Source organism: Klebsiella sp. GL120222-02 (assembly GCF_003097195.1).
GTDB lineage: Bacteria > Pseudomonadota > Gammaproteobacteria > Enterobacterales > Enterobacteriaceae > Klebsiella > Klebsiella variicola.
Genome location: NZ_QEQO01000012.1, coordinates 15,005 through 72,675 on the forward strand (window position 1 = coordinate 15,005; position 57,671 = coordinate 72,675).

Annotated in this window: 49 protein-coding genes and 2 pseudogenes (1 of these 51 cut by a window edge); 35 read left to right on the plus strand and 16 right to left on the minus strand. The window is 57.9% G+C overall.

The genetic code is table 11. The annotated features are described in order from the left end of the window. Positions 1–204: 204 nt before the first annotated feature. The gene (gene panM, locus N438_RS25375) at positions 205–588 is read right to left on the minus strand and encodes an aspartate 1-decarboxylase autocleavage activator PanM (RefSeq protein WP_012540387.1); all 384 of its coding nucleotides are present in this window, start codon (positions 586–588) and stop codon (positions 205–207) included. Positions 589–1,011: 423 nt separating this feature from the next. Between panM and livK the strand changes: the two genes are divergently transcribed. The 12 genes from livK (at position 1,012) to ugpQ (ending at position 11,850) form a co-directional block, all read left to right on the plus strand. Further along, the gene (gene livK, locus N438_RS25385; protein ID WP_110195413.1) at positions 1,012–2,121 is read left to right on the plus strand and encodes a high-affinity branched-chain amino acid ABC transporter substrate-binding protein LivK; all 1,110 of its coding nucleotides are present in this window, start codon (positions 1,012–1,014) and stop codon (positions 2,119–2,121) included. Between the two features lie 61 nt (positions 2,122–2,182). Beyond that, positions 2,183–3,109, plus strand: coding sequence for a high-affinity branched-chain amino acid ABC transporter permease LivH (gene livH, locus N438_RS25390; RefSeq protein WP_012540389.1), 927 nt, complete (start codon positions 2,183–2,185; stop codon positions 3,107–3,109). Then, positions 3,106–4,383: a branched chain amino acid ABC transporter permease LivM gene (livM, locus tag N438_RS25395; RefSeq protein ID WP_008806971.1), complete on the plus strand. Its 1,278-nt coding sequence runs from the start codon at positions 3,106–3,108 to the stop codon at positions 4,381–4,383. The genes livH and livM overlap by 4 nt, the downstream gene beginning before the upstream one ends. Next, entirely contained in the window at positions 4,380–5,147 is a 768-nt protein-coding gene (gene livG / locus N438_RS25400) for a high-affinity branched-chain amino acid ABC transporter ATP-binding protein LivG (RefSeq protein WP_023340787.1), read from the plus strand. The genes livM and livG overlap by 4 nt, the downstream gene beginning before the upstream one ends. A 1-nt stretch (position 5,148) precedes the next feature. Continuing rightward, positions 5,149–5,862 (plus strand): high-affinity branched-chain amino acid ABC transporter ATP-binding protein LivF, encoded by a 714-nt coding sequence (livF, locus tag N438_RS25405; RefSeq protein ID WP_004145133.1) that lies wholly within the window; start codon positions 5,149–5,151, stop codon positions 5,860–5,862. A 163-nt stretch (positions 5,863–6,025) separates the two neighbouring features. Continuing rightward, positions 6,026–6,247: a type II toxin-antitoxin system Phd/YefM family antitoxin gene (locus N438_RS25410; protein ID WP_004174006.1), complete on the plus strand. Its 222-nt coding sequence runs from the start codon at positions 6,026–6,028 to the stop codon at positions 6,245–6,247. Beyond that, a complete protein-coding gene (locus N438_RS25415; RefSeq protein WP_008806973.1) occupies positions 6,244–6,612 on the plus strand; it encodes a type II toxin-antitoxin system death-on-curing family toxin in 369 nt (122 codons plus the stop codon). The genes N438_RS25410 and N438_RS25415 overlap by 4 nt, the downstream gene beginning before the upstream one ends. 276 nt (positions 6,613–6,888) lie before the next feature. Further along, positions 6,889–8,205 carry a sn-glycerol-3-phosphate ABC transporter substrate-binding protein UgpB gene (gene ugpB, locus N438_RS25420; protein ID WP_022066271.1) on the plus strand — a complete coding sequence of 439 codons (1,317 nt, stop codon included), beginning with the start codon at positions 6,889–6,891 and terminating at the stop codon, positions 8,203–8,205. Between the two features lie 106 nt (positions 8,206–8,311). Further along, the gene (ugpA, locus tag N438_RS25425; RefSeq protein WP_110195414.1) at positions 8,312–9,199 is read left to right on the plus strand and encodes a sn-glycerol-3-phosphate ABC transporter permease UgpA; all 888 of its coding nucleotides are present in this window, start codon (positions 8,312–8,314) and stop codon (positions 9,197–9,199) included. Continuing rightward, positions 9,196–10,041 (plus strand): sn-glycerol-3-phosphate ABC transporter permease UgpE, encoded by an 846-nt coding sequence (ugpE, locus tag N438_RS25430; RefSeq protein WP_008806976.1) that lies wholly within the window; start codon positions 9,196–9,198, stop codon positions 10,039–10,041. The genes ugpA and ugpE overlap by 4 nt, the downstream gene beginning before the upstream one ends. A 1-nt stretch (position 10,042) precedes the next feature. Further along, positions 10,043–11,113 carry a sn-glycerol-3-phosphate import ATP-binding protein UgpC gene (locus tag N438_RS25435; RefSeq protein ID WP_023323353.1) on the plus strand — a complete coding sequence of 357 codons (1,071 nt, stop codon included), beginning with the start codon at positions 10,043–10,045 and terminating at the stop codon, positions 11,111–11,113. After that, entirely contained in the window at positions 11,110–11,850 is a 741-nt protein-coding gene (gene ugpQ, locus N438_RS25440) for a glycerophosphodiester phosphodiesterase (protein ID WP_016161912.1), read from the plus strand. Before N438_RS25435 ends, ugpQ begins: the two co-directional genes overlap by 4 nt. Positions 11,851–11,873: 23 nt before the next feature. Here the strand turns inward: ugpQ and N438_RS25445 are convergent, their stop codons facing one another. Further along, positions 11,874–12,194, minus strand: a complete 321-nt coding sequence (locus tag N438_RS25445; protein WP_008806979.1) for a DUF2756 family protein — start codon at positions 12,192–12,194, stop codon at positions 11,874–11,876. Positions 12,195–12,317: 123 nt separating this feature from the next. Here N438_RS25445 and ggt point away from each other — a divergent pair, with 123 nt between their 5' ends. Continuing rightward, positions 12,318–14,063: a gamma-glutamyltransferase gene (gene ggt, locus N438_RS25450; RefSeq protein WP_016161911.1), complete on the plus strand. Its 1,746-nt coding sequence runs from the start codon at positions 12,318–12,320 to the stop codon at positions 14,061–14,063. A 207-nt stretch (positions 14,064–14,270) separates the two neighbouring features. On the opposite strand, the gene yhhY is transcribed toward ggt, so the two are convergent. Further along, positions 14,271–14,759: an N-acetyltransferase gene (yhhY, locus tag N438_RS25455; RefSeq protein ID WP_004181470.1), complete on the minus strand. Its 489-nt coding sequence runs from the start codon at positions 14,757–14,759 to the stop codon at positions 14,271–14,273. Between the two features lie 227 nt (positions 14,760–14,986). After that, positions 14,987–15,640, minus strand: a complete 654-nt coding sequence (locus tag N438_RS25460; protein ID WP_008806981.1) for a polymer-forming cytoskeletal protein — start codon at positions 15,638–15,640, stop codon at positions 14,987–14,989. Between the two features lie 264 nt (positions 15,641–15,904). Here N438_RS25460 and N438_RS25465 point away from each other — a divergent pair, with 264 nt between their 5' ends. From N438_RS25465 to gntU, 5 genes are all read left to right on the plus strand, one after another. Beyond that, entirely contained in the window at positions 15,905–16,942 is a 1,038-nt protein-coding gene (locus N438_RS25465; protein WP_012967125.1) for an oxidoreductase, read from the plus strand. Between the two features lie 121 nt (positions 16,943–17,063). Continuing rightward, on the plus strand, positions 17,064–17,759 hold the full coding sequence (locus tag N438_RS25470) for a pirin family protein (protein ID WP_002920779.1): 696 nt from the start codon (positions 17,064–17,066) through the stop codon (positions 17,757–17,759). 114 nt (positions 17,760–17,873) lie between these two features. Then, on the plus strand, positions 17,874–18,869 hold the full coding sequence (gntR, locus tag N438_RS25475; RefSeq protein ID WP_002920777.1) for a gluconate operon transcriptional repressor GntR: 996 nt from the start codon (positions 17,874–17,876) through the stop codon (positions 18,867–18,869). Positions 18,870–19,049: 180 nt separating this feature from the next. Then, positions 19,050–19,580, plus strand: coding sequence for a gluconokinase (gntK, locus tag N438_RS25480; RefSeq protein WP_012540395.1), 531 nt, complete (start codon positions 19,050–19,052; stop codon positions 19,578–19,580). Further along, complete coding sequence (gene gntU, locus N438_RS25485; protein ID WP_008806984.1) at positions 19,580–20,920, plus strand: gluconate transporter; 1,341 nt, start codon at positions 19,580–19,582, stop codon at positions 20,918–20,920. Before gntK ends, gntU begins: the two co-directional genes overlap by 1 nt. On the opposite strand, the pseudogene N438_RS28940 reads toward gntU, so the two are convergent. Next, positions 20,917–21,279 (minus strand): annotated as a pseudogene (locus N438_RS28940) (hypothetical protein). The gene gntU and the pseudogene N438_RS28940 overlap by 4 nt on opposite strands. Positions 21,280–21,382: 103 nt before the next feature. Here N438_RS28940 and asd point away from each other — a divergent pair. From asd to N438_RS25530, 8 genes and pseudogenes are all read left to right on the plus strand, one after another. Beyond that, entirely contained in the window at positions 21,383–22,489 is a 1,107-nt protein-coding gene (asd, locus tag N438_RS25495) for an aspartate-semialdehyde dehydrogenase (protein WP_008806986.1), read from the plus strand. 238 nt (positions 22,490–22,727) lie between these two features. Continuing rightward, positions 22,728–24,914, plus strand: coding sequence for a 1,4-alpha-glucan branching enzyme (gene glgB / locus N438_RS25500; protein ID WP_008806987.1), 2,187 nt, complete (start codon positions 22,728–22,730; stop codon positions 24,912–24,914). Further along, complete coding sequence (gene glgX, locus N438_RS25505) at positions 24,911–26,887, plus strand: glycogen debranching protein GlgX (protein ID WP_071583237.1); 1,977 nt, start codon at positions 24,911–24,913, stop codon at positions 26,885–26,887. Before glgB ends, glgX begins: the two co-directional genes overlap by 4 nt. 80 nt (positions 26,888–26,967) lie before the next feature. Then, a complete protein-coding gene (gene glgC, locus N438_RS25510; RefSeq protein WP_008806989.1) occupies positions 26,968–28,263 on the plus strand; it encodes a glucose-1-phosphate adenylyltransferase in 1,296 nt (431 codons plus the stop codon). Further along, positions 28,263–29,696, plus strand: a complete 1,434-nt coding sequence (gene glgA / locus N438_RS25515) for a glycogen synthase GlgA (protein ID WP_004202133.1) — start codon at positions 28,263–28,265, stop codon at positions 29,694–29,696. The genes glgC and glgA overlap by 1 nt, the downstream gene beginning before the upstream one ends. Before the next feature lie 17 nt (positions 29,697–29,713). Then, positions 29,714–32,161, plus strand: coding sequence for a glycogen phosphorylase (gene glgP / locus N438_RS25520; protein WP_008806990.1), 2,448 nt, complete (start codon positions 29,714–29,716; stop codon positions 32,159–32,161). 214 nt (positions 32,162–32,375) lie between these two features. After that, a pseudogene (locus N438_RS25525) lies at positions 32,376–32,722 on the plus strand (type II toxin-antitoxin system RelE/ParE family toxin). Next, entirely contained in the window at positions 32,722–33,021 is a 300-nt protein-coding gene (locus N438_RS25530) for a helix-turn-helix domain-containing protein (RefSeq protein WP_008806992.1), read from the plus strand. Before N438_RS25525 ends, N438_RS25530 begins: the two are co-directional and overlap by 1 nt. Positions 33,022–33,083: 62 nt before the next feature. Here N438_RS25530 and glpD read toward each other — a convergent pair whose 3' ends face one another. Then, on the minus strand, positions 33,084–34,592 hold the full coding sequence (glpD, locus tag N438_RS25535) for a glycerol-3-phosphate dehydrogenase (RefSeq protein ID WP_004202136.1): 1,509 nt from the start codon (positions 34,590–34,592) through the stop codon (positions 33,084–33,086). A 204-nt stretch (positions 34,593–34,796) separates the two neighbouring features. Between glpD and glpE the strand changes: the two genes are divergently transcribed. Genes glpE through N438_RS25550 form a run of 3 tightly spaced genes read left to right on the plus strand, consistent with a single transcriptional unit; the run spans position 34,797 to position 36,815 of the window. Beyond that, positions 34,797–35,126, plus strand: a complete 330-nt coding sequence (gene glpE, locus N438_RS25540; RefSeq protein ID WP_004202138.1) for a thiosulfate sulfurtransferase GlpE — start codon at positions 34,797–34,799, stop codon at positions 35,124–35,126. 50 nt (positions 35,127–35,176) lie between these two features. Next, positions 35,177–36,007: a rhomboid family intramembrane serine protease GlpG gene (gene glpG / locus N438_RS25545; protein ID WP_008806994.1), complete on the plus strand. Its 831-nt coding sequence runs from the start codon at positions 35,177–35,179 to the stop codon at positions 36,005–36,007. A gap of 49 nt (positions 36,008–36,056) precedes the next feature. Then, positions 36,057–36,815, plus strand: coding sequence for a DeoR/GlpR family transcriptional regulator (locus N438_RS25550; RefSeq protein ID WP_008806995.1), 759 nt, complete (start codon positions 36,057–36,059; stop codon positions 36,813–36,815). Positions 36,816–36,830: 15 nt separating this feature from the next. On the opposite strand, the gene malT is transcribed toward N438_RS25550, so the two are convergent. Further along, a complete protein-coding gene (gene malT, locus N438_RS25555; RefSeq protein WP_008806996.1) occupies positions 36,831–39,536 on the minus strand; it encodes an HTH-type transcriptional regulator MalT in 2,706 nt (901 codons plus the stop codon). 624 nt (positions 39,537–40,160) lie between these two features. On the opposite strand from malT, the gene malP reads away from it, so the two are divergent. Together malP and malQ are read left to right on the plus strand one after the other, a co-directional pair. Beyond that, the gene (malP, locus tag N438_RS25565) at positions 40,161–42,551 is read left to right on the plus strand and encodes a maltodextrin phosphorylase (protein WP_016161908.1); all 2,391 of its coding nucleotides are present in this window, start codon (positions 40,161–40,163) and stop codon (positions 42,549–42,551) included. Between the two features lie 10 nt (positions 42,552–42,561). Beyond that, positions 42,562–44,658 carry a 4-alpha-glucanotransferase gene (gene malQ / locus N438_RS25570; RefSeq protein ID WP_008806998.1) on the plus strand — a complete coding sequence of 699 codons (2,097 nt, stop codon included), beginning with the start codon at positions 42,562–42,564 and terminating at the stop codon, positions 44,656–44,658. A gap of 98 nt (positions 44,659–44,756) precedes the next feature. Here malQ and gntT read toward each other — a convergent pair whose 3' ends face one another. The 3 genes from gntT to gntX all read right to left on the minus strand — a co-directional run bounded on the left by gntT (position 44,757) and on the right by gntX (position 47,718). Continuing rightward, positions 44,757–46,073 (minus strand): gluconate transporter, encoded by a 1,317-nt coding sequence (gene gntT, locus N438_RS25575; protein WP_008806999.1) that lies wholly within the window; start codon positions 46,071–46,073, stop codon positions 44,757–44,759. A 336-nt stretch (positions 46,074–46,409) separates the two neighbouring features. Further along, positions 46,410–46,985 (minus strand): Fe-S biogenesis protein NfuA, encoded by a 576-nt coding sequence (gene nfuA, locus N438_RS25580; protein WP_002920540.1) that lies wholly within the window; start codon positions 46,983–46,985, stop codon positions 46,410–46,412. A gap of 58 nt (positions 46,986–47,043) precedes the next feature. Next, a complete protein-coding gene (gene gntX / locus N438_RS25585) occupies positions 47,044–47,718 on the minus strand; it encodes a DNA utilization protein GntX (protein ID WP_012967132.1) in 675 nt (224 codons plus the stop codon). 39 nt (positions 47,719–47,757) lie between these two features. Between gntX and bioH the strand changes: the two genes are divergently transcribed. Together bioH and N438_RS25595 are read left to right on the plus strand one after the other, a co-directional pair. Then, positions 47,758–48,531, plus strand: a complete 774-nt coding sequence (bioH, locus tag N438_RS25590) for a pimeloyl-ACP methyl ester esterase BioH (RefSeq protein ID WP_049139641.1) — start codon at positions 47,758–47,760, stop codon at positions 48,529–48,531. A gap of 120 nt (positions 48,532–48,651) precedes the next feature. Continuing rightward, the gene (locus tag N438_RS25595) at positions 48,652–48,921 is read left to right on the plus strand and encodes a YdgH/BhsA/McbA-like domain containing protein (RefSeq protein WP_002920510.1); all 270 of its coding nucleotides are present in this window, start codon (positions 48,652–48,654) and stop codon (positions 48,919–48,921) included. A gap of 86 nt (positions 48,922–49,007) precedes the next feature. Here N438_RS25595 and feoC read toward each other — a convergent pair whose 3' ends face one another. The 5 genes from feoC to greB form a co-directional block, all read right to left on the minus strand. Next, positions 49,008–49,247 carry a [Fe-S]-dependent transcriptional repressor FeoC gene (gene feoC, locus N438_RS25600; protein ID WP_004202151.1) on the minus strand — a complete coding sequence of 80 codons (240 nt, stop codon included), beginning with the start codon at positions 49,245–49,247 and terminating at the stop codon, positions 49,008–49,010. A 9-nt stretch (positions 49,248–49,256) separates the two neighbouring features. After that, positions 49,257–51,575: a Fe(2+) transporter permease subunit FeoB gene (gene feoB, locus N438_RS25605; protein WP_012540404.1), complete on the minus strand. Its 2,319-nt coding sequence runs from the start codon at positions 51,573–51,575 to the stop codon at positions 49,257–49,259. Between the two features lie 28 nt (positions 51,576–51,603). Beyond that, positions 51,604–51,831, minus strand: coding sequence for a ferrous iron transporter A (feoA, locus tag N438_RS25610; RefSeq protein WP_002920506.1), 228 nt, complete (start codon positions 51,829–51,831; stop codon positions 51,604–51,606). 420 nt (positions 51,832–52,251) lie between these two features. Further along, the gene (locus N438_RS25615; RefSeq protein ID WP_116696581.1) at positions 52,252–54,582 is read right to left on the minus strand and encodes a Tex family protein; all 2,331 of its coding nucleotides are present in this window, start codon (positions 54,580–54,582) and stop codon (positions 52,252–52,254) included. Positions 54,583–54,682: 100 nt separating this feature from the next. Next, the gene (gene greB / locus N438_RS25620) at positions 54,683–55,156 is read right to left on the minus strand and encodes a transcription elongation factor GreB (protein ID WP_008807004.1); all 474 of its coding nucleotides are present in this window, start codon (positions 55,154–55,156) and stop codon (positions 54,683–54,685) included. Positions 55,157–55,383: 227 nt separating this feature from the next. On the opposite strand from greB, the gene ompR reads away from it, so the two are divergent. Continuing rightward, entirely contained in the window at positions 55,384–56,103 is a 720-nt protein-coding gene (ompR, locus tag N438_RS25625) for a two-component system response regulator OmpR (RefSeq protein ID WP_001157751.1), read from the plus strand. Continuing rightward, positions 56,100–57,455 carry a two-component system sensor histidine kinase EnvZ gene (envZ, locus tag N438_RS25630; RefSeq protein WP_008807005.1) on the plus strand — a complete coding sequence of 452 codons (1,356 nt, stop codon included), beginning with the start codon at positions 56,100–56,102 and terminating at the stop codon, positions 57,453–57,455. Before ompR ends, envZ begins: the two co-directional genes overlap by 4 nt. Positions 57,456–57,532: 77 nt before the next feature. On the opposite strand, the gene pckA is transcribed toward envZ, so the two are convergent. Beyond that, on the minus strand, positions 57,533–57,671 hold the final stretch of the coding sequence (pckA, locus tag N438_RS25635; RefSeq protein WP_008807006.1) for a phosphoenolpyruvate carboxykinase (ATP). Its footprint extends 1,484 nt past the window's final position; the window shows 139 of its 1,623 coding nt (coding positions 1,485–1,623); its start codon lies beyond the right edge, outside the window; its stop codon occupies positions 57,533–57,535.

Below are 57,671 nucleotides of genomic sequence, written 5' to 3' on the forward strand. Positions count from 1 at the left end.
GTAAGCTCCCGGGGATTTCGGGTCTTGACGCCTTTTTGCAACGCGAAATGCTGGGTTAAATGGGGGGGGGCCTTTCACGCCGCAGATGCGTTGTCTGACCCCGGTTGCGCTGCGCTTACCGGGGCTACAATTTCCAGGTAGCCCGGCTAAGCGAAGCGCCGCCGGGTTCTTCCTTGGTCATGCTCCGCATATTGGGGCTACGGCTTAATGCTTTTCCCAACCGGTCTGCTGGGCGCTAAAGCCGAGCGCCTGCATAAATGCGGCCATCACGCCGCGGTCCTCCACCCCTTGGTCGGCGACGCGCCAGCTATTGATGGCCGGGTTATCACGCAACGTCTCTTCCACTAAGTATTGCCCGACGCCGCGGCGGCGGGTCACTTCACGCACGCACAGATCGCTGAGCTCGGCTTCGACGCCGCGCAGGGTGACGCGCACGGCGCCCAGCAGGCGTTCGTTAAAGCGGGCGGCGTAGAGACGATGATTCTCGTCCAGGGTTAGGGTCGACAGATCCTGCGACGGCCAGATTTTCCCCAGGTCGATGCGATCCTGATCGCTGAAGTGCTGTAAACGGATAATGGTCAGTTTCATGGGCGGCAAATCCAGTGCAAAACAGAGGCGCCAGTGTACCCAAAATTGCTGTCTGGCGGAGCGCTGTTTTTTGCGCATACATCAGGGGATTCGTTTTCCGGATGTAGTCAGGGTAGCGCAATCCGTCATGGATCGAAAAATAAGCAGAATTTTAACCTAATGTGCAGCGTTTTATTCCGCCTTATGTATCGTTATTTTATGCTGCAGGATGGACTTTTTTTTGTTTATCTTCACCAAAATACAGAATATTATCTTTGCTTAATCGACTGAAAAATAGAGATTTTAATCTGTTTTTTAGTGAAAAGCTGCGCTAAACCATTAAACTCAATGGTAAAAATGGCGTTGTTTAATAAAAGCACAGAATGCTTTTTAACCATAAAAATACAAAACATTTACACCACATCACGAACGGGGTTCTGCAGCATGAAAAGGAACGCGAAAACCATCGTCGCGGGCATTGTCGCATTAGCGATGTCGCACGCGGCGATGGCCAAGGATATTAAGGTCGCCGTGGTCGGCGCGATGTCGGGTCCGGTGGCCCAGTGGGGCGACATGGAGTTCAATGGCGCGCGTCAGGCGATTAAAGACATCAACGCCAGCGGCGGTATTAAGGGTGACAAGCTGGTGGCCGTCGAATATGACGACGCCTGCGATCCGAAGCAAGCGGTCGCGGTGGCCAACAAAATCGTCAACGACGGCATTCAGTACGTTATCGGCCACCTCTGCTCCTCTTCCACCCAGCCGGCTTCCGACATCTATGAGGATGAAGGCATCCTGATGATCTCCCCCGGGGCAACCAACCCGGAGCTGACCCAACGCGGATACCAGTACATCATGCGTACCGCCGGCCTCGACTCCTCGCAGGGGCCGACCGCGGCGAAATATATCGTCGAGAAAGTGAAACCGCAGCGTATCGCCATCATTCATGACAAGCAGCAGTACGGCGAAGGGCTGGCGCGTTCGGTGCAGGACAACCTGAAGAAAGCCGGGGCCAATATCGTCTTCTTCGACGGCATCACCGCGGGGGAAAAAGATTTCTCCGCCCTGCTGGCGCGCCTGAAGAAAGAGAACATTGACTTCGTCTACTACGGCGGCTACTACCCGGAAATGGGCCAGATGCTGCGCCAGGCGCGCTCCGTCGGGCTGAAAACCGTGTTTATGGGGCCGGAAGGGGTCGGCAACGCCTCGCTGTCCAATATCGCGGGCGTCGCGGCGGAAGGCATGCTGGTGACAATGCCAAAACGCTACGATCAGGACCCTGCCAATAGCGCCATCGTCAACGCGCTGAAAGCGGAGAAGAAAGATCCGAGCGGGCCGTATGTTTGGATCACCTATGCCGCCGTTCAGTCGCTGGCGCAGGCGATGGACAGAACCGGCAGCCAGCAGCCGCTGGATTTAATCAAAGATTTGAAAGCGCACGGGGCGAAAACCGTGATTGGGCCGCTGACCTGGGATGAAAAAGGCGATCTGAAGGGATTTGAGTTTGGTGTCTTCCAGTGGCACGCCGACGGCTCTTCGAGCGCGGCGAAATAAGCGCTGAAGACGAGTTATCCCTCCGCCCGCGAACCGCGGGCGGTTTGAAAAAGGTTACCTTATGTCCGAGCAGTTTCTCTATTTTCTGCAGCAGATGTTTAACGGCGTCACGCTGGGCAGTACCTACGCGCTGATCGCCATCGGCTACACGATGGTGTACGGCATTATTGGCATGATCAACTTCGCCCACGGCGAGGTCTACATGATTGGCAGCTATGTCTCCTTCATGATCATCGCCGCGCTGATGATGATGGGCATCGACACCAGCTGGTTGCTGGTCGCCGCCGGATTCGTGGGCGCCATTGTGATTGCCAGCGCCTACGGCTGGAGTATCGAGCGCGTTGCCTATCGGCCGGTGCGTAACTCTAAGCGTCTGATTGCGCTGATCTCCGCTATCGGGATGTCTATCTTCCTGCAGAACTACGTCAGCCTGACCCAGGGGTCGCGCGACGTGGCGCTGCCAAGCTTGTTTAACGGCCAGTGGATCGTCGGCCACAGCGACAGCTTCTCCGCGACGATCACCACCATGCAACTGGTGATCTGGGTGGTGACCTTTATCGCCATGCTGGCCCTGACGCTGTTCATTCGCTACTCGCGGATGGGGCGCGCCTGCCGCGCCTGTGCCGAAGACCTGAAAATGGCGAGCCTGCTCGGGATTAACACCGACCGCGTCATCGCCCTGACTTTTGTCATCGGCGCAGCGATGGCGGCGGTGGCGGGCGTGCTGCTCGGTCAGTTCTACGGCGTGATTAACCCCTACATCGGCTTTATGGCCGGGATGAAGGCCTTCACCGCCGCCGTGCTCGGCGGTATCGGCAGTATTCCTGGCGCAATGATCGGCGGCTTGATCCTGGGTATTGCCGAGGCGCTCTCTTCTGCCTATCTCAGCACTGAATATAAGGACGTCGTTTCCTTCGCGCTGCTGATTCTGGTGCTGTTAGTGATGCCGACCGGCATTCTGGGCCGCCCGGAGGTGGAAAAAGTATGAAACCGATGCAAATTGCAATGGCGCTGCTGTCTGCCGTGATGTTCTTCATTCTGGCGGGCGTCTTTATGGGCGTGCAGCTGGAGCTGGACGGCACCAAGCTGGTGGTCGATACCGCCGCCGATATTCGCTGGCAGTGGATCTTTATCGGCACCGCGGTGGTCTTTTTCTTCCAGCTGCTGCGGCCGCTGTTCCAGAAAGCGGTTAAGAACGTCTCCGGGCCGAAGTTTATTATGCCGGCGATTGACGGCTCAACGGTGAAGCAGAAGCTGTTCCTGATAGCCCTGCTGGTGATCGCCGTGGCCTGGCCGTTTATGGTGTCGCGCGGCACGGTGGATATCGCCACCCTGACGATGATCTATATCATCCTCGGCCTCGGGCTGAACGTGGTGGTCGGCCTTTCCGGCCTGCTGGTGCTGGGCTACGGCGGGTTCTACGCCATCGGCGCGTATACCTTCGCGCTGCTGAACCACTATTACGGTCTCGGCTTCTGGACCTGTCTGCCGCTGGCTGGCCTGGTCTCTGCGGCGGCCGGCTTCCTGCTGGGCTTCCCGGTGCTGCGTCTGCGCGGCGACTATCTGGCGATTGTGACCTTAGGCTTCGGTGAAATTGTGCGTATTCTGCTGCTCAACAATACCGAGATCACCGGCGGGCCGAACGGCATCAGCCAGATCCCGAAACCGACTTTCTTCGGCCTTGAATTTAGCCGTACCGCCCGCGAAGGCGGCTGGGATACCTTCAGCAATTTCTTCGGCGTCAAATACGATCCCTCCGATCGGGTGATTTTCCTCTACCTGGTGGCGCTGCTGCTGGTCGTGCTCAGCCTGTTCGTCATCAACCGCCTGCTGCGAATGCCGCTGGGGCGGGCGTGGGAAGCGCTGCGTGAAGATGAGATCGCCTGTCGTTCGCTGGGCCTGAGCCCGACGCGCATCAAGCTGACCGCCTTTACCATCAGCGCCGCGTTTGCTGGCTTCGCCGGGACGCTGTTCGCTGCGCGCCAGGGCTTCGTCAGCCCGGAATCCTTCACCTTCGCCGAGTCGGCCTTCGTGCTGGCGATCGTGGTGCTGGGCGGGATGGGCTCGCAGTTCGCGGTGATCCTCGCGGCTATTCTGCTGGTGGTCTCGCGCGAGCTGATGCGTGACTTCAACGAATACAGCATGTTAATGCTCGGCGGCCTGATGGTGCTGATGATGATCTGGCGTCCGCAGGGGCTGCTGCCAATGACGCGCGTGCAGTTGAAGCTGAAAAACGGTCAGGCGAAAGGAGAGCAGGCATGAGTCAGCCATTATTATCCGTCAGCGGCCTGATGATGCGTTTCGGCGGCCTGCTGGCCGTCAACAATGTGTCGCTGGAGCTCAGAGAGCGCGAGATTGTCTCGCTGATCGGCCCCAACGGCGCCGGGAAGACCACCGTCTTTAACTGCCTGACCGGTTTCTACAAGCCCACTGGCGGCACCATTATGCTGCGCGACCAGCACCTGGAAGGGCTGCCGGGCCAGCAGATTGCGCGGATGGGGGTGGTGCGAACCTTCCAGCACGTGCGTCTGTTCCGCGAAATGACGGTGATTGAAAACCTACTGGTGGCGCAGCATCAACAGCTGAAAACCGGCGTCTTCTCCGGCCTGCTGAAAACGCCGGCCTTCCGTCGCGCGCAGAGCGAAGCCCTGGATCGGGCCGCCACCTGGCTTGAGCGTATCGGCCTGCTGGAGCACGCCAACCGTCAGGCCAGTAACCTGGCCTACGGCGACCAGCGCCGGCTGGAGATCGCCCGCTGTATGGTGACGCAGCCGGAGATCCTGATGCTTGATGAACCGGCGGCGGGGCTTAACCCGAAAGAGACCAAAGAGCTGGATGAGCTTATCGCCGAGCTGCGTAGCCATCACAACACCACCATCCTGCTTATCGAACATGATATGAAGCTGGTGATGGGCATTTCCGATCGCATCTACGTCGTGAACCAGGGGACGCCGCTGGCCAACGGGACGCCGGAAGAGATTCGTAATAACCCGGACGTGATCCGCGCATACCTTGGTGAGGCATAAGATGGAAAACGCGATGTTAACTTTTGACAACGTCAGCGCCCACTACGGCAAGATTCAGGCGCTGCACAACGTCAGCCTGCATATCAAACAGGGCGAGATCGTTACGCTGATCGGCGCCAACGGCGCGGGGAAAACCACCCTGCTTGGCACGCTGTGCGGCGATCCGCGCGCCTCCAGCGGGCGCATTGTCTTTGACGGTAAGGATATTACCGACTGGCAGACGGCGAAAATCATGCGTGAAGCGGTGGCGATCGTCCCGGAAGGGCGGCGCGTCTTTTCGCGTATGACGGTGGAAGAGAACCTGGCGATGGGCGGTTTCTTTGCCGACCGCGATCAGTTCCAGACCCGCATCAAATGGGTGTATGAGCTGTTCCCGCGTCTGCATGAACGCCGTATTCAGCGCGCCGGCACCATGTCCGGCGGCGAGCAGCAGATGCTGGCGATCGGTCGTGCTCTGATGAGCCAGCCGCGCCTGCTGCTGCTTGATGAGCCCTCATTAGGGCTGGCGCCGATTATCATTCAGCAGATTTTCGACACCATCGAGCAGCTGCGCGAGCAGGGGATGACTATCTTCCTCGTCGAGCAGAACGCCAACCAGGCGCTGAAGCTGGCCGATCGCGGCTACGTACTGGAAAACGGTCACGTGGTGCTGGAGGATACCGGCGACGCGCTGCTGGCCAACGAAGCGGTGCGCAGCGCCTATCTCGGCGGTTAATTCATCGCAACCCGGCGTCATTCACTTCGCCGGTTTGTAGCCCGGGCGAGGCGCTTGCGCCGACCCCGGGAGCCGATCGCACAAATACCTTTAAAAGAGCCTGATGGCTCTTTTTTTGTACATGTATGTTGTACAATAAAAGAGTACAGCTTTGGAGGTATTTATGAGAACGGTTAACTATAGCGAAGCCCGACAAAATCTGGCCGATGTGCTGGAAAGCGCAGTGACAGGTGTACCTGTGACCATTACCCGTCGTGGGCATAAATCTGCGGTCATCATTAGTGCAGAAGAGTTTGAACGCTACCAGGCGGCCAGAATGGATGATGAGTTCGCGGCTATTATGGCGGTTCATGGTGATGAGATCAGGGAGCTTGCGGATAAATGACGCTGCAGATTATCTCAGCGGAAGAGATAATACAGTTTCACGACAGGCTGCTCCGCGTCACGCCTGACGTTGCCGGTATGCCCGACCCGGGGCGTGCCGAAGCGATAATGTATAGGGTGCTAAACAAAATTGAATATGAAGGTGTGACAGACGTGTGGCGACTCGCTGCGATGCACCTGCTGGTGATTTCTCGCGGCCATATTTTCAATGATGGAAATAAGCGTACGGCACTGTTTATTACCCTGCTTTTTTTAAAGCGAAATGGAATTATATTGCCGGCGAATCCGGACTTCGTCGGCATGACCGTCGAGGCGGCAGCGGGGCAACTTACCCTGGAACAGATTGTCGCGCGTTTGCGCGGATGACGGTTAAATCGTTGCAACCCGGCGGCGCTACCCAAGCCGTTGTAGCCCGGGCGAGGCGCTTGCGCCGACCCCGGGAGCCGATCGCGCAAATATTATCCGTGTCTCAGCTCCCACTTTACTTCCCCCGTCCTTTCATCGGCTTGTCATCTCTCTGACCCGTTACTATCTTTTTTTTGTAATAAAAAAGTTATTTTTCTGTAATTCGAACATGTCATGTTACCCCGCGAGCATAAAACGCGTGAAATCGCGCATCCGGCACAACAAGAGAGATAACCGATGATATCGTTACGACATACAGCTTTAGGACTGGCGCTGAGCCTGGCTTTTGCCGGTCAGGCCCTGGCGGTTACCACCATCCCATTCTGGCACTCAATGGAAGGCGAGCTGGGTAAAGAAGTGGATTCTCTGGCGCAACGCTTTAACGCGGCCAATCCTGATTACAAAATCGTTCCGGTATACAAAGGCAACTATGAACAGAGCCTGAGTGCTGGTATCGCCGCTTTCCGTACCGGCAACGCCCCGGCGATCCTGCAGGTGTATGAAGTCGGCACCGCCACCATGATGGCGTCAAAAGCCATTAAGCCGGTGTACCAGGTGTTTAGCGAGGCGGGCATCAAGTTTGATGAATCGCAGTTCGTGCCGACGGTATCCGGGTATTACACCGATTCGAAAACCGGCCATCTGCTCTCCCAGCCATTTAACAGCTCTACGCCGGTGCTGTACTACAACAAAGACGCCTTCAAAAAAGCCGGCTTAGATCCGGAGCAGCCGCCGAAGACCTGGCAGGATCTGGCGGCCTATACCGCGAAGCTGAAAGCCGCCGGGATGAAGTGCGGGTACGCCAGCGGCTGGCAGGGCTGGATCCAGATTGAAAACTTCAGCGCCTGGCATGGTCTGCCGGTGGCCACGAAAAATAACGGCTTCGACGGTACCGATGCGGTACTGGAGTTCAATAAGCCGGAGCAGGTGAAGCATATCGCCCTGCTCGAAGAGATGAACAAGAAGGGCGATTTCAGCTACTTCGGGCGTAAAGACGAATCCACCGAGAAGTTCTATAACGGCGACTGCGGGATTACTACCGCGTCATCCGGCTCGCTGGCCGATATTCGTCAGTATGCCAAATTCAACTACGGCGTCGGCATGATGCCATACGATGCCGACGTGAAAGGCGCGCCGCAGAACGCCATCATCGGCGGGGCCAGCCTGTGGGTGATGCAGGGTAAAGACAAAGAGACTTACACCGGCGTGGCGAAGTTCCTCGACTTCCTGACCAAACCGGAAATCGCCGCCGAATGGCACCAGAAAACCGGCTATCTGCCGATCACCACTGCGGCCTACGATCTGACGCGCCAGCAGGGCTTCTATGATAAGAACCCGGGCGCCGATATCGCCACCCGCCAGATGCTGAACAAGCCGCCGTTGCCGTTCACCAAAGGCCTGCGTCTGGGCAACATGCCGCAAATCCGCACCATCGTCGATGAAGAGCTGGAGAGCGTGTGGACCGGCAAGAAAACCCCGCAACAGGCGCTGGATTCCGCTGTTCAGCGTGGGAATCAGTTGCTGCGTCGCTTCGAGCAAGCGACCAAATCGTAATCTGTAACTTGCCCGGTGGCGCTGCGCTTACCGGGCCTACGATGTGCCCTATGTAGGCCGGGTAAGGCGTAGCCGCCTCCCGGCATTGTTCAGGAACCCAATCTCAATGTCATCATCCCGTCCGGTATTCCGCTCGCGCTGGCTGCCCTATGTGCTGGTCGCGCCGCAGCTGATTATCACGCTGATTTTCTTTATCTGGCCCGCGGGCGAAGCGCTGTGGTACTCGCTGCAGAGTGTCGATCCGTTTGGTCTCTCCAGCCAGTTTGTCGGCCTGGATAACTTCGTTGCGCTGTTCCACGACCCGTACTATCTGGACTCGTTCTGGACCACTATAAAATTCAGCACCCTGGTGACTGTCAGCGGCCTGCTCGTTTCGCTGTTTTTTGCCGCGCTGGTCGACTATGTGGTGCGAGGCAGCCGCTTTTATCAAACGCTGATGCTGCTGCCGTACGCCGTGGCCCCCGCCGTCGCGGCGGTGCTGTGGATCTTCCTTTTTAACCCCGGGCGCGGGCTGATCACCCATTTCCTCGGCGAGCTGGGCTACGACTGGAACCACGCGCAAAACAGCGGCCAGGCGATGTTCCTGGTGGTCTTCGCCTCGGTATGGAAGCAGATAAGCTATAACTTCCTGTTCTTCTTCGCCGCGCTGCAGTCGATCCCGCGTTCGCTGGTTGAGGCCGCCACCATCGACGGCGCCGGGCCGATTCGTCGCTTCTTTAAGCTGGCGCTGCCATTGATTGCGCCGGTGAGCTTCTTCCTGCTGGTGGTCAACCTGGTTTACGCCTTCTTCGACACCTTCCCGGTGATCGATGCCGCCACCGCCGGCGGCCCGGTGCAGGCCACCACCACCTTGATCTACAAAATCTATCGCGAAGGTTTTGCCGGACTCGATCTTTCCGCTTCCGCCGCACAGTCGGTGGTGCTGATGTTCCTCGTCATTATTCTGACGGTGGTGCAGTTCCGTTACGTTGAAAGTAAGGTGCGTTACCAATGATTGAGAACCGTCGCGGGCTGACGATTTTCAGCCACACCATGCTCATTCTGGGTATTGCCGTCATTTTATTCCCGCTCTACGTCGCCTTCGTGGCGGCGACGCTGGATAACCAATCGGTGTTTGAAACGCCGATGACCCTGATCCCCGGCGGCCATCTGCTGGAGAACATGAAGACCATCTGGGTGAACGGCGTCGGCGTCAACAGCGCGCCGTTCTGGCTGATGATGCTCAACAGTTTCATCATGGCGTTCGCCATTACGGTCGGCAAAATCGTGGTGTCGATGCTTTCGGCGTTCGCCATCGTCTGGTTCCGCTTTCCGCTGCGTAACCTGTTCTTCTGGATGATCTTTATCACCCTGATGCTGCCCGTTGAGGTGCGGATTTTCCCGACGGTGGAGGTCATCGCTAACCTCAACATGCTCGACAGCTACGCCGGGTTAACGCTGCCGTTGATGGCTTCGGCCACCGCCACCTTCCTGTTCCGCCAGTTCTTTATGACCCTGCCGGACGAGCTGATTGAAGCGGCGCGTATCGATGGCGCTTCGCCGATGCGCTTCTTTCGCGACATCGTGCTGCCGCTGTCGAAAACCAATCTCGCGGCGCTGTTCGTCATCACCTTTATCTACGGCTGGAACCAATATCTGTGGCCGCTGCTGATTATTCAGGATGTGAATCTTGGCACCGCCGTCGCCGGTATTAAAGGCATGATCGCCACCGGCGAAGGTACTACCCAGTGGAATCAGGTGATGGCGGCGATGCTGCTGACCCTGATCCCGCCGGTCGTCATCGTTTTAGCCATGCAGCGCGCCTTTGTGCGTGGCCTGGTCGATAGTGAGAAATAAAATGGCTGGTTTAAAACTACAGGCAGTAAGCAAAAGCTGGGATGGCAAAACCCAGGTGATTCAACCGCTGACGCTGGACGTGGCGGACGGGGAATTTATCGTCATGGTCGGCCCGTCGGGCTGCGGGAAATCAACGCTGCTACGGATGGTTGCCGGACTGGAGCGGGTGACCAGCGGCGATATCTGGATCGATCGCAAACGGGTGACTGAGATGGAACCGAAAGATCGCGGCATCGCGATGGTGTTCCAGAACTATGCGCTTTATCCGCATATGAGCGTGGAAGAGAACATGGCGTGGGGGCTGAAGATCCGCGGCATGGGTAAGGGATTGATTGCCGAGCGGGTGCAGGAGGCGGCGCGTATTCTGGAGCTGGATGGTCTGCTCAAGCGTCGCCCGCGGGAGCTCTCCGGCGGTCAGCGCCAGCGCGTGGCGATGGGCCGCGCTATCGTGCGTGACCCGGCGGTATTCCTGTTCGACGAACCGTTGTCAAATCTCGACGCCAAGCTGCGCGTGCAGATGCGTCTGGAACTGCAGCAGCTGCATCGCCGCCTGAAAACGACTTCGCTGTACGTCACCCACGATCAGGTCGAAGCGATGACCCTGGCCCAGCGGGTGATGGTGATGAATAAAGGCGTTGCCGAGCAGATCGGCACCCCGGTGGAAGTGTATGAGAAGCCCGCCAGCCGCTTTGTGGCAAGCTTTATCGGCAGCCCGGCCATGAACCTGCTGGAAGGGCGCATCAGCGATGACGGCGGTCGCTTCGAGCTGGCCGGTGGCATGGCGTTGCCGATGAATCACGAGCATCGGCGCTACGCCGGGCGTAAAATGACGCTCGGTATCCGCCCGGAGCACTTTATTTTAAGCTCGCAGGCGCAAGGCGGCATTCCGCTGCTGATGGATACCCTGGAAATTTTAGGTGCCGATAACCTCGCCCACGGGCGCTGGGGCGAGCAGAAGCTGGTGGTCAGACTGCCGCATCAGCAGCGCCCGGCGGGCGGCAGCACGCTATGGCTGCATCTGCCTTTGGAACATCTGCACCTCTTTGATGGTGAAACAGGACAACGCGCATGAGTAACTGGCCTTATCCCCACATCGTCGCCCATCGCGGCGGCGGTAAACTGGCGCCGGAGAACACCCTGGCGGCTATCGACGTCGGCGCCCGCTACGGGCACACGATGATTGAATTTGACGCCAAGCTGTCGAAGGACGGGCAGATCTTTCTGCTGCATGACGATAATCTCGAACGCACCAGCAACGGCTGGGGCGTGGCGGGCGAGCTGGCGTGGGACGATCTGCTGAAGGTCGATGCCGGCAGCTGGTTCAGCCGTGAATTTAAGGGCGAGCCGCTGCCGTTGCTCTCTCAGGTGGCGGAGCGCTGCCGCCGTCACGGTATGATGGCGAATATCGAAATTAAGCCGACCACCGGGCTGGGGCCGCAGACCGGCAACGTGGTGGCCCTGGCTGCGCGCGATCTGTGGCAAGGCATGGCCGCGCCGCTGCTCTCCTCTTTTGAAATCGATGCTCTGGAGGCGGCGCAGGAAGCCGCGCCCGAGCTGCCGCGCGGGCTGCTGCTGGATGAGTGGCGCGATGACTGGCGCGAATTGACCACCCGGCTGGGCTGCGTGTCGATTCACCTCAATCACAAGCTGTTGGATGCGGCGCGGGTGGCGAGCCTGAAACAGGCCGGCCTGCATATTCTGGTGTACACGGTCAATAAACCCCAGCGCGCCGCCGAGCTGCTGCGCTGGGGTGTAGATTGCATCTGCACCGATGCCATTGACGTCATCGGGCCGAATTTCCACCCTTAAGACGGATTTGCGGCGGCTGACCTTTACGGGTTGGTCTGCCGCAGCATTCCACCGTTGTTGTTCGGTAGCACCTGCTGCGGCGGATTGAGATTACCGCCCTGGGCCGCGCGCTGCTGATTCGTCTGCAACTGGTTTTGCAAATGCTGCTGCTGCGAGCGGGTCTGATTGTTCAGATCCTGCTTCAGCATGCTCTGCTGCTGCTGTTGCTGCACCTTCATCTCATTTTGCATGCGCTGCTGGCTGGGCACCACGTAACCCGGCTGGTTAGGGTTGTTATTAATATTGATCGGCTGGGCTAATACGCCAAGCGGCATCAGCGCCGCCAGAAACAGAATCGCTTTCATGGTTTTCTCCTCCCGTGCGTGGGATCACTTAAGTGTACCTCGAATCCGCCATAACAATGATTTTTTAGGAGTTATCAACCAGGCTTAAGCGGGGAATGAAACCTACCTTTCAGGAGTAAGACAATGATAAAAACAACAATATGGCGCCAGGTGGTCATCGCTGCGTTGCTGGCGGGCGGTAGTTTCACCGTCGCCGCCAATCCGCCACCGCCGCCGCCGGTCTCTTATGGCGTAGAGGAAGATGTGTTCCACCCGGTACGCGCCCGGCAGGGGATGGTGGCGTCGGTGGACGCGCTGGCGACCCGCGTCGGCGTGGATATTCTGCGCCAGGGCGGCAACGCTGTCGATGCGGCGGTGGCGGTTGGCTACGCGCTGGCGGTCACGCATCCGCAGGCCGGGAATATCGGCGGCGGCGGTTTTATGCTGCTGCGGACTAAAGACGGCAAGACCACGGCGATCGATTTCCGCGAAATGGCGCCGGAACAGGCCACCCGCGACATGTTCCTTGACGACCAGGGCAACCCGGACAGTAAAAAATCACTGACTTCGCATCTGGCCTCCGGCACGCCAGGCAGCGTCGCCGGTTTCTCTCTCGCCCTGGAAAAATACGGCACCATGCCGCTGAACAAAGTGATCCGCCCGGCGATTAAGCTGGCAGAAGAGGGCTTTATCGTTAACGATGCGCTGGCGGACGATCTGAAGACCTATGGCAGCGAAGTGATCCCGCAGCATGAAAACAGTAAAGCGATCTTCTGGAAGAACGGCGAGCCGCTGAAAAAGGGCGACCGGCTGGTGCAAAAGAATCTCGGTAAGAGCCTGGAGCTGATTGCCGAGCACGGCCCGGAGGCCTTCTATAAAGGGGCCATCGCCGACCAGATCGCTGACGAGATGAAAAAGCACGGCGGGCTAATCACCAAAGCCGATCTTGCCAGCTATAAGGCCGTGGAGCGTACGCCGGTTAGCGGCGAATATCGCGGGTATGAGGTTTATTCCATGCCGCCGCCGTCTTCCGGCGGGATCCACATCGTGCAGATCCTCAATATCCTCGAAAACTTCGATATGCAGAAATATGGCTTTGGCAGTGCCGATGCTATGCAGGTGATGGCGGAGGCGGAGAAACACGCCTATGCCGACCGTTCTGAATATCTCGGCGACCCTGACTTCGTCAAAGTGCCGTGGCAGGCGCTGACCAGCAAAGCTTACGCCAAAGCAATTGCCGCCGAGATTGATGTCAACAAGGCCAAACCTTCCAGTCAGATCCGCCCGGGCAAGCTGGCGCCGTATGAAAGTAACCAGACCACCCACTTCTCGGTGGTCGATAAAGAGGGTAATGCGGTGGCGGTGACCTATACGCTGAATACCACCTTCGGTACCGGCATTGTGGCGGGGGACTCCGGCATTCTGCTGAATAACCAGATGGATGACTTCTCGGCGAAGCCCGGCGTGCCTAACGTTTATGGTCTGGTGGGCGGCGACGCCAATGCGGTGGAGCCGAAAAAACGCCCGCTGTCGTCGATGTCGCCGACCATTGTGGTGAAAGACGGCAAAACCTGGCTGGTGACCGGCAGCCCGGGCGGCAGTCGGATCATCACCACCGTACTGCAGATGGTGGTCAATACCATCGATTTCGGGATGAACGTCGCGGAAGCCACCAACGCGCCGCGTTTCCACCATCAATGGCTGCCGGATGAGCTGCGGGTGGAGAAAGGCTTTAGCCCGGATACCCTGAAGCTGCTCGAGGCGAAGGGGCAGAAAGTGGCGCTGAAAGAGGCGATGGGCAGTACCCAGAGCATCATGGTAGGGCCGGACGGTATGCTGTATGGCGCCTCCGATCCGCGTTCGCCGGATGATTTAACGGCGGGGTATTGATGTGTTGCCCGGTGGCGCTGCGCTTACCGGGCCTACAACTGTGCGAACGTAGATACTGTTATCGGTTTGCAACTTTTTGGTCCGGGAAAAATATGTGCTTTGTGTTAATTCAGAGCACATTGCGCTCCCGATATTTCTTCTGCGTTATGACTCTCATGACGCAGGGAGCGCACAGAGGGCGGCCAGTCGCCGCCACCCGGCAACACGCTACTTCATTCTCGCCATATAATACGCATCCACATACTCACCGTTGCGCAGCGCGTAACGCCTGCCGGTGCCTTCGATCTCAAAGCCGTACTTCTTATACACCGCAATCGCCGGGGCATTATCGGCGAACACCGTCAGCTCAATACGTTCAACCCGCAGCCAGTTGTCGCACATATCAATCATGGTACGCATCAGCGCGCTGGCGACGCCGCGGTTGTGCCAGCGCGAATCCACGCTGACACCAAAATCGGCGACGTGGCTACGGCGGGGACGTTGGACGACGGCAATGCTTAAATGGCCGACGACTTGCTCATCGATACAGGCCACCAGCTGCTTCACGCCGGGCGTATCGGTTAGCCGCTCCCGCCACATATGTTCGGATGGATGAGGGACCTGTAGCGTGTTGTGATACACCTCCGGCTGGGCGTGAATTTGACGAATCGCGTCAATATCTTTCGGTTCAGCATGGCGTATCACGATGTCACTCATTCCTTGTTCCTCATTCAGGTGAAAAGTCCCTTTAAACATCACTGACTACGGCGTTCGAGTCAACACGCATTATTTGCAAAAAAAAGTAGACAAGTGCGAATGAGAATGATTATTATTGTCCTGCATTCAGGGAGACCCTTGCGGAAAGCCTGAAAGCACGACATTGCTCACATTGCTTCCAGTATTACTTTAGCCAGCCGGGTGCTGGCTTTTTTTTTGCCGCTATTTCAGGCGCTCTGCGGCCTGGCGGGCTCCGCGTCGGCTTTGGATGGCGTGTCTGCTACCAGACCGAGAATATGACTTTTGTTCTCCGCTGCGGCCAGCATTTCAGCGCGACCGCTAAAAACCCCGCCTTTCTTGATCGCCAGAGCGCGATAGGCGAGGGTACCATCCAGATGGCCGTGCTCCTCGATGGTGATGCTATCGCCATGACACTGGCCCTGCACCTTGCCGTCAATAATCAGCTCCCGGCAGCTGATGTTGCCCTCCACCTGGCCTTCACGCATTACCTTAATCAGATGCTCTTTGGCCTCAATGTTGCCGGTCAACTGGCCGTGAATATAGACATGGCCGCTGGCGACGATATTGCCGACGAAATGTACCCCGCTGGCGATGATCGTGGTCTCGTGTTTTTTGCTGGCGACCGCTTCGGGTTCTGGGTTTATTGCCGGAAGTGTGGCTGCTTCTGACGCTTGAGGTTCCGTTTTATTTTTCTTAATAAACATCGCGTTAATCTTGTTCCGTTGGCTATGGAGGAGGAAAGCGACAAGCGCGCAGGCGGCCGCCAGGCGCGCCAGCGCGATGGCATCGACAGACCAGGCGATCAGTCCAAGAAGCCAGAAAAAAAGGGTGCCGTTTATGGCGAAATACTGTTTGTCCATTAGCAGCGGCTGGCTACTCCGTTAGTCATCAGTAACGTCCTGGTTTGCCCTCCACTTATCCGTAGTTTCGCCGTTAGGATCAAGTTTTTTAGCTGGAAAATGGCGAATTAATTCTTGGTTAATCAATTGGTTATTAATATTTTCGTATAAGTGATGCTTGAACTATTTTGCTGGCGAATCTTCCAGGAAAGCGGACAGAGAGGATGAAGTGATGGCCCGGCTTGCGCTATGGTTGAAGGTAGCTCATCAACTAAGGACAGCGTTATGACTCTGCACTGCGCATTTATTGGCTTTGGTAAAAGCACCACCCGCTACCATCTTCCTTACGTTTTGCACCGCAAAGACCGTTGGCATGTGGCGCATATCTACCGCCGCCGGGCGAAGCCCGAGGAGCAGGCGCCGCAGTATTCCCATATCCATTTCACCAGCGATCTTGATGACGTGTTAAACGACCCACAGGTCAAACTGGTGGTGGTCTGCACCCACGCCGACAGTCATTTCGAATATGCGAAAAAGGCGCTGGAGGCGGGGAAAAACGTGCTGGTGGAAAAGCCGTTCACCCCGACGCTTGAGGAAGCAAAAACCCTGTTTTCCCTGGCAAACAGCAAGGGCCTCACGGTGACGCCCTACCAGAATCGTCGCTTCGACTCCTGCTTCCTGACCACCAAAAAGGTGATTGAGAGCGGGAAACTCGGCGAACTGGTGGAGATCGAAAGTCATTTCGATAACTACCGCCCGGTGGCGGAGACCAACCCCGGCGGCCCGCAAAACGGCGAGTTCTATGGTCTCGGCGTGCATACCCTGGATCAGATCATTTCGCTGTTCGGCCGTCCGGACCATGTCTCTTACGATCTGCGCTCGCTGCGCAATAAAGCCAACCCGGATGACACCTTTGAGGCCCAACTGTTCTACGGCGATCTGAAGGCCATCGTCAAAACCAGCCACCTGGTGCAGATCGACTACCCGAAATTCATCGTTCACGGCCATAAAGGTTCGTTTGTGAAATACGGCATTGACCAGCAGGAGACCAGCCTGAAGGCCAATATCATGCCGGGCGAGCCGGGTTTTGGCGCGGACGACAGCGTCGGCGAGCTGGTGTACGTCAACGAGGCGGGGGAGACGGTGCGTGAAGCGGTGCCGCTGGAGACCGGCGACTACGGTCGGGTGTACGACGCGCTGTATGACACTCTCGTCAACGGCCAGCCGAATTACGTCAAGGAATCTGACGTTCTCACCAATATGGAGATCCTGGAGCGCGGCTTTGAACAGCCTTCTCCGGCCACCATCACCCTGGCAAAATAAGCAAAACGGGCTCCTCGACGCTTGTTCATATTTTTTGAACAGAGGAGTCAATTTTCACCCTCTATGATCGACGGCGAAATGGGTCCACACTGACTCCATCGAAAACATACGGGGGTGCAACATGATCTACTTACGCAAAGCGAACGAACGTGGCCACGCTAACCATGGTTGGCTGGATTCCTGGCATACTTTCTCTTTCGCCAACTATTATGACCCGAATTTTATGGGCTTCTCTGCCCTGCGGGTGATTAACGACGACGTCATCGACGCTGGTCAGGGCTTCGGTACCCATCCACACAAAGACATGGAAATCCTGACTTATGTGCTGGAAGGGGCGGTGGAGCACCAGGACAGTATGGGCAACAAAGAGCAGGTGCCGGCAGGCGAGTTCCAGATCATGAGTGCGGGTACCGGGGTGCGCCACTCTGAGTACAACCCGAGCAAAACCGATCGTCTGCGTCTGTATCAGATCTGGATTATTCCGGAAGAAACCGGCATTACCCCGCGCTACGAGCAGCGCCGCTTCGACGCCGCCCAGGGCAAACAGCTGGTGTTGTCGCCAGATGCGCGAGATGGCTCGCTGAAGGTGTACCAGGATATGGAACTCTATCGCTGGGCGCTGCTGAAAGATGAGCAGTCGGTTCACCAGATTGCCGCGGAACGCCGCGTGTGGATCCAGGTGGTCAAAGGCGAAGTGACCATCAACGGTACCAAAGCCACCACCAGCGACGGTTTGGCCATCTGGGACGAGCAGGCGATTTCGGTTCATGCCGACAGCGATAGCGAGATCCTGCTGTTCGATCTGCCGCCGGTTTGATAGTTATCTGAGCCAGGTTAAATAAATTGCGCAACCTTCTCCAACATCGGCGAAGGTTGCGCTTTGTCCGTGATAAACTGAGAAAATGTTTCCCCGTTGATCACAGTCAGGACGATGAAAAAGAAAAGACCCGTACTTCAGGATGTAGCCGATCTTGTCGGCGTGACCAAAATGACGGTCAGTCGCTATTTACGCAACCCGGAGCAGGTCTCCGAAGCGCTGCGTGGCAAGATTGCCGTTGCCCTCGATGAACTGGGTTATATTCCCAATCGCGCCCCTGACATTCTCTCCAACGCGACCAGCCGCGCCATCGGCGTGCTGCTGCCGTCGTTAACTAACCAGGTCTTCTCGGAAGTGCTGCGCGGTATCGAAAGCGTCACCGACGCCTTCGGCTATCAAACCATGCTGGCGCACTACGGCTATAAGCCGGAAATGGAAGAGAAACGCCTCGAATCGATGCTCTCCTGGAACATTGACGGCCTGATCCTCACCGAACGAACTCATACGCCTCGCACCCTGAAGATGATTGAAGTCGCCGGCATTCCGGTGGTGGAGCTGATGGACAGCCGGTCGCCGTGCCTCGATATCGCCGTCGGGTTTGATAACTTTGAAGCCGCCCGGCAGATGACCGCAGCGATTATCGCCCGCGGCCACCGCCACGTCGCCTATCTGGGGGCGCGTCTCGATGAACGAACTATCATCAAACAGAAGGGGTACGAGCAGGCGATGCTCGACGCCGGGATGACGCCCTATAGCGTGATGGTGGAGCAGTCTTCGTCCTACTCGTCGGGTATTGAGCTGATGCGTCAGGCGCGCCGCGAATATCCGCAGCTTGACGGTATCTTCTGTACCAACGATGACCTTGCGGTCGGCGCGGCGTTTGAATGCCAGCGTCTGGGGCTGAAGATCCCCGATGATATGGCGATCGCCGGGTTCCACGGCCATGATATCGGCCAGGTGATGGAGCCGCGTCTCGCCAGCGTCCTGACCCCGCGCGAGCGGATGGGACGCATCGGCGCCGAACGGCTGCTGGCGCGCATTCGTGGTGAAGCGATTACCCCTAAGATGTTAGATTTAGGTTTCACATTGTCACCGGGCGGATCAATTTAAACTGACAAGTTTGAAGTAGATCACACATATTCACATCTGGCACGAATGGATATTGCTTCTCCACAGGTCCGGCATGACAATGTTACCGATAACAGTTACCCGTAACAATTAACCGATACGCCGCCTTCGCGCTGGATGAGTCAGCCATGGCGCGGCGTACCTGTCCGGTGGGAGGATGCTTTGAGCACGACTAATCATGATCACCACGTCTATGTTCTGATGGGCGTTTCCGGCAGCGGGAAATCCGCTGTCGCCAGCGAAGTGGCGCATCAACTGCATGCCGCGTTTCTCGACGGCGACTTTCTGCATCCGCGCAGCAACATCACCAAGATGGCCTCCGGTGAGCCGCTGAACGATGATGACCGCACGCCGTGGCTGCAGGCGCTGAATGACGCCGCGTTTGCTATGCAGCGTACCAACAAGGTGTCGCTGATCGTCTGCTCGGCGCTGAAGAAGAGCTACCGCGACATTCTGCGCAAGGGCAACCCGAACCTCTCCTTCATCTATCTGAAAGGCGATTTCGACGTGATCGAAAACCGTCTGAAGGCACGCAAAGGACACTTCTTCAAAACCCAAATGTTGGTGACGCAGTTTGAAACGCTGCAGGAACCAGGCGCCGACGAGAGCGATGTGCTTATCGTCGATATCGACCAGCCGCTGGAAGGCGTGGTGGCCAGCACCATCGAGGTGATCAACAAAGGCAGTCACTAGTGAGTACTTTAACGCTTGTTTTAACAGCAGTCGGCTCGGTATTGCTGCTGCTGTTTTTAGTCATGAAAGCGCGGATGCACGCCTTCGTGGCTTTGATGGTGGTTTCTATTGGTGCAGGTCTTTTCTCCGGCATGCCGCTGGATAAAATCGCGGCGACGATGGAGAAAGGGATGGGCGGTACGCTGGGCTTCCTGGCGATCGTCGTCGCGCTCGGCGCGATGTTCGGTAAGATCCTGCATGAAACGGGGGCGGTCGATCAGATTGCCGTCAAGATGCTCAAATCCTTCGGCCACAACCGCGCGCACTATGCGATTGGTCTTGCCGGTCTTATCTGCGCGCTGCCGCTGTTCTTCGAAGTGGCCATTGTCCTGCTGATCAGCGTCGCTTTCTCGATGGCGCGCCATACCGGCACTAACCTCGTGAAGCTGGTGATCCCGCTGTTTGCAGGGGTGGCCGCCGCCGCCGCGTTCCTGCTTCCCGGGCCGGCGCCGATGCTGCTGGCGTCGCAAATGCACGCCGACTTTGGCTGGATGATCCTGATTGGCCTGTGCGCCGCGATCCCGGGGATGATTATCGCCGGTCCGTTGTGGGGTAACTTCATTAGCCGCTACGTTGAGCTGCATATTCCTGACGATATCAGCGAACCGCATCTCGGCGAAGGAAAAATGCCCTCCTTCGGCTTTAGCCTGTCGCTGATCCTGCTGCCGCTGGTGCTGGTGGGTCTAAAAACCATCGCCGCGCGCTTTGTGCCGGTGGGTTCCACTGCCTACGAATGGTTCGAGTTTATCGGCCATCCGTTCACCGCGATCCTGGTTGCCTGCCTGGTCGCGATCTACGGCCTGGCGATGCGCCAGGGGATGGCGAAAGACCGCGTGATGGAGATCTGTGGCCACGCGCTGCAGCCGGCGGGGATTATCCTGCTGGTGATCGGCGCCGGCGGCGTCTTCAAGCAGGTGCTGGTTGACTCCGGCGTCGGCCCGGCGCTCGGCGAAGCGCTGACAGGCCTGGGTCTGCCGATTGCGATTACCTGCTTCGTGTTGGCGGCTGCCGTCCGTATCATTCAGGGCTCTGCCACCGTTGCTTGTCTGACGGCGGTTGGCCTGGTGATGCCGGTCATTGAGCAACTGAACTACAGCGGTGCGCAGATGGCAGCGTTGTCTATCTGTATCGCCGGCGGCTCGATTGTGGTGAGCCACGTGAACGATGCCGGCTTCTGGCTGTTCGGTAAATTTACCGGTGCGACGGAAGCCCAGACGCTGAAAACCTGGACCATGATGGAAACCATCCTGGGTACCACCGGGGCGATTGTCGGTATGATCGCTTTCCAGCTGCTGAGCTAAGCCCGCTCACCTCCCGCTCGCGGGGTATAAAAAGCCAGGGTAACGCTGCTTACCCTGGCTTCTTTGTAATAAGCCGCCCTTTTTCCCCCTTTTCCTTGCCTGCTATTCGCCCTTATTAGCGCTACGACGATACTCGTATCCCTCGTCAGCCCTTGCTGTGCCTGGGTTTGATGCGTTTATTTGGCAAGCGGTAAATCACCTGATTTCGCGCTCAATCCATAATCAGGATCAATAAAATAGCAACGGAAAATATTCCATTGCGCAGGGGATTTCCCCGATAATCGTTGCGTTTTTGACGACGACCAGCGACGGTGGACAATGTGCAGGATAAGTTGCTTTTCTGATTGTTCAGCAATCATTGATTAATTTCACTTGCGACTTTAGCTGCATTTTGTAAGGTGAGGGATAATCCAGTTGGAAACTGGCCAGGCACAAACAGCACACACCTCGCAGGAATACGTTATGAAAAATGTTGGTTTTATCGGCTGGCGCGGAATGGTCGGCTCTGTTCTCATGCAACGCATGGTTGAAGAGCGCGATTTCGACGCCATTCGCCCGGTGTTCTTCTCTACCTCCCAGCTGGGACAGCCAGCGCCGTCATTCGGCGGTAGCACCGGTGGCACGCTTCAGGATGCGTTCGATCTGGACGCTCTGAAGGCACTGGACATTATTGTCACGTGCCAGGGCGGCGATTACACCAACGAGATTTACCCGAAGCTGCGCGAAAGCGGCTGGCAGGGTTACTGGATTGACGCCGCCTCTTCGCTGCGCATGAAGGATGATGCGATCATTATCCTCGACCCGGTTAACCAGGACGTGATCACCGCCGGCCTGAATAACGGCATCAAAACCTTTGTCGGCGGCAACTGTACCGTTAGCCTGATGCTGATGTCCCTCGGCGGCCTGTTTGCCCAGGATCTGGTGGAGTGGGTCAGCGTGGCAACGTACCAGGCGGCTTCCGGCGGCGGCGCGCGTCATATGCGCGAGCTGCTGAGCCAGATGGGTCAGCTGCACAACCATGTTGCGGCAGAGCTGGCGAATCCGGCTTCCGCCATTCTGGATATCGAGCGCAAAGTGACGTCGCTGACCCGCAGCGGCGAGCTGCCGGTGGATAACTTCGGCGTACCGCTGGCGGGCAGCCTGATCCCGTGGATCGACAAACAGCTGGATAACGGCCAGAGCCGCGAAGAGTGGAAAGGCCAGGCGGAGACCAACAAGATCCTCGCCACCTCGTCCGTTATCCCGGTAGACGGCCTGTGCGTCCGCGTTGGCGCGCTGCGCTGCCACAGCCAGGCGTTCACCATCAAGCTGAAGAAAGATGTGTCTATCCCGACCGTTGAGGAGCTGCTGGCCGCGCACAACCCGTGGGCCAAAGTGGTACCGAACGATCGTGAGATTACCATGCGCGAGCTGACCCCAGCCGCGGTGACGGGCACCCTGACCACCCCGGTCGGACGCCTGCGTAAACTGAACATGGGGCCGGAGTATCTGTCGGCCTTTACCGTTGGCGACCAGCTGTTGTGGGGCGCTGCGGAGCCGCTGCGCCGGATGCTTCGCCAGCTGGCGTAAGCGCAGGATGAACAGAAAGGGGGTCTTCAAGCCCCCTTTTTTTTTGCGTAATACAAGGAGTAAACGCGGATGTTAGATTTTTCCCCACGGAGGTAACTCAGCCTTGGCTATGCTTTAAGTAAGGAATTCCTTACCTGAAGGTGGGACGGAGCAGGAGGATGCTGAGAGCACTGCGCCGTTCAGGTCAAAAAAAGTCGCCAGTTACAGGAATGAGCGACACTTACAACAGGATGAAAGCATGTCTAATCATATTGATAGAGACGTGATTAATGCGCTAATCGCCGGTCATTTCGCGGATCCCTTTTCCGTGCTCGGCATGCACCGAACTGACGCCGGGCTGGAAGTACGCGCATTATTACCCGACGCCACCGACGTGTGGGTTATTGAACCGAAAACCGGACGCAAAGTCGGCAAGCTCGAATGCCTCGACTCGCGTGGTTTCTTCAGCGGCGTCCTGCCACGTCGCAAAAACGCCTTTCGCTATCAGCTGGCCGTCACCTGGCACGGGCAGCAGAATCTGATTGATGACCCTTATCGCTTTGGTCCGCTGTTGCAGGATCTTGACGTCTGGCTGCTGTCCGAAGGGACCCACCTGCGTCCTTACGAAACGCTGGGCGCGCACGCTGCCACCATGGACGGCGTCACCGGTACCCGTTTCTCGGTGTGGGCGCCGAATGCCCGCCGCGTCTCGGTGGTGGGGCAGTTTAACTACTGGGATGGGCGTCGCCACCCGATGCGATTCCGCAAAGAGTCCGGGATCTGGGAGCTGTTCGTTCCCGGCGCGCATAATGGCCAGCTGTATAAATTCGAACTGATTGACGCCCACGGCCATCTGCGGGTCAAAGCCGACCCTTACGCCTTTGAGTCGCAAATGCGTCCGGAAAGCGCCTCGCTTATCTGCGACCTGCCGCCCAAAGTGGAACAGCCGGCGGACCGCAAAGCGGCGAACCAGTTTGATGCCCCGATCTCTATCTATGAAGTGCATCTCGGCTCCTGGCGCCGTCATACCGATAATAATTTCTGGCTGAGCTACCGCGAGCTGGCCGACCAGCTGGTGCCCTACGCGAAATGGATGGGCTTCACCCATCTCGAACTGCTGCCGGTTAACGAGCACCCGTTCGACGGCAGCTGGGGCTATCAACCCACCGGGCTCTATGCGCCGACCCGCCGTTTCGGCACCCGCGACGATTTCCGTTACTTTATCAATGCCGCGCACGCCGCCGGGCTGAACGTCATTCTTGACTGGGTGCCCGGCCACTTCCCGGCGGATGATTTTGCCCTTGCCTCGTTTGACGGCACTTCGCTGTATGAGCACAGCGATCCACGCGAGGGGTATCACCAGGACTGGAATACCCTGATCTACAACTATGGTCGCCGCGAAGTCAGCAACTTCCTCGTCGGTAACGCGCTGTACTGGATCGAGCGCTTCGGTATTGATGCCCTGCGGGTCGATGCGGTGGCCTCAATGATCTATCGCGATTACAGCCGCAAGGCAGGTGAGTGGATCCCCAACGAATACGGCGGCCGGGAAAATCTGGAAGCTATTGAGTTTCTGCGCAGCACCAACCGCATCCTCGGCGAACAGACGCCGGGCGCGGTGACGATGGCGGAAGAGTCCACCGATTTTGCTGGCGTCACCCGTCCGCCTGCCGGCGGTGGGTTGGGTTTCTGGTTCAAATGGAACCTCGGCTGGATGCACGACACCCTGGATTACATGAAGCTCGATCCGGTGCATCGCCGCTACCATCATGACAAAATGACCTTCGGCATGCTCTACAACTACACCGAGAATTTTGTGCTGCCGCTCTCCCACGATGAAGTGGTGCACGGCAAAAAATCGATTCTCGACCGCATGCCGGGGGATGCCTGGCAGAAGTTTGCCAACCTGCGCGCCTACTACGGCTGGCTGTTCGCCTTCCCGGGTAAAAAACTGCTGTTTATGGGCAATGAGTTCGCTCAAGGCCGCGAGTGGAACCACGACGGCAGCCTCGACTGGCATCTGCTGGAGGGCGGCGACAACTGGCACCATGGCGTCCAGCGACTGGTGCGTGACCTGAACCATACCTACCGTCACCATAAAGCGCTGCACGAGCTGGATTTTGACCCCTACGGTTTCGAATGGCTGGTGGTCGACGACCATGAGCGTTCGGTGTTTGTCTTTGTGCGCCGCGACCGGGCCGGGAATGAGATTATCGTCGCCAGCAACTTCACGCCGGTGCCGCGCCATGACTACCGCTTCGGCATTAACCAGCCGGGACGCTGGCGCGAGGCGTTGAATACCGACTCCATGCACTATCACGGCAGCAACCAGGGTAACGGCGGTGTGGTGGAGAGCGACGCGATCGCCAGCCATGGCCGCGAACATTCGCTATCGTTGACCCTGCCTCCGCTGGCGACGATCTGGCTGGTCCGGGAGGCGCAATGACCTCACTTGCGGCAGGCAAACCTGCGCCGTTGGGCGCCAGCTATGACGGCAAGGGCGTGAATTTCGCCCTCTTCTCCGCCCATGCGGAGCGGGTGGAGCTGTGCGTATTCGACGAGCAGGGCAACGAGCAACGCGTCGATCTCCCGGCGCGCAGCGGCGACATCTGGCACGGCTGGCTGGACGCTGCCGGGCCGGGCCTGCGCTACGGCTATCGGGTGCATGGTCCCTGGGACCCGGCGCAGGGGCACCGCTTTAACCCGGCGAAGCTGCTGCTCGATCCCTGCGCGTATCGGGTCGAGGGCGATCTGCCGGATGACGAACGCCTGCATGGTGGAATGTGGGAGCCGGATCATCGCGACAGCGCCGCAATCGCGCCAAAATCGCAAGTGGTGGATCTGCATTACGACTGGCGGGGCGATAAGCCGCCGCGTACCCCGTGGGGGGAAACGGTGATTTATGAAGCGCACGTGAAAGGGCTCACCCTGTTGCACCCGCAGCTGCCGGAAGCCATTCGCGGAACTTATAAGGCGCTGGGCCACCCGGTGATGATCGCTTACTTCAAATCGCTGGGCATCAGCGCCCTCGAGCTGTTGCCGGTAGCGCAGTTCGCCAGCGAGCCGCGACTGCAGCGGATGGGCTTGAGCAACTACTGGGGCTACAACCCGCTGGCATGGTTCGCGCTGGATCCGCGCTATGCCAGCGATCCCGCGCGTGCCCTCGATGAGTTTCGTGATGCGGTTAAGGCGCTTCATGCCGCCGGCATCGAGGTGATTCTGGATATCGTGCTCAACCATAGCGCGGAAATTGATCTCGAAGGGCCCACCGTCTCCCTGCGCGGAATCGACAACCGTAGCTATTATTGGGTAAGGGAGGATGGCGATTATCACAACTGGACCGGCTGCGGTAATACGCTCAATCTCAGCCACCCCGGGGTGGTGGAATGGGCGCGCCAGTGTTTGCGCTTCTGGGTGGATGAGTGCCATGTTGACGGCTTTCGCTTCGACCTCGCCTCAGTGATGGGGCGGACGCCGGAATTCCGCCAGGATGCGCCGCTGTTCGAGGCTATCCGCCGCGACAGCGTGCTGTCGCAGGTGAAACTGATTGCGGAACCCTGGGATATCGGCCCGGGCGGCTATCAGGTGGCTAATTTTCCACCGCTGTTCGCCGAATGGAATGACCATTTTCGCGATATTTCCCGTCGTTTCTGGCTGCAGCAAAACGTCTCCCTCGGTGACTTTGCGCAACGCTTCGCGGCCTCCAGCGATCTCTTTGCTCGCGATGGCAAACGGCCATCGGCGACGGTGAACCTGGTGACGGCCCACGATGGCTTCACGCTCCGCGACTGCGTCTGTTTCAATCAGAAACACAATGAGGCAAACGGGGAGGAGAATCGCGATGGGACTAACAATAACTACAGCAACAATCATGGTATAGAGGGATTAGACGCCAATCTCGCGGTGATTGAACGGCGGCGCTCCAGCGTGCATGCGCTATTGACGACGCTGCTGCTGGCTCAGGGGACGCCAATGCTGCTGGCGGGCGATGAGCAGGGCCACAGCCAGCACGGCAACAATAATGCCTACTGCCAGGATAACGCGTTGACCTGGCTGGACTGGCGTCAGGCGAACCCGGGATTAACCGCGTTTACCGCGGCGCTGATCCACCTGCGCCGTCGCATTCCAGCGCTCACCCGCAACCGCTGGTGGCAGGAGGGCGATGGCAATGTCCGCTGGCTTAATCGCAACGCCCAGCCGCTGACTGCCGGGGAGTGGCAGCAGGGCGCAGCGTGTATGCAGATCCAGTTGTCTGATCGCTGGCTGCTCACGCTGAACGCCACCGCAGAGGTGGTCGATATGGTTTTACCTGAGGGGGAATGGCGCGCCGTTCCTCCCTTCGCCGGAGAGGATAATCCGGTCATCATGGCTGTCTGGCATGGGCCCGCGCACGGAGTGTGCGTATTTCAAAGGTCGTAATCCCTGAAGCTTCCGGTTGAACTCGTGGCGGCGGCGCGGCGGGATGAGAAGGAAAGCTGGGGTGTAAAAAGGAGTTAATCATGGTTAGGCTTGAAAAAAACGATCCGCTGATGCTGGCGCGTCAATTACCCATCAAATCCGTGGCGTTGATCCTCGCGGGCGGGCGTGGCACCCGGCTCAAGGATCTCACCATTAAGCGTGCGAAACCTGCCGTTCACTTCGGCGGCAAGTTCCGTATTATCGATTTCGCATTATCTAACTGCATTAACTCAGGGATCCGCCGTATCGGCGTCATCACCCAGTATCAGTCGCACACGCTGGTGCAGCACATCCAGCGCGGCTGGTCGTTCTTCAGCGAAGAGATGAATGAGTTTGTCGATCTGCTGCCAGCCCAGCAGCGCGTGCACGGCGAAAACTGGTATCGCGGCACGGCGGACGCAGTGACGCAGAACCTGGACATCATCCGCCGCTACAAAGCGGAGTACGTGGTGATCCTCGCGGGCGATCATATTTATAAGCAGGATTACTCGCGCATGCTGATTGACCATGTCGAAAAAGGGGCGCGTTGCACCGTGGCCTGCATGCCGGTGCCCATTGAAGAGGCATCCGCCTTCGGCGTCATGGCGGTCGATGAAAACGAAAAAATCATTGAGTTCGTCGAGAAACCCGCTAACCCGCCGGCGATGCCAACCGACCCGACCAAATCACTGGCCAGTATGGGCATTTATATCTTTGACGCCGCCTATCTTTATGAGCTGCTGGAAGAAGACGATCGCAACGAAAACTCCAGCCACGATTTCGGCAAAGATATCATTCCGAAGATCACCGAAGCTGGCATGGCTTATGCACATCCTTTCCCGCTCTCCTGCGTGCAGTCTGACCCGAACGCTGAGCCGTACTGGCGCGATGTGGGAACGCTGGAGGCCTACTGGAAGGCCAACCTCGATCTGGCGTCAGTCACGCCGGAACTGGATATGTACGACCAGAACTGGCCGATCCGCACCCATATGGAATCGCTGCCGCCGGCGAAGTTCGTCCAGGACCGCTCCGGTAGCCACGGCATGACCCTGAACTCGCTGGTTTCCGGCGGCTGCATTATCTCCGGGTCGGTGGTGGTGCAGTCGGTGCTGTTCCCGCGCGTGCGGGTGAACTCATTCTGTAACATTGATTCGGCAGTCTTGTTGCCAGATGTCTGGGTGGGGCGTTCATGCCGCCTGCGTCGCTGCGTGATTGACCGCGCCTGCGTCATCCCGGAAGGTATGGTGATTGGTGAGAACGCGGAAGAGGATGCACGCCGCTTCTATCGCTCAGAGGAAGGTATCGTGCTGGTGACCCGCGACATGCTGCGGAAATTGGGGCACAAACAGGAGCGCTAATGCAGGTCTTACATGTATGTTCTGAGATGTTCCCGCTGTTAAAGACGGGCGGTCTGGCGGACGTCATCGGCGCACTGCCGGCGGCGCAAATTGCGGAGGGTATCGACACCCGCGTGCTGTTGCCGGCGTTTCCCGATATCCGCCGCGGCGTGGTGGATGCCCAGGTGGTAACCCGCCGCGATACCTTCGCCGGGCGGATCACGCTGCTGTACGGCCACTTTAACGGCGTGGGGATCTACCTGATAGATGCCCCGCATCTCTATGACCGGCCGGGGAGCCCATACCACGATACCAACCAGCACGCTTATACCGACAACGTCCTGCGCTTTGCGCTGCTGGGCTGGGTGGGAAGCGAAATGGCCAGCGGACTGGATCCGTTCTGGCGCCCGGATGTGGTGCATGCCCATGACTGGCACGCCGGCCTGACGCCGGCCTACCTGGCGGCGCGCGGACGCCCGGCTAAATCGGTCTTTACCGTGCACAACCTGGCCTACCAGGGGATGTTTTACTCCTGGCATATGAATGATATCGAGCTGCCGTGGTCGTTTTACAACATGCATGGCCTCGAGTTTAACGGTCAGATCTCGTTTCTGAAGGCCGGTCTTTACTACGCCGACCATATTACGGCGGTAAGCCCGACCTACGCGCGCGAGATCACCGAACCGCAATACGCCTACGGCATGGAAGGGCTGCTGCGCCAGCGCCATCATGAAGGACGGCTGTCGGGGATCCTCAACGGCGTTGACGACGGTATCTGGAGTCCGCAAAACGATCTGCTGCTGCCGATGCGCTACGATCGCGACACGCTGGAGGAGAAGGCGGAGAACAAGCGTCAGCTGCAGATTGCGATGGGCCTGAAGGTCGATGACAAAGCGCCGCTGTTTGCCGTGGTCAGCCGCCTGACCAGCCAGAAAGGGCTGGATCTGGTGCTCGAAGCGCTGCCGGGTCTGCTTGAGCAGGGCGGCCAGCTGGCGCTGCTGGGCGCCGGCGATCCGGTGCTGCAGGAAGGTTTCCTCGCCGCCGCCGCCGAACATCCGGGCAAAGTGGGGGTGCAGATTGGCTACCATGAGGCCTTCTCCCATCGCATTATGGGCGGCGCCGACGTCATTCTGGTGCCGAGCCGCTTTGAACCGTGCGGCTTAACTCAGCTGTATGGTCTGAAGTACGGCACGCTGCCGCTGGTGCGCCGCACCGGGGGGCTGGCGGACACGGTCTCTGACAGTTCGCTGGAGAACCTTGCCGATGGTCTGGCGACAGGGTTTGTCTTTGAGGACAGCAATGCGCTGTCATTGCTGCGCGCTATCCGTCGCGCCTTTGTTCTCTGGTCGCGCCCGTCGCTCTGGCGCTATGTGCAGCGTCAGGCGATGAATATGGATTTTAGCTGGCAGGTTGCCGCGAACTCCTATCGCGAACTTTATCAACGCTTGATGTAACCACTGGAGTCATTGTTATGAATGTACCCTTTAGCTATGCATCACCGACGCTGAGCGTTGAGGCGTTAAAGCACTCTATTGCCTATAAGCTGATGTTTATCATCGGTAAAGATCCGGCCATCGCCAACAAGCATGAATGGCTTAACGCCACGCTGTTTGCCGTCCGCGATCGCATGGTGGAGCGCTGGCTGCGCTCCAACCGCGCGCAGCTCTCGCAGGAAGTGCGCCAGGTATACTATCTGTCGATGGAGTTCCTGATTGGCCGTACCCTCTCTAACGCGCTGCTGTCGCTGGGCATTTATGACGATGTGAGCAGCGCACTGGCGGAGATGGGGCTCGATCTGGAAGAGCTGATCGATGAAGAGAATGACCCCGGTCTTGGCAACGGCGGTCTGGGCCGTCTGGCGGCCTGCTTCCTGGATTCCCTGGCGGCGCTGGGTCTGCCGGGACGCGGTTACGGGATCCGCTACGACTACGGGATGTTTAAACAGAATATCGTCGATGGCCGACAAAAAGAGTCCCCTGACTACTGGCTGGAGTACGGTAACCCGTGGGAGTTTGAGCGCCACAACACCCGCTACAAAGTGCGTTTCGGCGGCCGCATTCAGCAGGAAGGAAAGAAAACCCGCTGGATTGAGACGGAAGAGATTATTGCGGAAGCCTACGACCAGATCATCCCCGGCTTTGACACCGATGCCACCAACACGCTGCGTCTGTGGAGCGCGCAGGCCAGTAGCGAAATTAACCTTGGTAAATTCAACCAGGGCGACTACTTCGCTGCGGTAGAGGATAAAAACCACTCCGAAAACGTCTCCCGCGTGCTCTATCCGGATGACTCGACCTACTCCGGACGCGAGCTGCGTCTGCGCCAGGAGTATTTCCTCGTGTCGGCGACGGTACAGGATATTTTGAGCCGCCATTACATGTTGCATAAGACCTTTGACAACCTGGCGGACAAGATTGCCATTCACCTCAATGACACCCACCCGGTGCTGTCAATACCGGAGCTGATGCGCCTGCTTATCGACGAACATAAATTCAGCTGGGACGAGGCGTTCGAGGTGACCTGTCAGGTCTTCTCCTATACCAACCATACGCTGATGAGCGAGGCGCTTGAGACCTGGCCGGTGGATATGCTGGGCAAAATTCTGCCGCGCCATCTGCAGATTATCTTCGAGATTAACGATTACTTCCTCAAGACCCTGCAGGAGCAGTATCCCAATGATACCGCGCTGCTCAGCCGAACCTCGATTATCGACGAGTCCAACGGCCGTCGCGTGCGGATGGCCTGGCTGGCGGTGGTGGTCAGCCACAAGGTCAACGGCGTGTCGGAGCTGCATTCGCGGCTGATGGTGGAGTCGCTGTTTGCCGAATTCGCTAAAATCTTCCCGATGCGCTTTACCAACGTCACCAACGGCGTCACGCCGCGCCGCTGGCTGGCGCTGGCCAACCCGCCGTTGTCGAAAGTGTTGGATGAGCATATCGGCCGCACCTGGCGGACCGATCTGAGCCAGCTTGACGAGCTGAAGCAGCATATCGACTATCCGACGGTCAATCAGGCGGTGCGTCAGGCTAAACTGGAAAACAAACAGCGGCTGGCCAGCTATATTGCGCAGCAGCTTAATGTGGTGGTGAATCCGAAGGCGCTGTTTGATGTGCAGATCAAACGCATCCACGAGTACAAACGCCAGCTGATGAATGTGCTGCACGTCATTACCCGCTATAACCGGATCAAAGCCGATCCGCAGGCGGAGTGGGTGCCGCGAGTGAACATTTTCGCCGGTAAGGCGGCCTCGGCTTACTACATGGCCAAGCATATTATTCACCTGATCAACGATGTGGCCGCGGTGATCAATAACGATCCGCAGATTGGCGACAAGCTGAAGGTGGTCTTTATCCCCAACTACAGCGTCAGCCTGGCGCAGCTGATTATTCCGGCGGCAGACCTGTCGGAACAGATCTCCCTCGCAGGCACTGAAGCTTCCGGCACCAGCAATATGAAGTTTGCCCTTAACGGAGCGCTGACTATCGGCACCCTCGACGGGGCGAACGTGGAGATGCAGGAGCACGTGGGCGAAGAGAATATCTTTATCTTCGGCAACACCGCGGAAGAGGTGGAGGAGCTACGTCGCAGCGGCTATAAACCACGCGAATACTACGAGCAGGATGAAGAGCTTCACCAGGCGCTGACGCAGATCGGTACCGGCGTGTTCAGCCCGGCGGAACCGGGGCGCTACCGCGACCTGCTGGATTCGCTGATTAACTTTGGCGACCACTACCAGGTGCTGGCGGACTATCGCAGCTATGTGGACTGTCAGGATCGCGTCGACGAGCTGTATCAACATCCGGAAGAGTGGGCCTATAAGGCGATGCTGAATATTGCCAACATGGGCTACTTCTCCTCTGACCGGACGATCCAGGAGTACGCGAAATATATCTGGCATATCGACCCGGTAAGGCTGTAAGCCAGTCAATGCAACTCAACGGGGCCATTTGGCCCCGTTTCTGTCTGTGCGGAGAACGTTTTATTCGGAAAAGTGCCGGGGAGGATTCAGGCTATTGCGGGAATATACTATTGACGTGAATTCGCCAGCAGTACGATAAATGCTCAATAAGTTTACGTTCATAGCCTAATGGCTATAATATGGATGATAGCCTTTAGGCTATGAGGGATCGCCTATGTGGGATGTAGAAACGACGGATACGTTTGATGCCTGGTTCGAATTACAAAGTAGAGCTTTAAAAGAGGATATGTTGGCCACGATGCTCATCTTATCTGATTTTGGTCCGCAGCTTGGGCGCCCGTATGTTGATACGGTGAAAGATTCAACGTTTCAGAATATGAAAGAACTCCGGGTTCAGCATCATGGGCTCCCCATCCGCGCTTTTTTGCTTTTGATCCTCTGCGGAAAGCTATCGTTTTATGTGCGGGCAATAAGGATGGCATGAATGAGAAACGTTTTTACAAAGAAATGATTACTCTGGCTGACAGAGAATTCAGCCAACACCTGACTAAGGAGCGATAATGGCCACGCTAAAAGAACTCATGGCGAAACAGAGTCCTGAAAGCCAGCAGCGTATTGCAGCGAAAGCGGCAGAGATACGCCAGTCTGTCGCTTTAAACTTGCTTCGAGAAGAGTTGCAAATGTCGCAAACAGAGATGGCTGCGGCTATGGGGGTAAAGCAGCCAACGATCGCTAAAATGGAACAGGCTGATAACGATCCGCGGCTTTCGACCCTAAAACGCTACATTGCGGCATTGGGGGGAGAACTCAGTATAAATGTCACGTTGCCGACTGGAAAAAAAGTCTCGTTTAATTTGTGAACAGGTATCCGGGCCAAGCGCAAGCCATAGCCCGGGTATTTCTCTCCTGGCGCCACGCGATGTCAGGACGCTAACGACAGTTCAGACTTTCCCGCATGCTGCGCCAGCCATTCGCTGATGCGCGCTTGCTGCTCGCCATTCAGCCACATGCCCTGTTTGGTACGACGCCAGATGGCGTCATCCAGGCTGCGCACCCATTCGTGCTCAACCAGATACTTCAGCTCGGCTTCATAAAACTCATGGCCGAAATCTTCCCCCAGATCGCTCAGGGCGCTGGCTTCCTTCAGGATCCACTCGCTATTGCTCCCGTAGGTGCGGGCATAATGGCGGGCCAGTGATTCGCTGATGAACGGGAAGCGACGGCGTAGTTTTGCTGCATAGTCGTCGCGGTCGCCGCCGATATCGCCGCCGGGGAGCACCGCGGTTTTGGTCCATGCCGGGCCGATTCCTTTGTAATAGGGAGTCAGTTTTTCCAGCGCATGCTCGGCCAGCTTGCGATAGGTGGTCAGCTTCCCGCCGAAGACGGAGAGCAGCGGCGCCTGGCCGTTCTCATCGTGAATATCCAGCGTGTAGTCGCGGGTGATCGCCTGCGGCGAATCCGACTCGTCATCACACAGCGGACGGACGCCGGAGTAGGTCCAGACGATATCGTCCCGGCTGAGAGTCTTTTTAAAGTGCGCGTTATAGACGTTCAGCAGGTAATTAATCTCTTTATCATCAATGGCTACCGCTTTCGGATCGCCCTTATACTCGACGTCCGTCGTGCCGATGATGGAGAACTCATCCATCCACGGGATAACAAACACAATACGTTTATCTTCGTTTTGCAGAATATAGGCCTGCTTCTGAGTATGCACTCGCGGCACCACGATGTGGCTGCCCTTGATCAGGCGGATACCGTAAGGCGAGCGCAGATGCATCCCTTCGTCGAAGAACTGTTTGACCCATGGACCGGTGGCATTGACCAGACCGCGCGCCTTCCAGGTAAACTTCTCGCCGCTATCGATATCTTCCGCTTCCACCACCCACAGGCCATTCTCTCGTTTTGCCGAGATGGCGCGAGTGCGGGTCCGCACTTCGCCGCCTTTGCGGACAACCATCTGCGCGTTGGCCAGCACCAGGCGGGCATCGTCGACCCAGCAGTCGGAATATTCGAAACCGCGCACAATTTCCGGCTTAAGTACCGATTCTGCGCCAAAACGCAAGCCGGTGGAGCCCGGCAGGCTGGTGCGTTTGCCCAGATGATCGTACATAAACAAGCCGATACGGATCATCCATGCCGGACGCAGATGCGGACGATGCGGGAGACGAAAGCGCATCGGGAAGGCGATATGCGGAGCCATTTTTAACAGCACTTCACGCTCGGCCAGCGCTTCGCTGACCAGGCGGAACTCATAGTGTTCGAGGTAGCGTAGCCCGCCGTGGATAAGTTTGGAACTGGCGCTGGAGGTAGCGCAGGCGAGATCGCGCGCTTCCAGCATCAGTACGGATAAACCCCGCCCGGCGGCATCTGCCGCGATACCGGCACCGTTGATGCCTCCGCCTATCACAATCAGATCTTTGGTTTCCACGTTCTTACCCTCTCACACTTTCGTTTAAGCTCACAAATGCTCGATATCGCTCACTATAGCAAACAAACGCGCTTTTGGTAACATCAAAAAAACATTTTGGAGTGATGGGTGTAACATATTGGCGTTTCTTTACCGCCTGACGGTACACTACAGGGTAAAATTGGGCCGGCCATCGCCCGTCATGACGAGAAAGAGAAGAGAACCATGGAACAGTTTGAATGTATCAACGTTGAAGAAGCGCACCAGAAGCTGCATCAGCAGACGGCGGTGCTGGTGGATATCCGCGATCCGCAAAGCTATGCGATGGGCCATACGCCGGGCGCGTTTCATCTGACCAACGATACGCTGGGCGCGTTTATGCGTGACCACGACTTTGACACGGCGGTGATGGTGATGTGCTATCACGGCAACAGCAGCAAGGGCGCCGCGCAGTATCTGCTACAGCAGGGGTTTGATAAGGTCTACAGCGTTGATGGCGGGTTCGACGCCTGGCATCGCCATTTCCCGGCGGAAGTGGCGCACGGGACGTTTTAACGGCTGGCAGGTATACTATCCCCCTTTGTGTGGAATAAGCGATTCGCTGCATGTTAATGATTACCTCTTTTGCCAATCCACGGGTGGCCCAGGCGTTTGTCGATTATATGGCGACGCAGGGGATTATCCTGACCATTCAGCAGCACGCCCAGAGCGACGTCTGGCTGGCTGATGAGAGTCAGGCCGGGCGTGTCAGGGCTGAGCTGGCCCGCTTCCTTGAGAACCCGGCGGACCCGCGTTATCTGGCGGCGAGCTGGCAGTCCGGACAGACCAATAGCGGGTTGCGCTATCAGCGCTTTCCTTTCTTTGCCACGCTGCGGCATAACGCCGGCCCGTTCACCTGGGCGATTCTGCTCATCTGCATCGCGGTGTTTATCCTGCAAAATCTGTTGGGCGATCAGCCGGTGATGATTTGGCTGGCCTGGCCCTACGATCCTTCGCTGCAGTTCGAAGCCTGGCGCTATTTCAGCCATGCTTTCATGCATTTCTCGCTGATGCATATTCTCTTCAACCTGCTATGGTGGTGGTATCTCGGCGGCGCGGTGGAAAAACGCATCGGCAGCGGCAAACTGGTGGTGATCACCGTTATCAGCGCCCTGTTGAGCGGCTTCGTGCAGCATCAGTTTAGCGGCCCGTGGTTTGGCGGCTTATCGGGCGTGGTCTATGCGCTGATGGGCTACGTCTGGCTGCGGGGCGAGCGCGATCCGCAGAGCGGTATTTATCTGCAGCGCGGGTTGATACTCTTTTCTTTAGTGTGGTTAATTGCTGGCTGGTTTGACGTTTTCGGCATGGCGATCGCTAACGGCGCGCATGTGGCTGGTCTGGCGACCGGCCTGGCGATGGCGTTTGTTGATACCTTGCATGGGCGAAAACGCGCATAAAGACTTACCGACAGGGGTCGGGTAGGCGACATTTTTCCAGGGATATTTCATGAAACAAACACAACGTCATGACGCGATTATCGAGCTGGTAAAAAAACAGGGTTACGTCAGCACGGAAGAGCTGGTTGAGCAGTTCGCGGTCAGCCCGCAGACCATCCGCCGCGACCTGAATGATTTAGCCGAACAGAAAATGATCCTCCGCCATCACGGCGGCGCGGCGCTGCCCTCCAGCTCGGTGAACACCTCCTGGCACGATCGCAAAGCGACCCAGACGGCGGAAAAAGAGCGTATCGCCCGGCGGGTAGCCAGCGAGATCCCCGACGGGGCGACGCTGTTTATTGATATCGGCACCACGCCGGAAGCGGTGGCGCACGCCCTGCTCGATCACCACGATTTGCGCATTGTCACCAATAACCTGAACGTGGCCAACACGCTGATGGTGAAAGAGGACTTCCGCATTATTCTCGCCGGTGGTGAACTGCGTAGTCGCGACGGTGGGATCATTGGGGAAGCGACCCTGGATTTTATCTCGCAGTTCCGTCTCGACTTCGGCATTCTTGGCATCAGCGGCGTCGACAGCGATGGCTCGCTGCTGGAGTTTGATTATCATGAAGTGCGCACCAAGCGCGCGATCATTGAGAATTCACGCCACGTGATGCTGGTGGTGGATCATACCAAGTTTGGCCGCAATGCGATGGTCAATATGGGTAGTATCAGTATGGTCGATGCGGTCTATACCGACGTGCTGCCGCCGGCGGGCGTGCTGAAGGTCATCACCGATAACAACCTCCAGCTGGAGCTGTGCTAAACGGCAACGGCGTCGTCAGACGCCGTATCCCATCATCTTGAGTAACTGCTGAGCATGCTGCACCGCGTCTTGCCGGTGGGCGACGCCCAGTTTCTGATACAGGTTGCGAATGTGGGTCTTGATGGTGGTAGCCGCCACGTCAAGCTCGCCGGCAATCTGCTCGTTGCTGTAACCGGAATAGATTAAGCCAAGCACCTGCCATTCGCGCTGGGTCAGCGGGCTGGTGCGGATAAGCTCCGGCACCTCCGGGTGATTCAGCAGCCGCTCGACGAACCCTTCGTCAAAGTGGGCGAATTTGTGGCGATGATGCTGGTTGATGTCGCGCAGAATACGCTGGGCGCGGTGTTGCTCCAGCTCCGGCAGAGTGTTCAGCTGGATCAGCTGGCGCAGCTGCTGAGCCATCGCCTCGCCTTCAATCACAAAGTGGTTGATAAAGCCGGTGCGGTTGGCGAGCGTCAGGGCTTCGAGCAAGGCTTTCTGCGCTTCGCTCTTGCGTCCCGCCTGCCAGTACAGCTGGTTGAGCAGCAGCAGGTTGCGGTTGAGATCGCTCATCAAACGCAGCGAACGCGCATTTTCGTTCAGCTCTTCCAGCACCATTTCCGCCGGTTCGAAATCGCCCAGCAGGATCTGCGCCCGGGCAATGTTGCGCCACTGGCTCTGCAGGAAGTGGTTGTTGGCGAATTCCGGCTTCGGCGTCTGGCGCAGCCAGTTGGCCGCCGCGGTTTTATCGCCGGTCATCTGCCAGTAGATCACTCGCACCTTATCGGCGTTGGAGACCCAGTCGCTGTGATAGTGACCGTTACCGAGCAGGTTTTCCAGCCGGTTCAGGTGGCTACGGGCATTATCGAGATCGCCGCGCGCCAGCGAGCACTGGACCATCAGCGCCAGACACTGCAGCTGCTGCTGCGGCTGATAAGTTGAGAGAACGTCCATTCCCTGGCGGGCGCAGGCTTCAGCTTCGTCGAGGCGCGCCCATGCCCATAGCAGCTGAGAACGGATGCGCAGCAGGAACTCATGCATCGGCAACTGCTCAAGGTGCTGTTCACGCACCAGCTGGAAGGCTTTCTCCTGGCTCTCCCAGGCAGCCTGCAGGAAGCCCTGGGCAAAGAGAATTTCACTTTGCTGAATAATGCTCCACAGCGCGTAATGCCACACGTCGTGACGGCGGGCCATCTGTTCGGTCTGCTGCATCACGGCGAGGGATTTGGTCAGTTTCCCCTTGCAATGGAGGACTTCGCCATGCACCGAGGTGGCGACGATGCGGCTGTAATAGTTGGCCAGCGGCAACTCTTCCAGGGCCACCATCGACAGACGTTCCGCTTCGTCCTGGTCGCCGTCGTTAATCGCTACCTGTGCGCGCAGCGCGTTGAAATCGCCATGCATCGCGGTGTCCATTTCCACACTCATCTCCTGCTCGGCGCGCGCCAGCAGGGTGTTGACTTCGCTGTAACGATGCTGGCTCTGCATCAGCCAGGCCTGCAGCAGGATCAGGCGCGGATTTTCCAGCAGATTTGACCAGGGCAGCGCCGACAGCGACTGCTCCAGCAGCCCTAGTTCGCTATGGTTAAACATGCCCCAGGCGTGGTTGAGTAAGATATCGCGCAGCATTTTGGCATCGCCAGCGGCCAGCGCATGATGAATGGCCTCGCTGGGGAACCCTTGCGCCATCCAGCTTTCCGCCGCAGCGCGGTGGATCTCCGGCAGTTCAACCGCCAGCTCCCACTGACAACGCTGGCGCAGGAAGCTGCCAAACAGCGGGTGATAGCGGAACCATTCACCGGAATCATCCATCCGCTGCAGGAATAGCCCCTGGCGTTCGATCTCCTCCAGCTGCATCTGGCCATTCTCTTCGCCGGTGACGCGCACGATTAACGCGTCGTTCATCGAGCGCAGCAGAGAACTCTTCAGCAAAAAGTTACGCGTGCGGGCGTCGACGTTATCCAGTACTTCATCCACCAGATAATCCGACAGATGGCTGGCGTTAATCCCGGCGAGGCGGCGGGCGGAGTGTTGGGCGGAAGAGTTATTCTGGCGGGCGGAGAGGGCGATGAGCTGCAGCGCGGTGGCCCACCCGGCGACATCGTCGCACAGCCGGCTGCTGTCGTCGGCTTCGATTGGCGACGTCAGACGGCAGTCGAAAAATTGTTTCGCTTCCTGGTGGGTAAAGGCCAGCTGCTGGCTGCCAATCTCCAGAAGCTGATCGCGGACGCGCAGGTTGGCAATGCCCAACTGCGGCAGGTTACGCGACAGCACCACCAGGGTCATATTCTCCGGCTGATGGCGCAGGAAAAAGCGCATCGCGTCATGGATCACCGGATTATTGATTAGGTGATAATCATCAATGACGAGGTACAGCGGGCGCTGCCAGTCGGCGAGTTCAATAAACAGCTGCGCAAAAAGAGAGGAGAGGCTGGCGTACTGGCGCTTTTGCACCATCGCTTCACTGGCCGCGCAGTGGTTGCCGGTAGCCTGCTGGATCGCCGCGATCAGATAGCTGGCAAAACGCTCCTGCTGATTGTCGCCTTCGTCCAGCGAAAACCACCCGAGATCGTTTTTACCCGCGGCCCACTGAGAAATGAGCGTTGTTTTACCGTACCCGGCAGGGCTGGTGATCAGCACGAGACGATAATTGTTCGCGCCGGAAAGTTTCGCCAGTAAACGCTCACGAACCACAGTGTGTTCAAGGCGGACCGGACGACTTAATTTGGACGGAATCAACATAGTTCTACATTTCGCTGTGCAAGAGAGAGGTTGCGATTTTTTTTGCGCTTCGTAATTAATATCTAATAAGGTCGGTGATTATGAAATTTATTGCAAGTTATGTCCGAACTTTATGCTCTTGAATTTGCTCTATGTCACAAATTTTGACATTGGTTGAGAATGGGGAAAAATCGCAGGCAGAACTCGCCGCCAGCGGTTTTCAGGCGGCGGCTGGCGGAGCGGGGAGAGATTTATTTTATGTGAAGAGTAGTTGTTTGTTTTTATTAAATTATTGTCAGAGATTTCTTAGAAGTAATCTTTTTTGCGGATCAATGTGATGAAATGTGCTTATTTCTCCAGAGCTCTCTATTTATTTTTTTAATAACCTGGCGAGAGGCGGAAAGATTTTTAGCGCGTATTGGCCTGTAACAAATTTTTTCCCTGCGGACGTAACCTCTCGATTGTCATATCGCGGTGATTTTTACAGCATATTTTTGCCTTCTCACCCACACTATAGTGTCCAGGATCACACTTTTCGCTCATCCCCGCCACTCCTCCCTGTCTAATCCCCGTCGGGATGAGGACGATGAATCGGGAGGTCGGCACACTAGCGCCATCGTTTTAGTAAAGGACCCGGATCTCATTATGTCACAGACTTCATTTAACAAAGCTCAGTTTCAGGCTGCACTGACGCGTCAGTGGCAGCATTTTGGTTTACAGTCCGCTTCCGAGATGACACAGCGTCAATGGTGGCGCGCGGTCAGCGGAGCGCTGGCGGAACTTCTGGCGGCGCAGCCGGTAGCGAAACCGGCGCAAGGACAGCGTCACGTTAACTACATCTCGATGGAGTTTCTGATTGGTCGCCTGACCGGCAACAACCTGCTCAACCTGGGCTGGTACGAGGGCGTTAGCGACGCGCTGAAAGGCTACGACGTCAACCTCACCGATCTGCTGGAAGAAGAGACAGACCCGGCGCTGGGTAACGGCGGCCTGGGACGTCTGGCAGCCTGCTTCCTCGACTCCATGGCGACGGTGGGGCAGTCGGCGACCGGTTACGGTCTCAATTACCAGTATGGCCTGTTCCGCCAGTCATTTGACGATGGCCAGCAGATGGAAGCCCCGGACGACTGGGGGCGTAACAGCTACCCGTGGTTCCGTCATAACGAAGCGCTGGATGTCCAGGTCGGCATCGGCGGGAAAGTCAGCAAAAATGGCGAATGGCAGCCGGCGTTCGTCATTACCGGCGAAGCCTGGGACCTGCCGGTGCTTGGCTATCGCAACAACGTCGCCCAGCCGCTGCGTCTGTGGCAGGCCAAACACGCTCATCCGTTCAACCTGACCAAATTCAACGATGGCGATTTCCTGCGCGCCGAGCAGCAGGGCATCGACGCGGAAAAACTGACCAAGGTGCTGTACCCGAACGACAACCATCAGGCCGGTAAAAAACTGCGCCTGATGCAGCAGTACTTCCAGTGCGCCTGCTCAGTGGCCGATATCCTGCGTCGTCATCATCTGGCAGGCCGCAAGCTGGCCGAGCTGGCGGATTACGAAGTGATCCAGCTGAACGATACGCACCCGACCATCGCCATTCCGGAGCTGCTGCGCGTGCTGATCGACGAGCACCAGCTGAGCTGGGACGACGCCTGGGCGATCACCAGTAAAACCTTTGCTTACACCAACCACACCCTGATGCCGGAAGCGCTGGAGTGCTGGGATGAGAAGCTGGTGAAAGCGCTGCTGCCGCGCCATATGCAGATCATTAAAGAGATCAACGACCGCTTTAAACAGCTGGTGGACAAAACCTGGCCGGGCGATAAGCAGGTCTGGGCGAAGCTGGCGGTGGTGCATGACAAGCAGGTTCGGATGGCCAACATGTGCGTGGTGGGCGGCTTTGCTGTCAACGGCGTGGCGGCGCTGCACTCGGACCTGGTGGTAAAAGATTTGTTCCCGGAATATAACCAGCTGTGGCCGAACAAATTCCATAACGTGACCAACGGCATCACGCCGCGCCGCTGGATCAAGCAGTGCAACCCGGCGCTGGCCTCGCTGCTGGATGAGACGCTGAAAAAAGAGTGGGCCAATGACCTCGACCAGCTGATCAACCTGGAAAAATATGCTGACGATGCGGCGTTTCGTCAGACTTATCGCGATATCAAGCAGGCCAACAAAGTTCATCTGGCTGAGTTTGTGAAGCAGCGTACCGGGATTGAGATCAACCCGCAGGCGATTTTCGATATTCAGATCAAACGCCTGCACGAGTACAAGCGTCAGCACCTTAACCTGCTGCATATTCTTGCGCTGTACAAAGAGATCCGCGAAAACCCGCAGGCGGACCGCGTGCCGCGCGTCTTCCTGTTCGGCGCGAAAGCGGCGCCGGGCTACTATCTGGCGAAAAACATTATTTTTGCCATCAATAAGGTAGCGGAAGCGATCAACAATGACCCGAAAGTCGGCGATAAGCTGAAGGTGGTCTTCCTGCCGGACTATTGTGTATCGGCAGCGGAAAAACTGATCCCGGCGGCGGATATCTCCGAGCAGATCTCCACCGCGGGTAAAGAAGCCTCTGGCACCGGCAACATGAAGCTGGCGTTGAACGGCGCGCTGACCGTCGGGACGCTGGATGGCGCTAACGTGGAAATCGCTGAGCAGGTGGGCGAGGAAAACATCTTTATCTTCGGCCACACGGTTGAAGAGGTGAAAGCCCTGAAAGCGAAAGGCTACGATCCGCTGAAATGGCGTAAAAAAGACAAGCTGCTCGATGCGGTGCTTAAAGAGCTGGAGAACGGCACCTACAGCAACGGCGACAAGCATGCCTTCGATCAGATGCTGCACAGCCTGCTGCAGGGCGGCGATCCGTACCTGGTGCTGGCCGATTTCGAAGCCTACGTAGCGGCGCAAAAACGGGTAGATGAGCTGTATCGAGACGAGGAGGCCTGGACCCGCGCGGCTATCCTCAACACCGCGCGCTGCGGCATGTTCAGCTCCGACCGCTCGATCCGCGATTATCAGCAACGTATCTGGCAGGCGAAACGCTAAAGGAAGGCCTATGGAGAGTAAACGCCTCGATAATGCCGCGCTGGCGGCGGGCATCAGCCCCAGCTATATCAATGCGCACGGCAAGCCGCAGTCTATCGCGGCTGTCACCAAACAGCGCCTGCTGGATGCGATGCATCGCTCTACCGCCGCCACGAAAGTGGCGGTTAACCCGCTGCCGAACGTGAAAATTTTCACCCACGGCAAAAAAATGTCGCTGCCGGTGGCAGGACGCGGTGAGTATCAGTGGATCCTGACCACTGAGGACGGTAAGCAGTATCAAGGGAAAACCCGCGGCGGCGAGACGCTGCCGCTGCCGGCTAAACTGCCGGAGGGGTACCACTCCCTGACGCTCACCCAGGAGGGAGAGCGTTGGCACTGCCGGACCATTGTCGCGCCGGCGCGCTGCTACGAACCGCAGCCGCTGAAAGAGGGGAAAAAGCTGTGGGGCACCTGCGTGCAGCTTTATACCCTGCGCTCGGAGAAAAACTGGGGGATCGGCGATTTTGGCGATCTGCGGGCCATGTTGCCGGAAATCGCCCGCCGCGGCGGGTCGTTTATTGGCCTTAACCCGATACATGCTCTCTATCCGGCGAACCCGGAGAGCGCCAGTCCGTATAGCCCGTCTTCACGTCGCTGGCTAAACGTCATCTACATCGACGTTAATGCGGTTGAAGATTTCCAGCGTAGCGAAGAGGCGCAGGCGTGGTGGCAGTCCGCAGCGACCCAGCAGGCCTTGCAGGCGGCGCGGCAAACGGATGATGTCGACTATACCGCGGTCACCACGCTGAAAATGACCGCGCTGCGTATGGCGTGGAAACGATTCTCTCGTCGTGAAGATGAGCAGATGACGGCGTTCCGCGAGTTTGTTCTGCGCGAAGGGGAAAGCCTCTACTGGCAGGCCGCTTTCGATGCGCTGCACGCCTGGCAGGTACAACAGGACCCGCTGCGCTGGGGCTGGCCGGCCTGGCCGAAGGCCTTTCAGGATATCGACAGCCCGGAGGTGAAAGCCTTCTGCATTGAGCATGAGGACGACGTCAGTTTCTATCTCTGGCTGCAGTGGCTGGCCTGGAGCCAGTTCGCCGCCTGCTGGGAAACCAGCCAGCGCGACGGGATGCCGATTGGCCTCTACCGCGATCTGGCGGTGGGCGTCGCCGAAGGCGGGTCGGAGACCTGGTGCGACCGTGAGCTGTACTGCCTGAAAGCGTCCGTGGGCGCGCCGCCGGATATTCTGGGCCCGCTGGGCCAGAACTGGGGCCTGCCGCCGATGGATCCGCATATTATTGCCGCTCGCGCCTATGAGCCGTTTATCGACCTGCTGCGCGCCAATATGCAGAACTGCGGCGCGCTGCGCATCGATCACGTAATGTCGGTGCTGCGTTTGTGGTGGATCCCCTATGGTGAAACCGCCGACCATGGCGCTTACGTTCAGTATCCCGTCGACGATCTGCTGTCGCTTCTGGCGCTGGAAAGCCAGCGTCATCGCTGCATGGTGATCGGCGAAGACCTGGGCACGGTACCGGTGGAGATTGTCAGCAAGTTACGCAACAGCGGCGTCTATTCTTATAAGGTGCTCTATTTTGAGAGTGATGCAGAGAAAACGTTCCGCGCGCCGGCGCTGTACCCGGAGCAATCAATGGCTGTGGCGACGACGCACGACCTGCCCACCCTCCGCGGCTACTGGGAAAGCGGCGATCTGACGCTAGGTAAAGCGCTGGGGCTCTATCCTGATGAGGTGGTGCTGCGCGGGCTGTACCAGGACCGCGAGCTGGCGAAGCAAGGGCTGCTGGATGCGTTGCATAAGTATGGCTGTCTGCCCAAACGTGCCGGGCATAAGGCCTCTCTGATGAGCATGACCGGGATCCTCAACCGGGGGATGCAGCGTTACATTGCCGACAGTAACAGTGCGCTACTGGGCCTGCAGCCGGAAGACTGGCTGGAGATGGCGTCGCCGGTTAACATTCCGGGCACCAGCACTGAGTACCCGAACTGGCGCCGGAAGCTGTCCGTCACCCTGGAGCAGATGTTTGCCGATGAACAGGTCAATAAGCTGATTAAGGATCTGGATAAACGGCGCAAGGCGGCGAGCAAGAAAGCCGCCGCCAGATGACTTCCCGCCGCGTCGTTTGCTGCGCGGCGATGAGCATGTCCGATAAAAAAGGCCGGTCCGCATTATGCGGACCGGCCTTTTTCTGTGCGGGAGTCTCCTTACACCACCATCCCCAGCAGCAGACAGCCTACCAGGCCGCATACTGAGATAATGGTTTCCAGCACCGACCAGGACCTGATGGTCTCGCCGATGGTCAGGTTAAAGTACTCTTTGAACAGCCAGAAACCCGGATCGTTGACGTGAGAGAAGATAACGCTGCCGGAGCCAACGGCGATAACCATCAGTTCCGGGCTGACGCCGGTGGTGGCGATCAGCGGCGCGGCAATCCCGCCTGCGGTGATGGCGGCAACGGTCGCCGAACCCAGCGCGATACGCAGCACTGCGGCGATTGACCACGCCATAAACAGCGGAGACATGTTCGATTCGTGCATGATAGAGGCGATGTATTTATCCATGCCGCTATCCACCAGCACCTGTTTGAAGGCGCCGCCGCCGCCGATGATCAACAGCATCATCGCGATGATTTTAATAGAAGAAGTCAGGGTATCGTTGATCTGCTCCATGGAGCGGCCGCGGTTCAAACCGAAGGTGAACAGGGCGATCAGTACCGCAATCAGGGTGGCCATCACCGGGTCGCCGAAGAACTCAGCAATCGGCAGGAAGGCGTGGCCCTTCGGCAGGATCATCTCGGCCACGGCGCGCATCGCCATCAGGATCACCGGTACCAGCGAGGTCCAGACGCTGACGCCAAAGCCAGGCATCTCTTCTTCTGTGAACACTTTCGGGTTATGCAGGCCTTCCGGGATCGGCTTATCAATGCCTTTCAGGAAGCGCGCAAACACCGGCCCTGCCAGGATAACCGTCGGGATAGCCAGAATGGTGCCGTAGAGCAGCGTTTTGCCCATATCGGCATGGAAGATGGTGGCAATCGCGGTCGGACCCGGATGCGGCGGCAGGAAGCCGTGGGTGACAGAGAGCGCGGCGGCCATCGGGACACCGACGTACAGCAGCGGGATGCGGGCCGAGGCGGCGATGGTAAATACCAGCGGCAGCATCAGCACGAAGCCTACTTCATAGAACAGCGCGAAGCCGACGGTGAAGCCGGTCAGGACCACGGCCCACTGAATATGCTTCTTACCGAACTTATTGATAAGGGTAGTGGCGATACGCTGGGCGCCGCCGCAGTCTGCCAGCAGTTTACCGAGCATAGCCCCGAAGCCCATGATCAGCGCGAGGCTGCCAAGGGTGCCGCCAACGCCGTTCTTGATAGAGACGATCACTTTATCCAGCGGCATACCCTGCATTAATCCGACGGCGAGCGCCACCAGAACCAGCGCAATGAAGCCGTTCATTTTGAAACGGATCATTAACAGCAATAACAGGGCAACCCCGATAGCAACGATGATTAATGGCATGATTTACCTGGCCTTAATTTGTTATGGGTAACGTCAAAGATTCAACCTGTAAGACATCTGCCCCATGTGGGAGCAAAATAGTCTGGCACCGTAAATACTTGCATTATCCTTACCCAGAGAAAGGATAGCTGGCTATTTTTTTGCCGGTGGTGCCTGAAGTGGATGATACGGGTAACATGTGAGGGTTGAGAATCACCTGACGGGGGAAAATGTTAAATATGAGACTTAAGTCATACTCTTTCCCCGGTTTTTGCCGGTCATTTAGCGGGAGATGTTGCGCGGTAACACAGAAAGGGCCAGGGAGGACCGGCGGCAGGGTGCCGCCGGAGGAAGGGCTTAGTAGTAGGAGTGCTCGCCGCGCTGATGCTCGGTCAAATCGCGAACCCCTTTCAGCTCCGGAAACTCGTTCAGCAGCTGCTTTTCAATGCCTTCTTTCAGGGTCACGTCAACCATCGAACAGCCGTTGCATCCGCCGCCGAACTGCAGAATAGCCAGACCGTCGTCGGTGATCTCCATCAGCGACACGCGGCCGCCGTGGCCCGCCAGCTGCGGGTTAATCTGCGACTGCAGCAGGTACTCGACGCGCTCCATCAGCGGGGCATCGTCAGAGACTTTGCGCATCTTGGCGTTCGGTGCTTTCAGCGTCAGTTGCGAGCCAAGCTGGTCGGTGACGAAATCAATTTCAGCGTCTTCCAGATAGGGCGCGCTGAGCTCATCGACATAGGCGGTCAGCTGTTCAAATTTCAGCGCCGTGTCGGTGTCTTCCACCGCATCCGGTGGGCAGTAAGATACGCCGCACTCAGCGTTTGGGGTGCCGGGATTAATCACAAATACGCGAATTTGCGTCCCTTCTTCCTGATTTGCCAGCAGTTTGGCAAAGTGCGCTTGTGCAGCATCGGAAATACGGATCATAGCGTTGGCCTAATAGTTGACTATTTTACTGGGTTATAATACGCCCATCAGCGGGGGTCTACAAGGTACGGCACAAACACCATACCTGAACCGTCGCGGCGCCGTTTCGCAAAAGCAGGCGGGATATCTCGGCGACGGTGCTGCCGGTCGTGACGACATCATCCACGATAGCGATATGGAGTCCCTCCACGGCAAATTCAAGCTGAAAGGCATTTTTCAGGTTCTGCCTGCGCTGGCGGGCATTGAGCGAATGTTGGACGGCGCCGGCTCGCTGGCGCGTCAGGCCTTCCCGATGCCAGACGCAACCTCGCCAGCGGGCTAACGGTCGGCACAGTTCGTCACACTGATTATAACCCCGGCGCCAGCGGCGGCGATGCCACAGCGGTACGCCGACCATACCGTCCACCGGCGGCAAATCGTGCCGCTGCAGAAGACGCAGCAGCAGCAGGCGCGCGAGGGCGGGCCCCAGCTCCGGACGATGGTGAAACTTCAACTGCTGGACCAGACCGCTCAGCGGCGGGCGATAGTCATTGACTGCCACCAGCCAATGCCAGGGAGGTGGTTTTTGCAGGCAGCGGCCGCAGGGGTGATGGGATGTCGCCGCCGGCAGGCCACACTGCGGGCAGAGCGGGGGGCAGGCGAGCAGGGCGCGGCTGCAGCGGGAGCAGATCCCCCAGCAGGCGACCGCCAGCGGCATTTGGCATAGCCAGCATAAGCTGTGTGCTGTTAGCATATTTGGCCTTCTGTCCAGTAAAAAAGAGAACGGTAACGGATGAACGACATCTGGTGGCAAACAATCGGCGAAGGTGATTGTCATCTTGTGCTGCTGCACGGCTGGGGGCTGAACGCTCAGGTATGGGATTGCATCACGCCGCAGCTGGCTTCGCATTTTACCCTCCACCTGGTGGACCTGCCGGGCTATGGCCGCAGCGGCGGATATGGGGCGATGTCGCTCGAGGCGATGGCGCAGCGGGTGCTGGAGCAGGCTCCTCCTCAGGCGGTGTGGCTGGGCTGGAGCCTGGGCGGGCTGGTGGCAAGCCAGGTGGCGATGATGCACCCGGAACGCGTGCAGGCGCTGGTGACGGTTGCCTCTTCCCCCTGTTTCGCGGCTTGTGACGACTGGCCCGGCATCAAGCCCGAGGTGCTGGCCGGGTTTCAGCAGCAGCTGAGCGACGATTTCCAGCGCACCGTCGAGCGATTCCTCGCCCTGCAAACCATGGGCACAGAGAGCGCGCGTCAGGATGCGCGGGCGTTAAAGCAGGCGGTGCTCTCGCTGCCGATGCCTTCTGCCGAGGCGCTGAACGGCGGACTGGAGATCCTCAGAACCGTCGATCTGCGCCAGGCGCTGGTTGGGTTGCCGATACCGTTTCTGCGGCTGTATGGCCGGCTGGACGGACTGGTGCCGCGCAAGATTGTCCCGCTGCTGGATGAGCTGTGGCCGGAAAGCGAGTCAATCCTCTTCGATAAGGCGGCGCATGCGCCGTTTGTTTCCCATCCCGCGGCCTTCTGCGAGCCGCTGCTGGCGTTGAAAAAGCGGCTGGGGTAATTTTTTTTGCCGCGCCATGGTAAATGGGCCATTCCTAGCAATACTTAGGTTGTTACGGTGGTTGATTATTTCATTCCGCCACCGTGACCTACAATAACAACCTTATGGAGAGTAGAGGCTATGAAACTTGTTACAGGAATGGTTGCATCTCTGGTGATTGGCACCCTGTCTTTTGGCGCATTTGCCGCGAAAGAGATCCAAAAAGAAGACGTGGCGAAGATGAATTTGACCAAGGTCGGCAGCATCACGACCTCCAGGACGACGTCACCGATGGACGCCCGACGCGATCTGTCTAAAAAAGCCGATGAGCTGGGTGGGAAATACTTTGTGGTGATTGCCGGGCAGAAAAACGAAAAAACCGTACACGCTAACGCTGACGTTTATAAATAATCCAGTCATAAAAAACGGGCCTGTTGGCCCGTTTTTCACTGCTTTCTTACTCGTTTTACCCGTTGCACGACCAGGCCTGACTCCTTTCATCGCAGCGCCCACCACTCCTGCTGGCACGCCGCTTTCCCTTCAGGACAGCTTTTACAGCTGCCTGAGAGACAGCCCTCGCTCGTTTCGCTGATCCGTACCACCTTACCCATGGCTTCCATCCGTTCCAGCATCGCGTCAATCAGCGGCTGAGGCGTCCGCAGGCGGGCGCTGAGCTGTTTCGCCTCCATACGGCCCTGCAGGGCCAGCATATCGCGGACTTCCATTAACGACGCCACAGACCCTCCTTAGTGGCAATCGCCAGCCGGGCTGGAACAGCAGGAGGCCGGCGTTTTTCGGGTGGCCAGCAGCGAGACGTCCACCCGGCTGCGCGCCCGGCGCAGCAGGCCGAAGAGCACCACGTTGAACAACACCACCGCCAGGATACACACCAGGCTGTAGCGCGGATGGTCGCTAAAGCTGACGGTCTGGTAATAAAGCGTCGAGAGCGAATAGGCGATATTCAGCCCCCACAGGATGGAGAAGGTCATCCAGCCGCGGCTCGATTCGCGGGCGATGGCGCCCATCACCGAGATGCAGGGGATATAGAGCAGAACGAAGATCAGGTAGCTGTATGCCGCCGCCGCGCTGCCAAATTTACTGCCCATCACGCCCATGGCGCCGGTGGCCATCTCGCCATCGCCTTTGCTGGCTTCGATGGGGTTGGCCAGGACGCTGAGGCTGAAGGTGTCTTTCAGTCCCTGCCATGTCTCGTCGACGGCGGCCAGCAGTTCTTCGCCGAGGCTGAAGGTCTGCGGATTGAACTCCTCATTCTGGATATCTTCGGCGGTATAGAGGGTGTTCAGCGTACCGACCACCACCTCCTTCGCCATCGCGCCGGTAAACAGGCCGACGGTGGCCTGCCAGTTATCTTCATGCACGCCGATCGGTTTAAACACCGGCGTAATGACCCGGCTCACCGAGGCCAGCGCGGAGTCGTTGATGTTGTCGACGACCTTACCGCTCAGCGAGAAGCTGTTCAGCGCGCTGAGGAAGATGCTGACAATGACGATCACCTTCCCGGCGCGCAGCACAAAGCCTTTCAGGCGCTGCCAGGTCTGGATAATCAGGCTCTTGATGTGCGGGACGTGGTACACCGGCAGCTCCATCACGAACGGCGAGGCTTCGCCACGCATAATGGTGTGCTTCAGCATCAGGCCGGTGAGAATGGCCATCACAATGCCCAGCACGTAGAGCGAGAAGACCGCCAGCGCACCGTTCTGACCAAAGAACGCGGCTGCGAAGACGGCGAAGATCGCCAGCCGCGCGCCGCAGGACATAAACGGCGCCATCATAATGGTCATCAGACGCTCGCGCGGCGCGTCAAGGGTACGGGCGCCCATCACCGACGGCACGTTGCAGCCGAAACCGACAATCAACGGGACAAAGGATTTCCCCGGCAGGCCGAGGGCTTGCATCAGGCGGTCCATGACAAAGGCGGCGCGCGCCATGTAGCCGGAGTCCTCGAGGAAGGAGAGGAACAGATACATCATGCCGATCTGCGGCACCAGCGGTAGCACGGTGTTGATACCGCCGCCGATCCCCTGGGCGAGGAACACGGTCAGCCAGTCCGGGAAGTGCAGGGTGTAGCCCAGCCATTGAATACCGTGAATAAAGACCGCGACCGAGCCGGCATCAAAAATCGGCTGCAGCGCGCCGCCGATGTTTATCGCCAGCAGGAACATCAGGTACATGACAAAGAGAAAAATCGGTAACCCGAGGAAGCGGTTAAGGATCACTTTGTCCATTGCCGCGGTGAAGCGGCTTGGCTCGGCGGTCAGGGTGTTGCTGACGGCGTCGCAAACGGCGGCGATGGTCTGATAGCGCGCGTCTGCGATATGCAACGCCGGGTCGTCGATCTCGTCGCTGAGATTCGCCAGAGCAATATCCAGTTTATCGGCGGCGTCGCCGGCATAGGCCCGGCTGTAGATATCGCCCTCCAGCATCTGCAGACCCAGCCAGCGCCGCTGCCGGGTCGGGATCTGCGCTGACATTTGCTGCGCCAGCAGGTCAGCTTCGCGCAGCAGCGGCTGCGGATAGTGAACCAGCTCAATATCGCTGTTCGCCTGATGACGGTCGAGGGCAATCTTCAGCGCTTCGATTCCGCGTCCGCGGGTTGAGACCAGCGGAATGACCGGGCAGCCGAGACGGGCGGCGAGGGCGTCGATATCGATACGCACCTGCTGCTTTTCGGCGATATCCAGCATGTTCAGCGCGACGACGCAGGGGATCCCCAGCTCGAGCAGCTGCAGCGTCAGATAGAGGTTTCGCTCGAGGTTGGAGGCATCAACCACGTTAATCAGCATGTCGGCGTCGCCGCTCAGGATGTAGTGGCAGGCAATCTGCTCGTCCAGCGAGGTCTGCGAAGAGATGGTGGTCAGGGAGTAGGTCCCCGGGAGGTCGACCAGCGTGACCTGATGGTCAGTGGTGGCGAAAACGCCCTCTTTACGCTCAACGGTGACCCCGGCCCAGTTGCCTACGCGCTGGCGGGCGCCGGTCAGCTGATTAAATAAGGTGGTCTTGCCAGAATTAGGATTACCAATTAAACCAACGGTTAATTTTTTCATATTTCAGACTCTTGTGCCGGGCCAGCCGTTATTGTGCAACCGCTTCCAGTTCGATTAAGGCGAGATCTTTTTTGCGTAATACCAGACTGACGCGTCGGGTTTCAATATGAACAGGATCGCCGAGCGGCGCTACGCGAACCACATGAAAAGAGGAACCGGGCAGCATGCCGAGGGAGAGTAATTTCTGACGGTATGCTGGGCTAATATCGCGGGAGAATCCGGTAATTTTCCACGCACTATCAGGTGTGAATTGCATAGGGCCTACTTGTCTATCGATAACCGAAGAAGAATTTTCCGGACGCCTGGAGGCAGCTGCGCCGGGGACCGTAGCCAACGAAAAAGGAAAAAACGTTCTGAAAGTGATGATAATGAGAATGGTTTTTATCATCAATACATATGATGCGCTTCGCGCTATTTTTATAGCGAAAATCACCTTTTTATTGATATGCCGCAAAATCCAGTCGGTGATCAAATAGGCGCAAAATATTATTTCGGCGATCTAATGTTTAATTAAGGTTTCTTAAGTTAACGAAATGAAAATAATAATTTCGCGACCTTTCCTTAACGGAATTAATGCAGGTTATCAGAAATGACTGAACCCGTTTTGCGCGTAATGGCGGCCGTATCGCCAGGGGATGAAAAATGAAAACTGCCCCTGAAAAGGGGCAGGGAGAGATTAGCGTTTTTTACCCATCGCCGCAGCGAGGGCATCCATCATTGCGCTGTTACCGGCAGGCTGTGCCTCGCGACCGCGGGGTTTGGCGGCCTTCGCGGCCGGGCGGTTACCCTGGGGGCGATCCTGACCGCCGCCGCGGCGGGCGTTGCTGTCGCCTGGCTGCTCGTCGAGACGCATGGTCAGGGCGATACGTTTACGCGGCAGATCGACTTCAATGACCTTGACCTTCACGATGTCGCCCGCTTTCACCACGGTGTGCGGATCTTCAACAAACCGGTCAGAAAGCGACGAAATGTGTACCAGTCCATCCTGATGGACGCCGATATCGACAAACGCGCCGAAATTGGTGACGTTGGTGACGGCGCCTTCCAGGATCATCCCCGGCAGTAGATCGTTCATGGTCTCTACGCCGTCGGCGAACTTCGCCGTCTTAAACTCCGGACGCGGATCGCGGCCTGGTTTTTCCAGCTCTTTGATAATGTCGGTGACGGTCGGAACGCCGAACTTCTCATCGGTGAAATCCGCAGCCTTCAGATGACGCAGTTCGCTGCTGTTGCCCATCAGATCTTTCAGCGCCTGCTGGGTGGCGGCCAGAATGCGCTCGACCACCGGATAGGCTTCCGGGTGCACGGTGGAGGCATCCAGCGGGTTGTCGCCGTGGTTGATACGCAGGAAGCCGGCGCACTGTTCAAAGGCTTTCGGCCCCAGACGGCTGACCTTCAGCAACTGCTGGCGATTCTGGAACTGGCCGTTCTCGTCGCGCCAGGCAACGATGTTCTGCGCCATCATGCGGGTCAGGCCGGCGACGCGGGTCAGCAGCGGAACGGAGGCGGTGTTCAGGTCAACGCCGACGGCGTTCACGCAGTCTTCCACCACCGCGTCCAGCTTACGCGCCAGCTGGGTCTGGCTGACATCGTGCTGATACTGGCCGACGCCAATCGATTTCGGGTCGATTTTCACCAGCTCGGCCAGGGGATCCTGCAGACGGCGGGCGATGGAGACCGCGCCGCGCAGCGACACGTCGAGGTCCGGGAACTCCTGGGCCGCCAGCTCGGAGGCGGAGTAAACGGAAGCCCCGGCTTCGCTGACGATCACCTTCTGGGCGGTGACTTTCGGGAACTGCTTCTGCACGTCGAGGAAGAAACGCTCGGTTTCACGCGAGGCGGTACCATTGCCGATGGCCACCAGCTCAACATTGTACTTTTCACACAGCGCGGCGACGACGACGGCCGCTTTGGCGGCCTGGCCGGTATGGGGATAGATGGTATCGGTGGCGACCAGTTTACCGGTGGCGTCGACGACGGCCACTTTCACCCCGGTGCGCAGGCCCGGATCGAGTCCCATGGTGGCGCGCAGCCCGGCGGGCGCGGCCATCAGGAGGTCGTGCAGGTTACGGGCGAAGACGTTGATGGCTTCGTCCTCCGCGCGCTCGCGCACGGTGCCCATCAGCTCGGTTTCGAGGTGCATCAGCACTTTGATACGCCAGGTCCAGCTGACGACACCTTTACGCCAGCTGTCCGCCGGGGCGTTATTCAGGCGCAGGCCAAGGTGGTCGATAATAATTTGCTCGCCGTGGCTCTCTTTCGGCGGCTCGTCAAACTGCGGATCGGCGTTTAAAGAGAGCTGCAGCACGCCTTCGTTGCGACCGCGGAACATCGCCAGCGCGCGATGCGACGGCACGGTGGCGATCGGCTCGTGGTGATCGAAGTAGTCGCGGAATTTGGCGCCTTCCTCTTCTTTGCCGCTGACGACGGTGGAGACCAGGTGGGCGTTTTTCCACAGATAGTCACGGACCTTCGCCAGCAGCGCGGCGTCTTCGGCAAACCGCTCCATCAGAATATAGCGCGCGCCATCCAGGGCCGCTTTGCTGTCGGCCAGGCCTTTATCGGCGTCAATATATTTTGCGGCTTCCGTTTCCGGATCGTGGGACGGTTCGTTCCACAGCAGGTCAGCCAGCGGCTCCAGCCCGGCTTCGATGGCGATCTGCCCGCGGGTACGGCGCTTCGGCTTGTACGGCAGGTAGAGGTCTTCCAGTTCGGTTTTGCTCAGCGTGGAGGTGATGGCTTTTTCCAGCGCGTCGCTCAGTTTGCCCTGTTCAGCGATGGATTTGAGGATCGCCTGACGACGGTCTTCCAGTTCGCGCAGATAGCCAAGGCGAGTTTCCAGATTACGCAGCTGCGTGTCATCCAGACCGCCGGTGACTTCTTTACGATAACGTGCAATAAACGGCACGGTGTTCCCTTCATCAAGCAGGCGAACGGCAGCTTCTACCTGTTCGGCTCTGGCCTGAAGTTCACCCGCAATAATGCGGCAGAGCGAATCATTCATCATGGCTTTTAATTCATCTTTAGGGTCAAAAATCAGGGACTAGTTATACGGACTGACGGCTGAAAATGCCAGTCGCGCCCGGTGTCTCTCGGAAAGTTCTTGTCTATTTTACGTATTCGATCTCGTTGACATACCAGCTGGCTTCGCCCGCCGGCGTGTTAACGATAGCCAGATCGCCGACCTCTTTTTTCAGCAAGGCGCGCGCCATCGGTGAGTCGATGGAGATGTAGTCTTTGCGGCCAAAAATCTCATCGTAGCCGACGATGCGAAAGCGTTTGGTATCGCCCTCGTCGTTTTCGATCTCTACCCAGGCGCCAAAGAAGACTTTGCCTTCCTGCTGCGGGGAATAATCGACGATCTTTAACTGTTCCAGACATTTGGTCAGATAGCGGACCCGGCGATCGATCTCCCGCAGGCGCTTTTTGTTGTACTGGTAGTCCGCGTTCTCGCTGCGGTCGCCAAGGCTGGCGGCCCAGGTGACCTTTTTGGTCACTTCCGGGCGCTCCTGGCGCCACAGGTAGTCCATTTCCTGCTTCAGTTTTTCATATCCCTCGCGGGTGATCAGCGGCGTTTTCATCGTGAGTTCAACCTTCTGACAGTCTGTCGTTGCGCACAATTTGTAGCGCGTAATAATACCGACAGGATAAATACTGTGTCTTATGATTAAATGTATACTTAACCTGCTGTTAAATATGCTTTGTAACAATTTAGCCTGGAATATATACCAGATTTAGCTGGTGAGCGCGCCGGGCTTTTTTGAGAATACGCACTGACTATTGCAGTGAACCTTTGGGAGTACAAACAATGCAAGAGAATTATAAGATTCTGGTTGTGGATGACGACATGCGCCTGCGTGCGCTGCTCGAACGTTATCTGACCGAGCAGGGCTTCCAGGTTCGTAGCGTGGCGAACGCCGAACAGATGGATCGTCTGTTAACCCGTGAATCCTTCCACCTGATGGTGCTGGATCTGATGCTGCCAGGGGAAGATGGTCTCTCGATTTGCCGTCGTCTGCGCAGTCAGAGCAACCCGATGCCGATCATTATGGTGACGGCGAAAGGTGAAGAGGTTGACCGGATCGTTGGCCTGGAAATCGGGGCTGACGACTACATTCCGAAGCCGTTTAACCCGCGTGAACTGCTGGCCCGTATTCGGGCGGTGCTGCGTCGTCAGGCGAATGAACTGCCGGGCGCGCCATCGCAGGAAGAGGCGGTTATCGCCTTTGGTAAATTCAAACTGAACCTGGGCACCCGCGAGATGTTCCGTGAAGACGAGCCGATGCCGTTGACCAGCGGCGAATTTGCGGTCCTGAAGGCGCTGGTGAGTCATCCTCGCGAACCGCTGTCGCGCGATAAGCTGATGAACCTCGCCCGCGGCCGCGAATATTCAGCGATGGAGCGCTCCATCGACGTTCAGATCTCCCGCCTGCGCCGCATGGTGGAAGAGGACCCGGCGCATCCGCGCTATATCCAGACCGTCTGGGGTCTGGGCTACGTCTTCGTCCCGGACGGCTCTAAGGCATGAAACGCGTGCGCTTTTCGCCGCGCAGCTCCTTTGCTCGCACGCTGCTCCTGATCGTCACCTTGCTGTTCGTCAGCCTGGTGACGACCTATCTGGTGGTACTGAATTTCGCGATCCTGCCGAGTCTCCAGCAGTTTAATAAAGTATTGGCCTACGAAGTCCGTATGCTGATGACCGACAAACTGCAACTGGAGGATGGCACCCAGCTGGTGGTGCCCCCGGCGTTTCGTCGTGAAATTTATCGTGAGCTGGGGATTTCGCTCTATTCCAATGAAGCGGCGGAAGACGCAGGGCTGCGCTGGGCGCAGCATTATGAATTCTTAAGCCAGCAGATGGCGCATCAGCTCGGCGGCCCCACTGAGGTGCGGGTGGAGGTCAATAAAAGCTCCCCCGTGGTGTGGCTGAAGACCTGGCTGTCGCCCAATATCTGGGTGCGGGTACCGCTGACCGAGATCCATCAGGGCGACTTCTCGCCGCTGTTCCGCTATACCCTGGCGATCATGCTGTTGGCGATAGGCGGCGCCTGGCTGTTTATCCGTATTCAGAACCGTCCGCTGGTAGATCTCGAACACGCGGCGCTGCAGGTCGGGCGCGGTATTATCCCGCCGCCGCTGCGAGAGTATGGCGCCTCTGAGGTGCGCTCTGTGACCCGCGCCTTTAACCATATGGCCGCGGGCGTGAAACAGCTGGCTGACGACCGTACGTTGCTGATGGCCGGGGTCAGCCACGATTTACGTACTCCGCTGACGCGCATTCGTCTGGCCACCGAGATGATGGGCGAGCAGGACGGGTATCTCGCTGAGTCGATCAATAAAGATATCGAAGAGTGCAACGCCATCATCGAGCAGTTTATCGACTATCTGCGCACCGGGCAGGAGATGCCGATGGAGCTGGCGGACCTCAATGCTGTACTGGGCGAAGTGATCGCCGCAGAGAGCGGCTATGAACGTGAGATCGCCACCGCCCTGCAGGCCGGTGAAATCCCGGTACGCATGCACCCGCTTTCTATCAAGCGTGCGCTGGCGAATATGGTGGTGAATGCGGCTCGCTATGGCAATGGCTGGATCAAGGTCAGCAGCGGCAGCGAAGCGAGCCGGGCCTGGTTCCAGGTGGAAGATGACGGGCCGGGGATCAAACCTGAGCAGCGCGAACATCTGTTCCAGCCGTTTGTACGCGGCGATAGCGCCCGCAGTACCAGCGGCACCGGGCTGGGGCTGGCGATTGTTCAGCGTATTATCGACAATCACAACGGCCGGCTGGAGATTGGCTCCAGCGAACGCGGCGGATTACTGATCCGCGCCTGGCTGCCGGTGCACCGGATGCTGGCGCCGATGAAACCCACTAAAGAGAGCTGAGTGCGGCCGAGGTTGGCTAATCAGGACGTTGCACAACAAAAAGCCGGGCAAGCCCGGCTTTTTCACCTCTACGCCCGTTAGCGCTGCGGCCCTGCCGCCACCAGCGCGGCGCCCGCTGGCGTATCGGTATACTTCTCAAAGTTCTCGATAAACAGCTTCGCCAGCTGATCGGCTTTTTCCTGCCACTGCTCCGGGGAACCATAGGTGCTGCGCGGA

Excerpts from the sequence above, each read along its gene's own strand:
- glpE (WP_004202138.1), top strand. The coding sequence starts at position 34,797 with ATGGAACAGTTTGAATGTATCAACGTTGAAGAAGCGCACCAGAAGCTG.
- asd (WP_008806986.1), top strand. The coding sequence starts at position 21,383 with ATGAAAAATGTTGGTTTTATCGGCTGGCGCGGAATGGTCGGCTCTGTT.
- N438_RS25435 (WP_023323353.1), top strand. The coding sequence starts at position 10,043 with ATGGCTGGTTTAAAACTACAGGCAGTAAGCAAAAGCTGGGATGGCAAA.
- livF (WP_004145133.1), top strand. The coding sequence starts at position 5,149 with ATGGAAAACGCGATGTTAACTTTTGACAACGTCAGCGCCCACTACGGC.
- ompR (WP_001157751.1), top strand. The coding sequence starts at position 55,384 with ATGCAAGAGAATTATAAGATTCTGGTTGTGGATGACGACATGCGCCTG.
- bioH (WP_049139641.1), top strand. The coding sequence starts at position 47,758 with ATGAACGACATCTGGTGGCAAACAATCGGCGAAGGTGATTGTCATCTT.
- glgP (WP_008806990.1), top strand. The coding sequence starts at position 29,714 with ATGAATGTACCCTTTAGCTATGCATCACCGACGCTGAGCGTTGAGGCG.
- N438_RS25445 (WP_008806979.1), bottom strand. The coding sequence starts at position 12,194 with ATGAAAGCGATTCTGTTTCTGGCGGCGCTGATGCCGCTTGGCGTATTA.
- glgB (WP_008806987.1), top strand. The coding sequence starts at position 22,728 with ATGTCTAATCATATTGATAGAGACGTGATTAATGCGCTAATCGCCGGT.
- feoB (WP_012540404.1), bottom strand. The coding sequence starts at position 51,575 with ATGAAAAAATTAACCGTTGGTTTAATTGGTAATCCTAATTCTGGCAAG.
- gntR (WP_002920777.1), top strand. The coding sequence starts at position 17,874 with ATGAAAAAGAAAAGACCCGTACTTCAGGATGTAGCCGATCTTGTCGGC.
- N438_RS25595 (WP_002920510.1), top strand. The coding sequence starts at position 48,652 with ATGAAACTTGTTACAGGAATGGTTGCATCTCTGGTGATTGGCACCCTG.
- ugpQ (WP_016161912.1), top strand. The coding sequence starts at position 11,110 with ATGAGTAACTGGCCTTATCCCCACATCGTCGCCCATCGCGGCGGCGGT.
- N438_RS25465 (WP_012967125.1), top strand. The coding sequence starts at position 15,905 with ATGACTCTGCACTGCGCATTTATTGGCTTTGGTAAAAGCACCACCCGC.
- livH (WP_012540389.1), top strand. The coding sequence starts at position 2,183 with ATGTCCGAGCAGTTTCTCTATTTTCTGCAGCAGATGTTTAACGGCGTC.
- N438_RS25530 (WP_008806992.1), top strand. The coding sequence starts at position 32,722 with ATGGCCACGCTAAAAGAACTCATGGCGAAACAGAGTCCTGAAAGCCAG.
- panM (WP_012540387.1), bottom strand. The coding sequence starts at position 588 with ATGAAACTGACCATTATCCGTTTACAGCACTTCAGCGATCAGGATCGC.
- N438_RS25460 (WP_008806981.1), bottom strand. The coding sequence starts at position 15,640 with ATGGACAAACAGTATTTCGCCATAAACGGCACCCTTTTTTTCTGGCTT.
- glgA (WP_004202133.1), top strand. The coding sequence starts at position 28,263 with ATGCAGGTCTTACATGTATGTTCTGAGATGTTCCCGCTGTTAAAGACG.
- feoA (WP_002920506.1), bottom strand. The coding sequence starts at position 51,831 with ATGCAATTCACACCTGATAGTGCGTGGAAAATTACCGGATTCTCCCGC.
- glgC (WP_008806989.1), top strand. The coding sequence starts at position 26,968 with ATGGTTAGGCTTGAAAAAAACGATCCGCTGATGCTGGCGCGTCAATTA.
- gntT (WP_008806999.1), bottom strand. The coding sequence starts at position 46,073 with ATGCCATTAATCATCGTTGCTATCGGGGTTGCCCTGTTATTGCTGTTA.
- envZ (WP_008807005.1), top strand. The coding sequence starts at position 56,100 with ATGAAACGCGTGCGCTTTTCGCCGCGCAGCTCCTTTGCTCGCACGCTG.
- malP (WP_016161908.1), top strand. The coding sequence starts at position 40,161 with ATGTCACAGACTTCATTTAACAAAGCTCAGTTTCAGGCTGCACTGACG.
- livK (WP_110195413.1), top strand. The coding sequence starts at position 1,012 with ATGAAAAGGAACGCGAAAACCATCGTCGCGGGCATTGTCGCATTAGCG.
- livM (WP_008806971.1), top strand. The coding sequence starts at position 3,106 with ATGAAACCGATGCAAATTGCAATGGCGCTGCTGTCTGCCGTGATGTTC.
- ugpE (WP_008806976.1), top strand. The coding sequence starts at position 9,196 with ATGATTGAGAACCGTCGCGGGCTGACGATTTTCAGCCACACCATGCTC.
- malT (WP_008806996.1), bottom strand. The coding sequence starts at position 39,536 with ATGTTGATTCCGTCCAAATTAAGTCGTCCGGTCCGCCTTGAACACACT.
- ugpA (WP_110195414.1), top strand. The coding sequence starts at position 8,312 with ATGTCATCATCCCGTCCGGTATTCCGCTCGCGCTGGCTGCCCTATGTG.
- livG (WP_023340787.1), top strand. The coding sequence starts at position 4,380 with ATGAGTCAGCCATTATTATCCGTCAGCGGCCTGATGATGCGTTTCGGC.
- ugpB (WP_022066271.1), top strand. The coding sequence starts at position 6,889 with ATGATATCGTTACGACATACAGCTTTAGGACTGGCGCTGAGCCTGGCT.
- N438_RS25470 (WP_002920779.1), top strand. The coding sequence starts at position 17,064 with ATGATCTACTTACGCAAAGCGAACGAACGTGGCCACGCTAACCATGGT.
- gntX (WP_012967132.1), bottom strand. The coding sequence starts at position 47,718 with ATGCTAACAGCACACAGCTTATGCTGGCTATGCCAAATGCCGCTGGCG.
- malQ (WP_008806998.1), top strand. The coding sequence starts at position 42,562 with ATGGAGAGTAAACGCCTCGATAATGCCGCGCTGGCGGCGGGCATCAGC.
- yhhY (WP_004181470.1), bottom strand. The coding sequence starts at position 14,759 with ATGAGTGACATCGTGATACGCCATGCTGAACCGAAAGATATTGACGCG.
- nfuA (WP_002920540.1), bottom strand. The coding sequence starts at position 46,985 with ATGATCCGTATTTCCGATGCTGCACAAGCGCACTTTGCCAAACTGCTG.
- ggt (WP_016161911.1), top strand. The coding sequence starts at position 12,318 with ATGATAAAAACAACAATATGGCGCCAGGTGGTCATCGCTGCGTTGCTG.
- N438_RS25415 (WP_008806973.1), top strand. The coding sequence starts at position 6,244 with ATGACGCTGCAGATTATCTCAGCGGAAGAGATAATACAGTTTCACGAC.
- N438_RS25550 (WP_008806995.1), top strand. The coding sequence starts at position 36,057 with ATGAAACAAACACAACGTCATGACGCGATTATCGAGCTGGTAAAAAAA.
- N438_RS25410 (WP_004174006.1), top strand. The coding sequence starts at position 6,026 with ATGAGAACGGTTAACTATAGCGAAGCCCGACAAAATCTGGCCGATGTG.
- N438_RS25615 (WP_116696581.1), bottom strand. The coding sequence starts at position 54,582 with ATGATGAATGATTCGCTCTGCCGCATTATTGCGGGTGAACTTCAGGCC.
- greB (WP_008807004.1), bottom strand. The coding sequence starts at position 55,156 with ATGAAAACGCCGCTGATCACCCGCGAGGGATATGAAAAACTGAAGCAG.
- glpG (WP_008806994.1), top strand. The coding sequence starts at position 35,177 with ATGTTAATGATTACCTCTTTTGCCAATCCACGGGTGGCCCAGGCGTTT.
- glgX (WP_071583237.1), top strand. The coding sequence starts at position 24,911 with ATGACCTCACTTGCGGCAGGCAAACCTGCGCCGTTGGGCGCCAGCTAT.